A 57,671-nucleotide genomic window follows, 5' to 3' on the forward strand; every position below is an offset into this window, starting at 1 on the left:
CACGATCAATTCGATCGCCCGCGAGACGCGGTAGCCGTTCGCCTGGAGGTCCGCGTGCATCGCGTCGAGGAGCGGTTCGTCCGAAAGCTGGACGCCGCGGCCGAGGGCGTAACCGAGCAGCTTGCGGCAGAACTGCCGGACGAACGCCTCGCGGCGGGTGTTGACGAGGTAGTTCCGCAGTCCGTCGAGTCCGGCAAACTCCGTCCCGTCGACGAGCTTCGCTCCGGTATCGATGACCCGCCCGGCGGCGTCCTTCTCGCGGCGGCGACCGATGGCGTCGAACGCCTCCAGCGAGAAGCCGAGCGGATCGATCCGGACGTGACAGCCGGAGCAGCGGACGTCGCTCGTATGCCGCTCGGTGATCTGCCGCATCGTGAGCTGGTCCGAGCCCTCCTCCTCGGGAAGCTGCGGGACGTCCTTGGGAGGCTTCGGCAGTTTTTCGCCGAGGAGCACTTCCGAGACCCAGTTCCCCCGCAGGATCGGACTCGTTCGCGAGGCCCCCGACTGCTTGGCGAGCGTTGCACCGAGGCCCAGGATTCCCCCGCGGCCGAACCGCGCGGCTTCGTCCACCCGCCGCCATTCCTCGCCGGCGACGCCCGGAATCGCGTAGTGCTCCGCGAGCGGGGCGTTGACGAAGAGGTGGTCGGCGGTGAGGAGTTCGAGAATGGAACCGTCCCGCCGGATCCAGTCGGCGAAGAAGACGATCGCCTCCTCCTGAAGGTCGTCCCGGAGCCCGGCGAACGTCGGGAAGTGGGTCTCGCTCTTCTCGTCGAGCGTGGCGAAGTCGTAGATGTGCAGCCACTGGCAGGCGAATTCCGACGCCAGCCGCCGCGCCCGCGGATCGCCGATCATCCGCCGCGTCTGCCGGAGGATCTCGTCGTCGGACGCCAGCCCTTGTGGGCTCGCCCTCAGCAGTTCGTCATCGGGCGCTGACGCCCATAGGAAGTAGCTCAGCCGGCTGGCCAGCTCGGTCCCGTTGACCGGAGCCGGCTGGTTCCCTTCCGGGGACGACTCGAGCCGGTACAGGAAGGCGGGAGAGACCAGCAGCCGGGCGAGAGTCAGCCGGAATGCCTCGTCGTGCGGGAGACCTTCGTCGCGCAGCGCCCGGTAGAGCGCCGCCACAGCGTCGCGGTCTCGGCCGTTGTCCAGTCGGCGGAAGGCCTGGCTGGCGAATCGCCCCAGGGCTTCGAGCTGCCGCGGCTCGGCGGCCAGCCGCGCGGCCCGGTAGGCGTCGGCCCGATCGTTGATGGGCTTTCGCAGCGGCTCGAACATCTTCGGATCGCCGTCCTGCGAGGCGTACTCCAGAAGCTGCAGGAACGCGTCCACGCTCGTCAGCGCGTCGCCGCTTACGAAGCGGAGCTCCCCCCAGAGCCGGTCGAGCTCAGCCCGCTCCTGGTCGCCGAGCATCAGGTCGACGAGCGGGGCATCCTCGCGATGGAACAGCGTCAGCGTGATGACTTCGTCAACGGGAACGATCTTGGTGTAGCAGGCGACGACCGGGAACCAGCGTCGGAAGGCGTCGAATCCCTGAACGTACTGCGTCTGCAGCCCCCCTTCGGTGACGAGGATCGGAACGTCCGGCCAGAGTTCGTCCGGCCGCGCGTCGGCGACCGCGGCGGCGTCGATCTGCACACTCGCCCCCGAGGTCCCCGCCGCCGTGACTGTCGCGGTCGTGACGAACTCGGCGTTTCGAACGAGGTCGGCGGGGAATGTCACCGTCTCGTGGTGCGGCTTGTCCGCCGGACAGGTCCGGTCGGTTGTCGCTTCCTTGCGTGCGAGGTCGGAGAATCCGACGGTCGACAGTAGCGGTCCCCCGACCGACGAGAGTTGGCGGTAGAGTTGCTCATCGGCGGGGGCGAGGCCGGCCGGCTGCGTGCTCTTCAGCAGCGTCTCGACTGCCTGCGCCAGCTCGGCCCGCTTGGCTGGATCGGTCTCCCCCTGCCAGCGGCCCAGGAGCGACCCGGGAGGAATCACCGGCGCCTGGGCCGTCGCCGCGACCGGCTCCGTGTAGAAGTGCCACACGCCGCCGTGTCCCGCGCCATCGGCATGCGGGTTTCCGGCGAGGACATCCGGCGTGACATCGCGAGTGAGTACCCACTGCCGGGAGTCTTGGCCGATCCCTCGGATCGCCAGTTCGACATCGGTGAGGTCGCACGAATGGTTGCCGTCCCGCGGGCCGATCACGAGGGAAACGAGGTCCCCCGCCTGGATCGCGAACCGCTCGATCGGCCCCCCGGCCTGCGGGGCGTTGCCGTGAGCGATCCCCGCGGCGAGCCGCTGCCGCAGCGCCCCTCGCCGCAGTTCCAGGCTCCAGGTCACGCCGTTGCCGCACTCGGGATGGGCATGCGTCGCCCGGGACTCGATTCGGAACTCGCCGGCGACCGGGGCCCGCCATCCGACGGAGACGTTCAGCGTCGGGGACGGGTGAACCGTGACAGCGTGGCCTGCCATCCGGCCCGGAATCCGGACGTCCTGATCACTGGAGTTCGCCAGCACGAGGGGCGTGGCGTCGCTCCCCCAACCGCGGACAAAGTCATACTGCTGCGCCCGCTCGATCCGGTTCGTCAGGTGGTCGAGCTTGAGGGCCGCTTCGCCCCCGATGCCGAGGTAGCGGAACCAGGTCGCCAAGACCTCCGGATCGATGCGGTTGGTGGCCGCCAGGGCCGCAACATCCACCGGCCCTGTCGACCGGGCCGCTTCCGCCGCGGCGGTCAGCGCCTCGGCGGCGGACTCGAACAGCATCTCGCGTTGGGCCTCGACCCGCGCCAGGTAGGCGGGGACGTCGGCGAGCGCAAGATCCCCGCGGCCGGGGATCGACAGTCGGGGCTGGGCGAGCGTGACGGTGCCGGCATTCGCGTCGGAGCCAGCCGTGGGACGGATCTGGATCCGGAACGGAACCTCGGCCGCGCCTTCCGGGGGTGCGAGTTTGAGGCGGATCTCCTGACGCGTCGTGAGCGGGTTGACCGCGACGACCCACGGCCGCATGTGGCCGACGGTCTGGAACCGGGTGAGCGCTCCCTGCCAGCGATGGACGAACTCGACGAGGGAGGGAACATCCTTCTCCCCCGCCGCGTTCCACCGCTTTCGCAGCGGGTCGATCAGAGGGGAACGCTCACGAGCGCTGAGAAGGTTCCAGAGCCCCGAGAGGTATTTCTCGTTGAGCTTCTCCCGCGACGCGATTTCGGAGACCGAGACAGCCCCGGACCGCAGTGCGTCGCGATGGACCACCGTCGCCCGCAGGTAGCGGTCGATCGGAATCCGTCCCCCGCCGTTCGTATCGAAGATGATCCCCTGGAGATTGACCCGCGTCGCCCCCTCGCTGTCCGTGTACCGCGAGTAGAACTCCTTGATCCGCTGGACCAGCTCGTTCGTGTGGTCGCTCTTCGTGTCGCCGGCGGAGAAGCGGAAACCGTCGGGGAGCAGGACCGCGTGCTCGGCGATCCCCTTGGCGGCGTCGAGGTACTTCGTCAGGAGGGCTGGCGACATGACCGTCGCGGCGCCGGCGTTCGTGAACCCTTCCCCCGCGGCGCTGTCGGCCGGGAACTCGGAGGCGGGGCTGAGGGGGACGCCGGTCAGGTCGTGGATCGTGAAGGTGTATTCCGCGTTGCTCAGCCGCCGCATGACGACCGGGCCGGGGTCTCCCGCGCCCGCGTAGGCTTCCGCCCGGAGGTAGTCCCGGATCCAGTCCCGCAGCTCCTTCTTCTGCTCGGCGGTCGGCTGGTCGGCCTTCTTCGGCGGCATTTCGCCGAGGTCGAGCATCTCCGCGACCTTGATCCAAGCCGCCGGATCGCGCCGGACGGCGCTAAGGTCGCTGAACCGGACGAGATTCAGGTCGCCGTCCGGAGTGGTCTCGCCATGGCAGTCGAGGCAGAACTTCGCCAGCGTCTTCTGGACCGGCCCCGCGAAACGCTGCCGCAGTTCCGGAAACCCGACCGGCGGGACCGGGTCCGCGGCCGGGACCCGGTCCGTGACGAGGCCCAGCGTCAGGAGCACGAATGGGACGATCCGGACCGGGCGTCCAACCGCTCCGAGAACGCGGATCACGAGATTGTCACGGAGCGAAGGCCACAGAGTCACAGGCATGAACGACGTTTCCCGGAGGCGCGGGGCGGACTCGATCCTCATTTCAGCACATTCCGATGGAAACGTCTCGCGACTCGGGAGTCGGCTTGAAAACACTGCTGCGCTATCCAATGTCGCCGCTCCTGCTGTCGCTCTCATTCCGGAGAATGGCCGCCAGCGCTCCCTCCGGACCGCGGATGAGGAAGTTTCCAACGGCCGTCGCAGGCCGCAGGCATGATGCATTCCGCCGGCCGCTCACGGTTTGCGCCCGGATGGCCCGGCCGCGATTCGTCCCGTCCGGGGGGCGTGCTACATTACCCTGTCGGGTGTTCCCAGGTGGGAGCGGCGTGTCCCCGATCGCCTTATGTCCATTTGTGCTGCACGGAACGGCGGGGATTCGTTGACCACTGGAGACCCTTCCCACTCACGAATCGACCGCCTGACGGAGTTCCTGATCCGCAACCGGGGGGGACTGTTCCTGGCGGCGGTCGTGCTGTCGCTGCTGTGCATCTGGCCCGCTTCGAAGCTCGAGCTCGACGAATCGATCGAATCGTTCTTCGCTCCGGACGATCCGCTTCTGCAGGCCTACGTCGACAGCAAGGCGAGCTTCGGGGCGGATGAATTCGTCCTCGTTGCCTATCCGACCGACCCGCCGCTGATCGAGAAGCCGTCCGGCAAAGAGGGGAAGACCCGGATTGCCCTCAACGAGGAAGTCCTCGACGAGAGCCGGGACTTTGCCCGGGAGCTGAACCAGGTCCCCGGCGTCCGCCCGGAGAGTACGCAGAGCCTGCACCGGACGCTGCGGCCTTTCGACGACGCCCTGAGCCCGATCAATCTCCCTCCGATCGCGCGGCGGGCCCTCGTCTTCCCGGCGAAGCTCCAGCGGCTGGTTGAGATGTCCCGCAAGGTCCTCCTCAGTGAGGACAGCAAGACGGCCGCGATCATCCTGCGACTTCTCCCCGAGTCCCCCGATATTTCCCGGGCGGAAGTGTTCCGTCAGCTGCGGGTCCTGGCGGCGAAGCACAACCCGCCGGCGATGGTGGCGGGCGAGCCGGTCCAGGTGAACGACATGTTCCGGTACGTCGAGCAGGACGGCCTGATCCTGGGTGTCGCCACATCCGCTCTCCTGATCGTCATCATCCTGGCGATGTTCCGGAACCTGCGGTGGGTGGTCATTCCCCTGCTGATCGTCCACATCAACCTCGTCTGGACGAAGGCGTTCCTGGTCCTGACCGGGATGAAGCTGAGCATGGTCAGCTCGATGCTGACCTCGCTGACGACGATCATCGGGATCTCGACCGTGATGCACATCACGGTCATCTACCGGGAGCGGCGGGCTCACCTCGACTCCATGGAGGCGCTCAAGCAGACGTTCCGCGAGCTGCTGATTCCGGTCTTCTGGACGATCGTCACGACGGCGATCGGGTTCCTGTCGGTCATGACGAGCGGGATCGTCCCGGTCCGGAGCTTCGGCGTCATGATGACGGTCGGGACGATGCTGGTCATCCCGGCGTGCCTCATGATCATTCCGGGGGGGATCCTGCTCGGAAAATTCTCCACCGACCCCCGGCACGCCCCCGGCGAGGAGCGGCTGGTGAGCGGACTGCGGCGGCTCTCCGACTGGGTCGGCGCCCATCCGAAGTCCCTGTCGGTCGCCACGATTCTCGTTTCGATCGTCGGCATCTGGGGCTGTTTCCGGCTGACGGTCGAGACCGACTTCAGCCGGAACTTCCGGGCGGGGAGCCCGATCGTGCAGGCGCTCGAGTTCTTCGAGTCGCGTCTCGGCGGTGTCGGGAACTGGGAGGTGAACTTCCCCGCTCCGACGGCGAAGGAGCCGATCACCGAGGAGTTCCTCCAGAAGGTCCGCGATCTGTCGACCGACCTTCAGACGCTCAAGACGCCGCAGGGGATCGGCCTGACGAAAGTCGTTCCGATCACCGAAGGGCTCGACTTCGTCCCTCCGGTCGCCGCCAGCACGATCGAGGAGAAGCTGGACGTGATGCGGATGATGCAGCCGGAGTACATCCCCTCGCTCTACAACAGCGACAAGGGGCGGATGCGGATCGTGCTGCGGGCCTTTGAACGGCAGCCGGCCGAGGTGAAGCTGGAGCTGATCCGCCGCGTCGAAGAGACCGCCAAGAAGTATTTTCCGGACGCTCACGCCACCGGGCTCTACGTGCTGCTCGCCAACCTGATCTCGAGCCTGATGGCGGACCAGATCTCGAGCGGCCTTGTCTCGGTGGCGGGGATGACGCTCAGCGTGTGGCTGGCGTTTCGGAGCCTCGGCTTCGGCGTCGTGTCGCTGGCTCCCAACATCCTTCCGATCCTGTGCGTCATCGGCGGGATGGGGTGGATGAACATCCCGATCAACATCGGGACGGCGATGATTGCCAGCGTCGCGATCGGGTTCACGATCGATTCGAGCGTGCACTACTTCGCGGGGTATGTCGCCGAGCGGAAGAAGGGGCTCAGCCGGGACGATGCGATCCGGGAGACGAGTTCGCATGTGGGACGGGCCCTCGTTCTGACGAACGTGGCCCTTGTGATCGGTTTTTCGGTGCTGGCCCTGTCGAACTTCATCCCGCTGGTTTACTTCGGGGTGCTGGTGAGCCTGGCGATGCTGGGTGGCTTAGTCGGGAACCTGATCATGTTGCCGGTGATGCTGCGGTGGTTGCCGGATTCGGCGGGGCTGCACAATGTTCCGCAGCCCGTGTCGGAGCCGGTGGCCGCGGCCGCGAGTGCGCCGGCCTGAACGGTGTCCTTGCCGGCACGACTCGATAGCTCAAACCCAACGTGCCACGGCAGCCTGGGGTCAAGGGGGACGTCCCTTTTGTGATACCGGCGTTGAGGACTCACCGCTCGCTCTGAAGTCTCGGCGGGTTGGTGAGGGGGCATCCGGCACGTTGTCCGCGTTTGGACACGCGCTCCTTCAGACATCTCTCGACGGCCAGGCCTCCGGCGGGCAGGGAGGCGTTGCCCCCTTGCATCCCCCACCAGGGTGCCCCTGGACCCGGTGGGGCTATCGCCAGGGCCGCGCGCCCCACGCACGGACGGCGAACTCATCCCGGAATGCCAGCAGCAACAGCGGATGAGCCACAATCGCCAGACCCACGCCCGCCGCCACCGTCCCCACCCCATCATCCGTCATCCACCACCGCGCCAGTCCGACGGAAAAGGCGGTCGCCAGCAGCGAACGCAGAAGCGTCATCACAATCGCCGCCGCGGGACGGGCCTGTGTCAGCCGCGAGACCATCCCGACATAAACCGCCGCCGCCAGAACCCCGGCCACCGACATCGTCGCCGCGAGCCCGACCGCCTGATATCGCCCCACGACAAGCCACTTCGTCAGCGACGTCAGCGTAAAGACGATCATCGCCACGACAGAGACGAACCACGCCCGATTGAGCGCCGTCAGCCCCCGGACCGCGACTTCGGAGACCGCCGCCGCCACCAGATACCCCAGCGAAGCCGCAACAAGTCCATTGACCGCCGCCGTGTCGGCCGCGGTGAACAGCCCCACCTGCAGAAACGCGGCAATGATCGACCGGCCGCACAACAGAATGCCGGCCACGACCGGGACCATGATGACCGTAATCAGCCGCCACGCCTCCGAGAGATCTCCCCGCATCTGCCGGTAGTCCTGCACGGCAGCATGCCGCGCCAGAGCCGGAAAGATCACGACCGAGAGCCCCGACGTCGCGAGCGTCGCGACGGAGTTAATGACGCGAGCGGAGTACGCCAAGTGCGAGATGCTGCCGGTCGAAAGACTCTGGGCGAGCAGCCGGTCGACGAGCGGATTGAGCTGCACGTACGCGTTGGAGAGCAGCACCGGGAAGGCGAGCGTAAGAAACCCCCGGATCGAGGGTTTGGCGTCGCCGGCGGGAGCGGCGTCGCCGGTCCAGGCTCCCGGCAACAGAAGAATCAGTCCGACAATCCCCCCCGCCAGCAGGGAGCTCGCCAGAAGCCCGATCGACGGCTGGGGAACCGCCTCCAGCATCACGAGCGTGACGATCGGCCCGGTCAGCCCCGCCAGCGCCGGGCGGAGGAACCGGCTCCGGGCGTGAAAGACTCCGTACAGGTACGCGGTCATCGCCGTCAGCGGGATGAGCCAGCAGAGAGGACGGAGCAGCCGCGCCGCGGTGGCGTTCCCCTCGCTCGGAAGGTCGGGGTACAGCGCCGCGATGATCGGTGAGGGGGCCAGGAACAGCGGAAGGGCCAGGAGCAGCGACACGACCAGCAGGCCGAGGCCGATCCGCCGGACCGCCCGCTTGGCGGCGGCCGAGCCCGCGGCGGCTTCCTGCTGATGCGAGAAGGGGACCACGGCCGTCCCGGCCGCCGCCCCCAGGATCCCGCCGATCGTCACCGGGAGCGCATAGGCGCACAGGTAGGCGTCCATCTCCGTCGAAGCGCCGTACGCCCGGGCCTGGACCCGCTGGAGGGCCAGGAGCAGCAGCATCTGGCCGAAGGAGGCCCCACCGACGAGCGCCACGGACCTCAGAGACACGGAGCTGGAGGTCGCGGAGTCGTCGGGCGAAGAAGTCATGTCGAAGTCGTGGTGAGCGCCCGGCTCGGACAAATCGCTTCGGCGGCGTCAGGTGGTCGGGATCGATCGAGGGAGCCGCACCGGACGGACGGCGGCGAGTCGAGGACGCCTCGACGGGCGCAACGTCCGTCCCCCGTTCCGCATCCGCCAACGGCGCGTCAGTCCGACCAGGAACAGGGAGAGCACCGCGCCGACGATCATAGGAGTCTCGCCAGGGAACTCGAATCGACCCCGCACGACCGACGGCGAACGGCTGGTCCGCGTCCGTCCCGATGCTAACCCGCGGCCGAAACGAAAAGAAACCCGGCGTTCCAGGCGGAAGCCGGGTTTTTCAATTGTCGAGCGGAGCGCGACCCCAATGGGAGGAACGGGGCCGCTCCCGAAATTGGTGGACCGGTGCGGCTACGGAAGATCCGTCGCCGTCATGCCCTGCGATCGCCGCGGCAAAGCGTTAGATCACGCCGCCGTGCGTACGATACGGGGTGGCCGAGTCCGGCATATCGAGGAACCAGATGCGTTCCCAGATCTCCGGAATGTGCCGGTAGTTTTCCGACTGGAAGATGAGCTGCCGGGCCCGCTTCTCGGGGGACGGGCTCCAGATCGGAACCACGCAGCCCGCTTGAGCAGCGACAACCGTCAACAGGGCCAGGCGCACAACATACCGCATGATCTTCCTCCCTGAACCACGATGGCTGTCTCCGACGGCCACCGGTATGTCGATCCATCCTCAATCGGATGGGACTTCAGTCGTTGCGTCGACGTCGGCAAGGGGCCGACGTCCCGACCCTGGTCAGAGGGAAGAGTCGCGGGAGAGGGAACAGGGCGGGTCAGAACTCTGAAGGGGGGGCCGGCGTCGGTGCGGGCACGGGAGGCGTCATCTCGACCGGCGCGGGGCTGGTCGTCTCGTCTCCCGACTCGTCGTCCTCGTAGCTGAGGATCGCGCCGGACTTCTCCAGTTTCAGGACCTGCTCTTCCATCTCCTTGCCGGGCTTGAACGTAACCACGTACTTTTCCGGCACTTCGACTCGATCACCGGTTCGAGGGTTGCGGGCCTTGCGGGCCGCCCGCTTCTTCACCTCGAACACTCCGAAGTTCCGCAGTTCGATACGATGCTTCGGATCACTGACCAAGGTTTCGATAATCGCCTCGAATGTCTTCTGAACAACTTCTTTGGTCTTGAGTTGCGTCAGTCCACACTCTTCGGAGATATCCTTGACGATTTCTTTCTTGGTCACGTCCGTCTCCCGGAACTTCTTGACGCTCTCTGCCAGCAAGCTCGGCAGGAGAGTTTCCTCAAATGTATTGTGGCATTTGAGTTAATGTCAAGAAGCCTGACCGGAAACGTCCGCGACCTCCCCCGGTGTTGCCGGGAAACCCGACCACGCCGGAGAGAACGAAATCTTCCTTCCCTGTTGATCGGACCCGCAGGCTCAGCCTCTGAAGACTTTTCGACAAAACCGTCAAAGTTTTCCAGGATTGCCAGCTCCGGACAGCGGAGCGTCTGCCACCCAGGGCCGGATCATCGACGGTAAGCCATTCAACCGAAAGCAGTTGCGGGACAGAGAGCTCCGTTTCCCGTCGAAGATCCCTTCTCTCAGATTCCCGACGCTTCCACGCGCCGGGCAACTTCTTCCCACGGAACAAATGTTCCCGAACCGGCCCCCGGGCAGGTCTCGCAGGTCCGTTTCCAGGCTTCGGGCGAGGTGGTCGTCTGTTCCCAGAAGGGCCAGGTTCGGCACTGGATCGGGCGGACGGGGTAGATTCGGCACCCGCGTGTCCGGGTGTCGAAGTAGATGCAGTCGCCGTTGGGATGTTCCCGCAAGCTGAGCTGGCCGCGGGCTCTCCGCGTGTGGAGCAACCGGACTTCTCCAATGGGGACATCGAGGTGAGCGGCAATCTTCCTCAGGTCGTCCTCGGTGACCCAGACGTAGCCCGTTCCTCCCGTGCAGCAGTTCCCGCACTGCGTGCAGGTGAAGGAGAGTCCTGGTGCGAACCAGGGGCGGTCCGCTGCGTCTGAGTCTGAGGAGGGGGTGTCGATCGGCGGACTCGGCTGTTGCTCCCGTGGAGGCTCCGGTCGGGAAGACTGAGGGGAGGACGGGGCGGCGCAGGGGATTGTGGCGGGTGGGGATTCACCCGAATCCGTCACAGTCGGAACACTCGGAACAGAACGTTCACCGTGCAGAACTCCCACTTCCGGCGGATTGGACCCGGGGTCGGAGTCAGGTCGAAAGTTTGGCGGGCTTTGCATGGTGAAGGCTCGGTCGCCCTGTCGAAAGTGACAGACGGAAATGCTCCTAAATTCAAATTAAATGGTGTGAGGGATTCATGCTCGTTCTCAGCCGCAAGCAGGATGAGAAGATCATCATCGGCGACTCGATCACCCTGATGGTCGTTTCGATCCAGGGGGACAAGGTCCGGCTGGGAATCGAAGCGCCCAAGGACGTGAGCATTCACCGCGAGGAAGTGTATCAGGCGATTCAGCGGGAGCGGACGGAAGACGGGACGTCGAAGGACGCTCCGCGAAGCTGATTCCCGCCCCGGAGCATGACCCACCGCGGCCCGGAGAGACACGCTAGAGTTGCGTGTTTCTCCGGGCCGCTGTCGTTTTCCGTATCTCGTGGCCGTGAAGCGACTCATCCCTTGAAGCCCTCTCGCCTGACGCCCTACTGTTTATCAGGGAACGACATCGTCCGGTTTGAGGTTACGGAGTGGACGCATCGCGAACGGAACTCGCGGACCTGGCGCTCAGGACATCGCTCAATCGCGACGTCGCCCGGCAACGGACCGCGTTGATCAGCGAGACGCTCCTTTCCCGATCCCGGTCGCTGCGGGATCCGAATTTCCGGGCTATCCACGCCGACGACCTCGCTCTCCTGTTCGACAGCTACGACGCCGCTTTCCTCCGCGGCGGTTGCCGGAGGGCGCTCGGCAGCCTGCGTCTCGACTTCCGGATCTCGACCCGCATGACGCGGGCGGGGGGGAAGACGTTCCGGTACTCCCCGCGCCGTGGCGATCCCTGGTTCGAGATTGCGGTCTCCGCTCCGTTGCTCTTCCAGACGTTCCGTGACGTTGACCGCTCCGTCACGGTCTGCGGGTGCGAGTGTGGGCACCGGCTCGATGCCCTGCTGCGGATCTTCGAGCATGAGCTGATCCATCTTGTGGAGCTGCTGGCCTGGAACGAGTCGGAGTGCAGCGAGAGCCGGTTTCAGGGCATCACGTCGCGGCTGTTCGGGCATGCGGCGCATACGCACAACCTCATCACGCAGAGCGAGCGGGCCGCGGCGCAGTTTGGTCTCCGCCCGGGTTCGCGGGTCCGTTTTCAGCATGAGGGGACCGACTACGACGGGATCCTGAACCGCGTCACGAAGCGGGCGACGATCCTGGTCGAGCATCCGCGGGGTGAGCGGTACAGCAATGGACGGCGGTACATCAAGTTTTATGTTCCGTTGGAGCAGCTGATCCTGCTGGACCCGGTTCGCAGGTAACGGAACGGCGTTCTTGCCGGCACGGCTCCGATAGCTCAAACCCAACGTGCCACGGCAGCCGGGGTCAAGGGGGCCTCGCCCCCTTGCCGCCGGAGGCATTTTCGTAGCGGAACCGTGGGACACAACGGACGTCCGCTTTGTGGAACCAGCGTTGAGGACTCCCTCAACACACACCGCTGGCTTTGCAATCCCCGCGGGTTGGTGAAGGGGCATCCGGCACGTTGTCCGCGTTTGGACACTCACTCCTTCAGACATCTCTCGACGGCCAGGCCTCCGGCGGGCAAAGAGGCGTTGCCCCTCTGCACTCCCCACCAGGGTGCCCCTGGACCCCGGTAAGGCAGATGACGTCCGTTTGTCCACAGCGTCCCCGACTCGCCCGAACCCTCTCTACCCCCCACCGCCCAATCCAATACACTCCGCGTTTCGTTTTTCCCGCGACTGCGAGCGAGCAATGATCGACAAGGCGGCCCTGGAGCCGATCCCCGGTTTCCCCGAATGGTCACCCCAGGAACAAGTCGCCTGGCAGGGAATGTTCGACGCCATCCGCTCCGGATTCGAACGCTTCGGCTTCCGCCCCATCGAAACCCCCGCCGTCGAGCGGAACGTCATCCTCACCGCCAAGCAGAGCGGCGACACGACTCGCGAGATCTACCAGCTCGGCCGCCTCAACGCCGAAGAGGGCGAAGCGGACGAACGGGATTTTTCGCTGCACTTCGACCTGACGGTTCCGCTCGCCCGGTACGTGGCCCAGCGGGCCGGCGAAATCGCCTTCCCGTTCCGCCGCTACCAGATGCAGCCGGTCTGGCGAGGCGAGCGGCCTTCCGCCCAGCAGGGGCGGTTCCGGCAGTTCTACCAGTGCGACATCGACATCATCGGCGACGGCGCCCTTGCGCCGCACTACGACGCCGAGATCCCCGCGGTGATCCAGCGGGTGTTCCAGGACCTCGCCGTCGGCGACTTCCGGATCCGGATCAACAACCGCAAGATCATGTCCGGTTTCTTCGCCGCCAACGGCATCGCCCCGGACGAGGTGGCCGGCCTGATGCGGTCGATCGACAAGATCGAGAAGCAGGGAGTCGACCAGTTCCGAAAGGAAATGGCTGGACGGAGCGCGACCGTCGAGCAGACCGAATCGATTCTCGCCTTCTTCCAGTTCCGCGGCTCGCTCGCCGAAACGCTGGCGATGCTCAAGGGGACGGCAGAGAAGTTCGGCCACGCGGAGCTGAACCAGGGAGTCGCCGAGCTGACCGAAACCGTCACGCTGGCCGAGAACTTCGGCCTGACCGACGAGCGGTTCGCCATCGACCTCGGCATCGCCCGCGGGCTGACCTACTACACGGGGACCGTGTACGAAACGACGCTCCTCGACGCCCCGCACCTGGGGAGCGTCTGTTCCGGCGGCCGTTACGACGATCTGGCCGGCCACTTCACCAACCGAAAGCTGCCGGGGGTCGGGATCTCGATCGGCCTGACGCGGCTCTTCACCGGGCTGGTCCAGATGGGCCGGATCAAGACCGACCGGGACACGATCGCCCCGGTCCTCGTCGCCCGTCCGCTCGCCGAGGAGACGCACCGCTACGCTCGCCTGGCCCAGCGGCTGCGGGATGCGGGAATCGCCACCGAGCTGTATCTCGAGGACAAGAAGCTCGGCAAGCAGTTCCAGTACGCCAGCCGCCGCGGCTTCCGCGTCGCGGTCATCGTCCACATGGACGAGATCGCCAACGGGACGGTCACGCTCAAGAACCTCGCCTCCGCGACGCAGGAGACGGTGACGGAAGCGGATTTCGTCGCGGCCGTTCAGAAGATGCTCGCCGAGACAGCGTGACAGCAGGCGCGAGGGAGGCGAGGTCTCCGCATCGCGGGACGCTTTGATGCCCACGCCGGAATCCCGTCTCCTTCAGCAGTCCTTGACAAAGTTTCGCCGTCTCCGAACATACGCGCGTCCTGGGCTTGCGCCGGTGTCGCAGGGAGTTTCCAAGGACGAGTTCAACAGGGGAGTCAGTTCATGAGCGGCCCGATCGTACGAACGGGTACGAATCCCAAGTACTGGAGCAATTGGGACAACGTTTTCGGCAGCAAGAAGAAGGGTGCCGGCAAGACCGAAGGGAAGAAGCCGGCCACGGGTTCCGCTAAGAAGGCCGCCGCCCCTAAGAAGGCCCCTGCCAAGAAGAAGGGCAAGTAGTCGTTCCTTCGCATGCCTCTTGAAGACTCCGTACCGCCGACCGGGACTGTCGCAACCGACACCCTGAGTCGGCGGTTGCTGTTTGGTATCGCGGTCCTGGCCGTGCTGTGCGGACTCTCGTTCGCCCGCTGGCCCAGCCCGGGGATCAACGAGACCCACTACCTCGCCAAGGCGAAGCACTTCGCCGATCCCGCGTGGTGTGCCGGCGACTTCTTTCTGGAGTCCTCCAACCCCCACGCCGCCACCTCCTGGCTCCTGGGGGAACTCACCTCCCGGTTCTCGTTCGAGACGTCGGCGGCGATCGGCCGGACTCTGGCTCTCGTCGTTCTGGCGGCCGGATGGACGCTGATGCTGTGCGGCACGCTCCCGGGCTGGCGGGAACGAATCCTGGCCACCTCGCTCTTCTGTTGCCTCCACGTCCTCGGCAACTGGTCGGGCGAGTGGCTTCTCCGCGGCGTCGAAGGAAAGGTGTTCGCCTGGGGCTTTCTGTTTCTGGCGATCGGCCTCTGGACCGCCCGGAAGCCGGTGATCGCCGGTGCGTCGCTCGGAGCGGCGTTCACGTTTCACCCGGTCATCGGGGCCTGGGGAGCTCTGTGTGCCATCCTGTCGTTCGCCTGGGCCGCGGTGGATCGCCGCAGAATTCGGCGAACCGACACCTCCGTGACGGAACCGGCCTACGGGAACGTTTCGCTGCCGGCGATCGCCGGAGGGGCGATCCTGTTCGCCCTGACCGCCGCTCCGGGGTTCGTCGCGGCACTTCCGGCCCTGCGGCTCGGGACGCCCGAGGAGCGCTGGCAGGCCGACCACATCCAGGTCGCGCAGCGGCTGGCCCACCACCTCGACCCCGCGCAGTTCCTCTGGTCCAGCCACCGCGAATATCTGCTCCTGATCGCGGCGCTCCTGCTCCTTCCCTGCGGACGGCGATGGACGGCCCTCGAGCGGATGGGATGGATGGTGGTCCTGTGTGCCATCGGCGGAATCGTCGTGGCGATCTGGCCCCGCGAGCTGCACCCGTTTTCGCTCTACGTGCTGCGGCTGAAACTCCTCAAGCTCTACCCGTTCCGGCTCGCCGACATCTTCGTGCCGCTGCTGGTTTCCGTCCGCCTCGCCGAGTGGCTGGGTTCGGTCGCCGCGTGGAAGGCCGGATGGTGGCGATTCGCTCCCCTGATCGCAGCCCTGCTCGGCGTTGCCTGGTTCTGGCCGGGCGATGAGAAGCCCGCTCGAAAGATGAGCCTGGCCGAGTTCGAGGACTGGAAGGAGGTCCTCGGCTGGATCCGCAAGGAAACTCCCTCGGACGCCGTCGTTCAGTCGATGAACGAGGACTTCGCAATCAAGTGGTACACGGAGCGGGCGGAGTACGTGAACTACAAGGACTGCCCGCAGGACGCCCCCGGAATCATGGAATGGCATCGCCGGCTGCTGTGGCTCGACCAGGAGTGGCGGACCCCCGCCATCGCCGACATGCGCGTCTCCGCCGCTGAGCTCGCCACCCTGCATCAACGGACCGGGATCGACTACCTGATCTGCAGCCGCTTCGGCCCGATCGAGGGGGATCCGGTGTTCACCAAGGGAGCGTTCCGGGTCTATCGCCTCCCTGCAGCGCCGGCGGCCGGAGGTGCACGGTGAGCGGCCCGTCTTCGCCAGCAGGACCCGCCAAGGCGGTGCTGATCCTCTTCGACTCGCTCCCGCTGACGAGCCTCGGCTGCTACGGCGGCTTTCGTGAGCGGACGCCCGGGTTCGATCGTCTCGCCGCCCGCGGGGCGATCTTCGAGAACGCCCTGACGCCCCGCGTTTCCGGCGGCGCCTCCGCGTTCGGGGCCGATGGTCCGTGGTCCGACTCGTGGAACGATGCCCGCTCCCGGCTGGAACAAGGCGTGGCGGTCCGCGAGGTCTGCTGCACGACGCCTCACGCCCTCGTCGATGCCGTGGCCCCCGAAGCGGTCCAGCCCTGGCTCGAATCGGACAAGACCGGACTCCTCGCGATCACCGCGCCGGAATTGCTCTCGGCTCCCGTGCACTCCCATCTGGCGGCGATCGACGAGGCGATCGGACGGCTGTTCGATCTCGTCTCCGAGCGACCGGATCGGAACACGCTTCTGGTCGTCGCCGCCCTGCTGTCGCACCCCGCCGGCCCGGACTTTCCGCGGCTGCGAGCCGGGGCGATCAACGTCCCTCTGCTCCTCTGGTCTCCGGCGCTCCCCGAGCCCGGCATCCGACACTCGGAACTGGTCCTCGTGACCGATCTCCTGCCGACGATCGCCCGCTGGCTGGGACGCGAGCTCCCGGATGGCGGCCTCGATCTGCTGGAGCCCGTCCGCGATGACGTCGAGCCAGGACGTGTCGACGTGCGGACCGAAGGGCTCGGCGAGGTCGCCCTGCGGACCGGCAGTCATCACCTCGTGGTGGATGCCGCAGCCTCGAACGACGGAGCGGCGCATGCGACCGGTGATCGCCGCGTCGCCCTGTTCGCGAAGCCGGGGGATGCCTGGGACGAACTCGATGTCGGGGGCACGATGCCGGACGTCCGCCGCGATCTCGTGGAGCGTTGCGACGCCGTCACGACGTCCATTGCGTCGTCGGCCGACGCCTCACCGGGGCAGCCGGCCGCCTGAGCCAGCCGGCCGCGCCGCTACTTCTTCGCCTTCTTCTGCGCAAAGTACTCTGCGAGGATCCCCTCGGGATCGTCTTCGAATGCCTGCTTGCAGCCCGTGCAACAGACATAGTAGGTCTTTCCCTTGTGCATCACAGTGATCGTTCCGACGCCGCCGGTCACGACGCACTCGGGGCCGTTCCCCCCTTCGCGGGCGAGGTGCGCGTCGGCCCGCGTGTAGCCCACTTCGGCGACTCGGGAGAATCGCTCCTGGGCCGGTGTCCGCTTCTCGAAGAGGACCAGCGTCCGGATGGGACTGAGCCGCGTGATCGTCATCCGGTGGATCTCGGCCATCTCCTTTTGTGCCGCGTCCTTCTCCGTCGTCGTCAGGACGAGCTTGTTGCCGTCCATCGTTCCGACGAGGGTCTGCTTCGACTTGTCGGGCAGGACGGCGGCGAGGGTGTATTCCTTGGTGGCCGGCGCGTAGGAGAGCCGGCCCGATTCAAAGAGCTTTCCGTCCTTGACCACGTAGTCCACCGCGACTTCCTGGGGCCCGAAATGCCAGACCCATTCGGCGGTTTCGGTCCAGGCGCCCGAGGTCGAGCTCCGGCGGACCTGTCCGACGCCGCGCCAGCCGCCGATCAGCGAGTTGAAGTCCGCGAGACCCGCCTTCTGGGCCGCGACGTCCGGGGGCATGGAATCGCCCCGCAGGAGCACACACGCGGTGAGAATCACGAGCCCCCAAGCCCAGCTTCGGTCCATGAGTTCCTCCGGCGATCCGGTTTGAGCCCGCCGCCGCGCCCTCGCCCGGTCCGACGACCACCGGCTGCGCGGTGCTCAATCACTGAAGTATCGCGACACGAACCAGCAAAAGACAATCACAGCCAGCGCCAGGGCCCCGAAGTCGCCGGCGTCCGCGTTGTAGTAGCGGGTCAAAAGGGAGTCGATGAGGGAGTCCATAGCCTGTGGGGGGCTCGGGTCAGGGCGGAGGAAAGCCTCCGTTGGCCGCCATCACGTCGGCGCGCGGAAACTTGTCCTGACAAGTGAAACACCGCCGGGGAGGCGGCGGACCGTTGTATCTGTCTCCGCGGCGAAATTCTCACAGATGGCCCATAACCCTGAACCGGATGCGCCGCGCCTCGCGAAGAACGAGGTTCTGCCGGAGAGAAGGGCTGGGAAGAGATGTTGAGTTTCGGCAACGGACTCAGGCAGCCCGCTTCAACATCCCCCGGACTCCGCGCTCCTGCGCTACGAGCAGTCCGCGAGGGATCGTGAACGGGTCATGCGGGAGAAGCTCGATCCGGCCGATGCCGAACGGCAGGCGGACCTTGAGCAGGGCCTCCTTCAGCAGCGCGTCGAACCCGCCCATCGCCGCCGCCCCTCCGGCGAGCACGACCGGGACCCCGGCCCCCATCCGCGCGGCGTGGCGGCTGCCGGACAACTCGACTTCGAGCTTCCGGGCCACATCGCGCGCCAGCTCGGCATACAGGTCCCGCAGGGCCGCCAGCTCGGGACTCCCTTTGGGGTCGGACCGCAGGTCCACCGTCCGTTTCCAGTCCTCGATTCCCGCCAGGTCGAGATAGCGCGTTCCGTCCCGTGAATACAGGAACCGTCCGCGGACGCGGGCCAGGCGATCGTTCACCGTCCGGCCTCCGGCGGCAAGCGTCATCTCCACGAGGGGCTGGCCGTGCCGGGTCAGGCTGCCGGAGCAGTACGCCGCTCCAAGGTTGATCGAGAGCCCGGTGAACTGGCGATCGGGGAGCGACGCGAAAGCGGTCGCGGTCCCCGCGTGCAGGACTTGGACCGGACAGTCCAGGCCGCGGAACAGCCGCGTCAGGAATCCGTAGTTCTGAGAGTCGGGATCGACGACGTTTCCGGGGAGCGTCAGCACTACTTCCGCCACGCGCGCCCGCGGCGGGATCAGGGCCGAGACCGCGGCGGCGATGAGTTGCCGGCCCACCGGGTCGGCGATGGGGACCTGTCCTTCCCAGAGAAGCGGGATCAGCGGAACACGGAGGACGTGGGCCAGTTCGACCGCCGTTTCGCCGAGGACGACGCGGCCCCCTTCGCACTCGATCGAGTCGACGTTCATTCGCGCAATCCAGCGCTCCAGGATCGGATCGCTGGGGATCGAGACGTAGCAGGCAGCGCATCGCCGTCCGGCGAGCGCCTTTCCCGACCTCCCTCGTGTCGCACCCGCGCGGCCTCGCGCCAGACTGCGGAACTCGGACGTTCCCAGATCGACCGCCAGAATCATGTGTCGCGCTCCCGCTGCATGGCTCGGAGCACGCGATCGAGCAGTCCGCTTCCTTCACCGTTCGCAGACGCTGGAGCCATCGGAGCCCGTTTAGGTTTCCCGGCCCCCCCTGCCCCGGCCGGGCCGAGCGGCCTGTCGACGGAGGTGGCGGCCACCTGCATCGCCGACGTGCGGGACGCAGCGGCGGCCGAGACGGCAGCGGCGGTGGGAATACGGCCGAAGTGAGGACCGGCCAGCGCTTCGTGGGGCGGGTCCACACGGAGATTGCGGTCACCGACGACCGCGCCGTGGAGGCGAGTGGAAGACGCCGCGGCGGGCTGCTGCCGGACGGGCATCTCCAGGGGCGTCGGAGCGGGGCGTTTCGGAAGCTGCCGGCGGATCCAGAGCGTCAGCCCCAAGGCTCCCGTGATCAGGATCCCCAGCCCCACTCCCCAGCCGAGCCCGGCCATCCCCGTCCAGGAGGAAGCGCTCGAGGCGGGTTCGATCTTCTTGGGGGATACGGCGACCGGCTTCGAAGCCGGTTTCGGCACCGGAGCCGCGGACGCCGTCCTGGCCGGGCTGGCCGCCGGCGGCGCGCTCATCCCGACGGGGACGAGGGACCGGGGCGGTTCCGAGGCAACCGGAGACGCGTTCAGGAGCGCCAGTTCCTGCCCGATCGAAGGAGGCGTGAGGCCGGCATCGGGCAGCGAGAAGTCCTGAAACGCGGCCGCAGGTTCGCCGAGCGGAGCCGCGGCTTCGACATAGGCGGTGGTTCGGGGCGGGCCCGACGGCGGCGTGAGGAGCACGGACGGGTGGATCGGCCCCACCGGCGTCAGACCGCCGGTTCCGGCGGCGCTGATCCCCTTCGCCTGGAGAGCATCGAGGTCGACGACTGGGTCGAACGGATCGCGAACGGCAAGCATCGCATGCAGTGTCGCGCGGTTGAGAACACGCGGATCGAAGTAGAGCATGGTCCCGGTGGGGAGCTGCATGATGTCCGACAACCACAATTGGGCCGCCGGCAGGACGACGCCCGCGGGGGGGACGGCGTCCGCGACCTGCCCCAGCCGATAGGTGATCGCCAGGATCGACGCTTCACCCGCGGGAACCCGCAGCAGCCGCGGCGTCTCTCCCAGGTTGTGGCAGACGAGTGTCACCAGCGGCTGGGCGGCCCGCTCCGGCGAAGGGGGAACCCGGGCCGGACTGACGACGATGACGTCGCCGTGCTGGAGTTCGCTCTGCAGAGCGTCGCGGAGCGTCAGTAGGATTCGCGGCTGTCCGCTACGAAAGATCGTGAGACTGCCCGACGCGCCGGAGGTCAGCCCCCCGGCGTGGTGCAGAATCGCGTCGAGGCGGGGATGCGGTTGCCGTGTCGTGAGGACGGCGGGGCGTTCGACTTCGCCGACCACCGTGATCGTTCCAAGCGGAGTCGGGGCCGCGACGGGGGTCGTGAGGACTCCCATCCGCGTGCCGGCCGGCGGCATCGACCAGGCGCCTCCCGCGGGACTCTGCGGAGCGCCGGGCGGGAAACCGCCTCGGACCGCCTGCCCCTGCCGTGCGGGGAGCGTCTGGGCTGATGCGGAGGCGGCGACGAGAGCTCCAGTCACCGCGAGCACGAGGCGCAGCCAGGGGTGACGCGGAGGGCGGCGAAGACGGGATGTCGAGGTGCCGTGCTGGCGCATGAGTGAGCTTCCTGGCGCAGACGGGAACGTCGCCATTCGGCAAATCGACACGGTTCGCCTCGTTGCTGCAGGCCAATCCTCCGGCGCATCCGACAAAGGCGGAAAAATCGACTGGGGCCGCCTTCTCATCTGCGATGCGTCGTTCCGCGGTGGGTCGATTTCCCACAACGACGCATGGCGCCCCCGCACGATGCGGCACTCTTCACGGAACCCCGCGAAACATTGGGGAAATCGGGATTTGCCACATTTTCCGGGATTGCCGAATGAAACAATTTGACGGTCTCGTAATTGGGCAGTAGATTCCGCCGCGTGGGAAACAAGCCCACAATGATCTTTAGAAGCCCGTTGAATGTGGGTTTTCAGCCCAATAGGATGACCGCGGCAGATTCGGGTTTCGACCCGGAAACTCTTCCGCCAGCGGCTCAATGTCAGCACCTGAGACATTCATCACCGGGGAGATCAAACGGACGCTCGATGAGCGGTTCCGTCTGACCCTTCCCCAGGAGTTTGCTCAGGCGATCTCGGATGAGGCAGGCGAGACCATCGTGGCGAAGGAACGCTACGGATGTTTGAGCTTGTGGCGGGGAGCCGATTGGCAGAAGCGGCACGATGACGGGATGGCCCTGATTCGGCAGAAGATCGCAGCCGGACGGATGGAGCAGAAATGGACTGACGTCCAACGTCTGGGGCGACTCTTATCGACGCGGTACGCGAAAGCGACGCTGGCCAACCGATCGCGACTCCTGATCCCGGAGGGATTCCGAGAATTCCTCGACGTGGATAAATCTCAGGATGTCATGGTGGTGGGCGCGGTCATCTGTGTGGAGATCTGGAACCCCAAGGCCTGGCTGGAGCAGCTCCGCCAGGACATGCCGGAATTCGGCCCGCTGTTCAAGCAGCTGACCGACTGACCGGCAGGTCGACGCCAAGTTCGCGCGGCGCAAGTTCGCGCGACCAAGTTCGCACACTGGCACGCCCATCGAACCAAGAAGAAGCGACTCACTCAGGTCCGCAACGCGAGTCCCCACAACTCCGTTGCAAACAGGGACGGAACACCGGCACGGACGCCACCTTCTTTTTGCTCGATGGGCGTGCTTGTTTTTAGTTGTCAGTTCTGAGTCTTCAGTTGTCAGCGAGGAGCAGACCAGCGGCTTGCTGGCGTCGAGTTCGCTCGCGTGACTCTCTTTCCTCTGTTCGGGCCTGCGTCCCGTGGCTGACGGCGGAACGCTGACAGCTCGACCTCTTCCTGCCGCGTGTGGCCCCGCTCCTCTCAACCCGGCTTCCCCGCCCGGCGTGCGTCCCCTATCCTCACGCGCGTTCGGCTGCCGGTGAGGGACCTGATGGATCGGTTCCCCATGCGAACGCGATCGAGATGGAGATGAGACGTCAATGGCCCTGCGAGTCTACAGCACCCTGTCCCGTCAGAAGGAAGAGTTTCAGACGGTCGAGCCCGGCCGGGTCAAGATGTATCTCTGCGGACCGACGGTCTACAAGCCGGCCCACATCGGCCACATGGTCGGCCCGGTCATCTTCGACACCGTCAAGAAGTACCTCGCCTACTCCGGCTACGACGTCAAGTTCATCATCAACATCACGGATGTTGACGACAAGCTGATCAACAAGGCCAACGAGAAGGGGATGACGGTCAAGGCTCTCGCCGAGCAGATGACCGCCGACTACTTCGACAACCTCAAGCTGATGGGTGTCGACAGCATCGATCACTTCCCCTACGCGACCGATCACATCCAGGACATGCTGGACATGATCACGCGGCTGATCGAGAAGGGGCACGCGTACCCGCTGGGCGGGGACGTCTACTTCTCCGTCGAGTCGGACGACGACTACGGCAAGCTCTCCAACCGCAGCCTGGAGCAGATGCTCGCCGGGACCCGCGTGGAGGCGAACGACCGCAAGAAGAACCCCGCCGACTTCGCTCTCTGGAAGGGCTCGAAGGCGGGTGAGCCGGCCTGGGACAGTCCGTGGGGGCCTGGCCGCCCCGGCTGGCACATCGAGTGTTCGGCGATGAGTGCCAAGATCCTCGGCGACTCGATCGATATTCACGGCGGCGGGCTCGACCTGATGTTCCCGCACCACGAGAACGAACTCGCGCAGTCCGAGTGCTGCAGCGGCAAGCCGTTCGCCCGCTACTGGCTCCACAACGGCCTCATGCAGTCCGGCAAGGGGACGGGCAAGGTCGGCGGCGCTCACAGCCGCGAAGGGGATGCGGCGACGACCACCGAAAGCCAGATCGCCGGCAAGCTCGCCGGTTCGGCCGGGGCCGAGTCGATCAAGACCGCCGTCTTCGCACATCACTCGCCCGAGGTCGTCCGGTTCTTCCTCCTCGCGACGCACTACCGCAGCCCGATCGATTTCTCGATCGAGAACATTGCCGCGACCGGCAAGAGCATGGAAGGCTTTTACCGGCTGTTCGAGACCTTCGAGCGGATCACCGGGACCAGCTTCTATGCCCTTCCCGCCTCCGCCCGCCGCGCGGAGTCGACGGTCGCCACCAGCCTGCCGCCGGATCTCGCCGGCCCCCTGGGCGAGCAGCGGGACAAGTTCCTCGAGGCGATGGACGACGACTTCAATACGGGGGGCGCGATCGCGGCCCTGTTTGAAATGCGGCGGATCATCAACAGCTTCATCAACGACCGGAAGCTGGAATCGACCGCCAACCCGGCCGACGACGCGGCCCTCACCGCGGTGATGACGCTCTTCAAGGAGCTGACCAACATCCTCGGCGTGTTCCGCAAGGCCCCCGAGAAGAAGGCCGGGACCGACGACGCCCTCGTCGAGCACCTGATGCAGCTGATCCTCGACATCCGGGCGGACGCGCGGAAGAACAAGAACTGGCCGGTCGCCGACAAGATCCGGGACGCTCTCAAGAACGCCAAGGTCGCTGTCGAGGACTCCCCGACGGGCGTCCGCTGGTCCCGTCAGGGGTGACAGCGTCCCGCTGGACCGGGTGACCGTCGTACGATCGGATTGAGCGGGGCGGGATGGATCTCGAACGCTACCTCGCCGTTGTGTCGGGACGGAACCGGAGTCTGTCCGCAGCGACGCTCCGATGCCTGCTGGCGGGCGCGGAGCCGTTCTACGGCGCCGCGGTCCGCAGCCGCAACGCGCTGTTCGACTCAGGCTGGAAGCGGATCGAGCGCGTTCCCTGCCCCGTCGTCAGTGTGGGGAACCTGACCACCGGGGGTACGGGGAAGACTCCCGTCGTCGCGTGGCTCGTGAACCAGCTTCGGGAGCGGGGCCGCCGCCCGGCGATCGTCAGCCGCGGGTATCGCTCGCTGGATGCCGAAGGGAATGACGAAAAGCGGCTGATGGACCAGCTCTGCCCCGGGGTGCCGCATCGGCAGAACCCCCGCCGGATCGACTCCGCCCGGGCGATCGTCGTCGGGCAGGAGGGGGACGTCATCGTTCTCGACGACGGTTACCAGCACCGGCAGCTCCACCGGGACTTCGATCTCCTGCTCGTCGATGCGACCAATCCCTGGGGCTTTAACCGACTGCTGCCTCGAGGCCTGCTGCGGGAGCCGATGGCCGGGCTGAAGCGGGCTTCGCTCGTGCTCATTACGCGCTGCGAACACGCGCCGCCGAACCGCATCGAGGAGATCAGGAAGACCGTAGGGCGGTATGCCGACGTCCCGGTCGAGACGTCGCGGTTCATCACGCGGGACCTCGTAAACGTGCGAGGCGAGCGGCTCCGGGCTGCCGACTTCGCCGGCCGGAACGTGGGGGCGTTCTGCGGCATCGGCAACCCGGACGGGTTTCGAAGCTCGCTCCAGGCGAGCGGACTGACGCTGGACGCTTCCCGGGTCCGAGCGCTTCCCGATCATTTTCATTACGGCCCAGAAGACCTTCGAGCCCTGGGGGTCTGGGGGCAGACGGGCGGAGCGAATGCGCTCATTACGACGCGGAAGGACCTCGTCAAAATTCCGGCCGCGGAACTGGAGGGGATTCCGTTGTGGGCCCTCAATCTGGAGCTGGAGCCGGATCATCCCGACGTCCTCCTGTCTCACCTGGACAGAGCCCTCGCGGGATGATGGTCGGTCCGCTGTGTCAGACCACGTCCTCGCCGGCACGACGCGATAGCTCAAACCCAATGTGCGACGGCAGCCGGGGTCAAGGGGGTCACCCCTTGCCGCCGGAGGCGCTTCCACGAGGAACCGTGGGACATAACGGACGCCCGCTTTGTGGAACCGGCGTTGAGGCCCCACCGCTCGCTTCGTAATCCCCGCGGGTTGGTGAGGGGGCATCCGACACGTTGTCCGCGCTTGGACAGGTCCTCCTTCAGACATCTCTCGACGGCCAGGCCTCCGGCGGGCAAGGGGCATTCTGCCCCCTGCACCCCCTGACCAGGGTGCCCCTGGACCCGGTGTTGCTACTGAACGCCGTAGCCAGAACCGACCGCAGCTTTTAGGCTAAGCCGACGCGACAATCCCCAACGACCTCGCCCACCTGAGATTTGGACGAGTCATCCGAATCGGCCCGATCTCCGTTCCCCCAGAACGATCATCACGCCCGAACCCTCCGCGCTCCTCACACCGCCCTAACCCGATCCAACATGATCCCCGGACTGAACGCCGATCTTCTGAACCGGGTCTCCTCAATCTCGACCCACGTCATCGTCTCGGCGTTCGCCATCCACCTCTTCGTCTTCTTCCTCCTCTGGATCTGGTACCGCCGCGACCTCCGCAGCATCGCCTCCAGCCTCTTCGACTTCACCAAAGGGATCCGCAACCAGAGCCTCCTCGACGGCAACGCCCACCTCTCCGACCAGATCGACGCCTTCCTGGCGGACGTCCGCGATGTCCTCGACGACGACACCCGCGCGGCCGACCGCCGGCAGCTCCTCCTCCGGATGCAGTTCCTCGATGAGCGGAAGAGCTACCTGAACTCGATGGCCTTCGAGACCGTCTACAACATCGCCCGCGTGATGATCGAGGCCTACCCCGTCGCCGGCGTCCTCGGGACCGTTCTGGCGATCGGCGCCGCCCTCCAGCCCGACGTCGCCGGGAAGGTCGTGACCGTCAACCAGATCATCGCCCGCTTCGGCGAAGGGATCTGGGCCACCTTCGCCGGGCTGATCGCCGCCATCATCCTGATGTTCCTCAACAGCGTTCTCGAGCCCTCCTTCGACCGCCTCGCCGAGAACCGCCGCACCGTCCGTGAAGTGATCGCCCGCGCGAAGCGGGAGCTGGCCCTTGTCGCCGCCAACGACCCGGCGGGGGGAGGGCACGCATGAAGGCCCGCCGCCGACTCGTGTTCCAGCTCGTCCCGCTGCTGGACCTGATGCTGACCGTCATCTTCCTCCAGTACCTCGCGGTCCGCGAGCGGGAAGAGGAGACCCGCGTGGCCGCCGCCAGCGCCCAGTCCACCGCCCAGGATCTGGCGGGCCGCGTGGTGACGCTCGAAACCGCAGTCCGCGAGGCGACAACCCGCGGGGACCAGGCGGTCGAGCGGCAGGCCGCGATGGGCCGGATGCTGGCGACGATGTTCGATCTCCCCGAAGCGAAGCTGAACGAGATCCTCGAGACGCTGCGAACCTCGCCGGTCGGCGATTCGCCCGCGGAGCGAAACGCCCTCCGCGAAAAAGTCCAGGGGATGGCGAACGCGACGCCCGGTCAGATGGTCCATCATCTCCTGACCTACGAGGAGATCCGGAAGCGGTGCGACGTCTGGGAACTGCACATCAACGCGGAGAGCGTCGCGACTCTCGACACGGGAGACCGGCAGCCGCGGGTGCGGATCAACCTCTCCGAGAACGAGGCGGTCGAGATCGAGCGGTTCGGCGAGGAGCTGGTGTCGCTCTACCGCGGGCTTCCGCAGCCGAAGAGCCTCGTCATCATCCTGCTCACGTACGATCGCCAGACCCGGCTCGCCGTGACCGAAGCGGTCGCGGGGGCCTTGCCCGGCGTCGTCGACAAGATGCGGCAGGCGGGAGGCGGACTCACCCGCTTTGAGTTCGCCGACCTCGGCGTCCGGTTGAAATAAAACCGATCCGCTGACTGAAAACTGAAAACTCACAACGGATAACTCACTCACCACAATGTCGGACGAGCGTCGGGAATTCGCCGTGGAGGTCGTCCGGCGGCTGCGGGAGAAGGGTTTCGTCGCCTGCTGGGCCGGCGGCTGCGTGCGGGACCTGCTGATGGGCCGCGCGCCGCAGGACTATGACGTGGCGACGAGCGCCACCCCCTCCGAAGTCCGCACGGTGTTCGGCCCGCGAAAGACCCTCGCCGTGGGGGAGAGCTTCGGCGTCATCATCGTCAAAGGGGCGCCCCGGACGGGACACGTCGAGGTCGCCACCTTCCGCCGCGAAGGTCCTTACAGCGATGCCCGCCGGCCCGATCACGTCACCTTCTCATCTCCGGAAGAGGACGCGAAGCGGCGCGACTTCACCATCAACGGGATGTTCTACGATCCCCTCGAAGAACGGGTGATCGACTACGTCGATGGACAGGCGGACCTCCAGGCCCGCGTCGTCCGCGCCATCGGCGATCCGCACGACCGGATGCGGGAAGACCGGCTGCGGATGCTCCGCGCCGTCCGCTTCGCGGCGATCCTCGATTTCGCCCTGGAGCCGCAGACGGCCGACGCCATTCGCGAGATGCGCGAAGGAGTCCGGCAGGTCAGCGCAGAGCGGATCGCCCAAGAGCTCCAGAAGATGCTTGTCCATCGCCGACGGCGGCGGTCGATCGAGCTGGCCGCCGACACCGGGCTCCTGCCGATCCTGATTCCCGAGCTCCCACCGCTCGATCCCGCGGCGCCGACGCCGGAGTGGAACGCCACGCTTCAAGCACTCGACGACCTGACGGCCCCCTCGTTCGAGATCGCGTTCTCGATCGTCCTTCGCACACTGGCCGCGCCGGCGAAGGGAAAGCGTTCCGGAGCGGGCGGCGCCGTTGACGAGATCTGCCTGCGGCTGCGGCTCTCGAATCAGCAGCGGAGCCACATCGTCTGGCTCGCGGAGAACCAGCGGGAGATGGACGGCCTGGAACGAGCCGAGCCCTGGGAGTGGAAGCGGTTCCTGCAGCAGCCCTGGGCCGCGGACCTTCTGACTCAGCAGTCGCTCGTCCGGCGGCACACCGGAGAGGACCTTGTTCCGATCGAGTTTCTGCTCGACCTCCGGTCCCGGCTGACCGCCGACGAGATCAATCCCCCGCCCCTCGTGACGGGGGAATCGCTGATCGCCCGCGGATTGCCCCCCGGCCCCGGGTTCCGCGACATCCTCGACCGGATCCGCAACGCTCAGCTCAACGGCGAAGTCTCCACGCCGGACGAAGCGCTCGCGCTGGTCGACCGGCTTCGGCCCTCATCGTAGTTCACTACCGGGCGGCGCGGAGCCGGCGGGCGAGTCCGACCAGCACGACGCCGATCGCGACGATTCCCCCGGTCAGGGCCCAGCCCCTGGTGCCGCTGCCGCTGCTCTCGGTGCTGGCCGCCGCGACGAGGTCGTCATCCCATGCGATGTCGAGCCGGGAACCGGTGCTCTCCTGCGACGGGAGGAGCGGGCCGGTCGGCGTGAACGCGATCTCGGTCGACGCGGCGGCCCCGGTGGCGGGACCGTGAGAGTGCATGGACTCGATCGCCGGGAGCTTGGGCTGGAAGAGCTCTCCGCCGGAGGCCGTGCTGGCGTCGCGATCTTCGAAAGGCCGCAGCTCGGCGATGCTCTTCCGTTCCTCGATCGCCGGAACGACGAGTCCGAGGGTATCGGGCGTCCCGATCCCGTCCGCGGAGGAGATGGCACTGCTGAGGATCACCGGCGATTCGCCCGACGAATTCTTCCAGGCGGCGGCCGGGAGATCCCCGCCCGGCCTGGTGCTGGCGAACCCTGCGGCATCGTGCTCCGAACCGTGTTCGGCGGCGCCAGGGCGTTCCGAAGTCATCGAGGCGAACTTCGACTTTGGCGAGTTGGACGCCGAACGCCAGGCGGCAAAGTGCGTGGCCGCCTCCGAGAACTGGTCGGACGAGGCTGACGCGTTGGTCTCGGCGTGCGACTTCGGAGCGGCGGCGTTCCTGGTCCCGGCGAGTTCCTTGCCCGGACCGTTGGAGCCGGACCGCGCCGCGAGTGTGATCTCGCGATCGATGAGCCGGACGAGGTCGGAGGGATGCTCTTCCTCGGGTGAGAAGTGGACCTTGTCGCGGGAGGCGACCCGTTCCGCCAGGAGAGCCGTGCGGTAGGCGGAGAAGAGCTCGCCGCGGCTCAGCAGCAGCCGGGCCGAGACCATCAGGCGGTCGACCTGGAAGCGGGTTTCGGCCGAGGCGGACTTCGGTGCGTCGAGAGACGCCGTCCCGACGTTCTTCGACGCGGGAGTCTTGGCGGCGACGTCCCGGTTGGCCGGGGTCCGGCTGTTGGACGCAGCGGTGTCCTTTGTGGATTTCTGGGCCCAGGCCTGCCGGTCCGCGGCGGGCTGCTGGGGGGCCGAATCCAGAGTCGCTTTGCCAGGAGCCTGGGCAGCGACCGGTTCGACCCGTTGCCGGCCTGCGCCGTCGACCCACGAGGCGCCGGCGAGCTGGACTTCCTGTCCGGCGTCATCGACCTGGCGGCGTTCCCCTTCGCTCCCGGGAGCCGGCTGGCGGCTGGCGGGCGGAGGTGTCTGCGGCCGGTTGGCGGCCACGGCCGGCGGGGCGGCGGGTGTCGACGAACGACGCGGGTTGAGGCCGCTCTGATCGTACGGCACGGGCCGCGTGTCGGTCCGGGCGACGCGGTTGTCGGGCGTCGGTGTGACAGCCGTCGAACCGCGAGGAGCGACCGGTCCGCCGGCGAGAGCGGACTCCCGTTTCCGGGCGACCGACTCCTGTTCGGCTTCGACGACGGCGGATCCCGACATATCGGGCAGTTCAGCCACAGCGCTTGGCTTGGCGCATCCGCCAACGGCCAATGAAAGCGACGCCGTGACCGTGAGATAATTCGCGATGGCGCGAGGCCACCGGACAGCGCAAGAAGTGGTGCGCATAGGTCGTTTCCCCCTGTTAAGACCTGATAGAAATATCGACCGCGCTGAATCGACCGCATGAACTCAATGGTTCGGATGTTCCAAGTTTTCCGTGGGAGGGGACGTTGCCGAAGGGATGGGGGCTGCTTCGAACAACGTCCTTGCCGGCACGACTCGGTCAGCTCAAACCCAACGTGCCACGGCAGCCTGGGGTCAAGGGGGTCTCACCCCCTTGCCGCCGGAGGCATTTTCGCTCTGAACCGTGGGACACAGCGGATGTCCCCTTTGGGGAACCGGCGGTGAGGACTCCCCGCTCGCTTTGTAATCCTCGCGGGTTGGTGAGGGGGCATCCGACGCGTTGTCCGCGTTTGGAGACGCGCTCCTTCAGAAAGATCGAGACAGGCCAGGCCTCCGGCGGGCAAGGGGGCGTTGCCCCCTTGCATCCCCCACCAGGGGTACCCCCTGGACCCCGGCAGGGCGTGGGTCGCGTTCGCTGACGAAGGCGGGCCGCGACCACTACAGTGAGAAAATCCTCACCCGTTTGTGATTCCGCTTATGACTTTGAACCTCTCCCGGTTCGTCCTCCGCAGCCTCCGCCACTACTGGCGGAATAGCGCCGCAGTCATCCTCGGAATCATCGCCGCCACCGCCGTCATCACCGGCGCCCTCATCGTCGGAGACTCCGTCCGCGACAGCCTCCGCCAGATGTCGCTCGACCGCCTCGGCCAAATCGATCACGCCCTCATCGGCCAGCGATTCTTCACCGAAGGACTCGCCCAAGCCCTCGCCACCGAAGCCCCCGACGTCTCCGGCATCGCCCCCGCCATCGCCATCCGCGGCAGCATCTCCGTCCGGCTCCCCGACGGCAAAGACCAGGTCCGCCGCGCCGGAAACGTGAATGTCTACGGCGTCGACTCCCGCTTCTGGAAACTCGGCAACGAGGACCGGCCGGAGTTCTCCTTCGTTGCCAACCGCCGCCTGGCCGAACAGCTCCAACTCAAAACCGGCGACAACGTCAGCGTCGTCGTCGAGATCCCCGCCGCGATCCCGCGCGACGCCCTGCTCGGCGAGCGGGACGAGACCAGCACCGAACTCCTCCTGGACGTCACGGCGATCGCCGAGGACGAATCCATGCCGGGACGCTTCGGCCTCAACCCGACGCAGCAACTGCCACTCAACGCCTTCGTCCCCCTGGAAGCGCTGCAGCAGCAGATGGGACTCGCCCAGGTCCGGCCGACGCGCCGCAATCCGGAGTCCCGCCCCGGCCGCATCAACGCCCTCTTCGTCGCCACAAAGGACGGCCAGCTCGGCCAGCCAACCGCCGACACATTGACCGCCCTCACGGCCCGAAAAGCGACGCTCGACGACCTGGGTCTCAAGGTCAAGCCGCACCCCGACCACGGCTACGTCTCGATCGAAAGCGAGCGGATGATCCTAGAGGACTCCCTCTCCGAACGGGCCCTCGGCCTGTTCTCTCCCGAGCGAACCTCCGCCTCGCTGATCTATCTCGTGAACGAGATCCACGGCGCCGCCGATCCGTCGAAGTACGGGATGTACTCGGTCGCGGCGGGCATTAACTTCGTCGACCGTCCCCCGTTCGGGCCGTTCCGCTATCTTGCCGGCGGCCCCCCCGCGCCGGACGAGACCGACGGAATCGTGCTGAACGAATGGGCCGCGCAGGACCTCGGTGTGAAGGTCGGCGACCGGATCGATGCCGCCTACTACGTCGTCGGCGACCGGGGAGAGCTGCCCGAGAGCCAAACGTCGTTCACGGTCCGGGGGATCGCGGCGCTCGACGGTGCGGCCCTCGACCGCGGTTATGCCCCGGACGTCCCCGGTGTCACGGACGCGGAGACCTACGGCGACTGGCGGGAGCCGTTCCCGCTGAAGCGCGACCGCATCACTCCCCGCGACGACGACTTCTGGGAACAGTACAGGACGACGCCGAAGCTGTTCCTCCCGCTCAAGGCCGCGCAGTCGCTCTGGAAGAGCCGCTACGGCCAGTACACGACGATCCGGATCGCCCCGGCCGAGAACCAGAGTCTTCCCGATCTGACAGCCGATGCCGGGGCCAAACTCCTCGCGGCCCTGACCCCCGACGATACCGGCCTGCGGTTTCTTCCAGTCAAGGAACAGGGGCTGCTCGCCTCCGAGAAGTCGGGAGACTTCACCGGGCTGTTCATCGGTTTCAGCTTCTTCCTGATCGTCGCGGCGTCGCTCCTGATCGGCCTCCTGTTCCGGCTCGGGATCGAGCGGCGGATCCGGGAGTTCGGTCTCCTGTCCGCCGTCGGATGGCCTCCCTCACGCGTTCGAAACGCATTCGTGCTCGAAGGGGCGTTCCTCGTCCTCATCGGCATCATTCTGGGAGCCGCCGCCGGCGTCGCCTACGCCGAACTCATGATGTACGGACTCCGGACGTGGTGGATCGGGGCGGTCGGAACGCGGTTCCTCTTTCTCTCGGTCCATCCGGCGACGCTCGCCATCGGAGCGGCGATCTCGGCCGTCGTCTCCCTCCTGGCGATCCTATGGGGCCTGCGGCAGCCGCGACGGTACACGACGCGCGAACAGCTCTCCGGAGCCAGCGAGGCGACGGAAGGAACCCGCCCGGGACGCGGCGGATGGTCACGGGGGATCGCGGCCGGCGGACTCGGACTCGCCGGGCTGCTCCTCATCGCGTCGCTGACGGGGCTGGTCCCGCAGACGGAAGCCTTCGGCGGGTTCTCGTGGCAGATCGTGGCCTTCTTCGTCACCGGGATCGCGGCCCTGACCGGATCCCAGGCGGCGTTCGCGGCTTGGCTCGCCTCGGACCGCGCGGTGACGGTCCGAGGACGCGGGGCCGCGGCGACCGCGCGGCTCAGCCTTCGCAACGCCTCCCGTCATCGCTCGCGAAGCCTGTTGACCGCGAGCCTCCTCGCGAGCGCCGTCTTCGTCGTCGTCGCGGTCGCGGCGGGACGACGGAACCCGGCCGTCGAGAAGCCGGAGCCGCATTCCGGCAATGGCGGGTTCACGCTCGTCGCCCAGACCAGCAGTCCCCTGCTCTACGATCTGAACACGTCGGCGGGCCGCGCCAAACTCGGACTGAACCCGAACAACGATCCGGCCGTCGACGCCCTCGCGGCGGAGATGCGTGTCGCGAGCTTCCGGACGAAGCCCGGCGAAGACGCCAGCTGTCTCAACATCTACCGGACGAGCGTCCCCACAATCCTCGGGCTTCCCGAAGCGACGCTGGAGGAGTTCTCGAAGTCGAAGCGGTTCAAGTTTGCCGACACCCCCTCGGCCGATCCCTGGCCGCTGCTGCTGAAACCGGCCGCGCACGGCGGGATTCCGGTCTTCGGGGACATGAACACCCTCATGTACTCGCTTCACAAGGGGATCGGCAGCTCGATCGAAGCCCGCGACGCCAACGGCTCGCCCGTCACGCTGGAGGTGGTCGGGATGCTCGACGCCAGCGTCCTTCAGGGGGTGCTGGTGATGTCCGAGGCGAACTTCCTGAAGCTCTATCCCGACTCCGGCTTCCGCGACTTCCTCATCGAGTGTCCGGTCGAGAAGGCGGATGAGATCTCGACGCTGCTCGAATCGCGGCTGGGCGATTCCGGGTTCGATGCTGAGCGGGTCGCCGTCCGGCTGGCCGATTTCCTAGCAGTCCAGAACACCTACCTCTCGACGTTCCAGAGCCTCGGCGGGCTGGGGCTCCTGCTCGGGACACTAGGGCTGGCGACCGTCATGCTCCGCAATGTCCTCGAACGCCGCGGAGAGCTGGCCCTGATGCGGGCGATCGGGATCGGCAACCGCCGCGTGGGGGCGATGGTGCTGGTCGAGAATCTCTTTCTCGTGGCGATGGGAACGCTCTCCGGCGCGGGGGCGGCGCTCCTTTCGATGGGGCCGCATCTGCGGACCGCGGGGGCCGATGTTCCGTGGGGCTCGCTCCTGATGCTGGTCTCCGGGGTGATTGCGATCGGAGCCATTGCCGCACTCGGGGCGGTTTGGAACGCCGTTCGCTCGCCGATCGTCTCTACCCTGCGAGGCGAGTGACCGGGCGATCGGGATCTTGGGCTCGCGGGATTGGAGCGGGCCCATAGAATCCGCTCGTCACGAGCCGAACCACCGAGGAGCAACGTCAATGGCGATCCCGAAACTGCTGGCCGGCGTCCGTCAGTTCCAGGGGCAGGTCTTTGCCTCGCAGCGCGACCTCTTCCAGAAGCTGGCGGAGGGGCAGAGTCCGGACACGCTGTTCATCACGTGCTCCGACTCGCGGATCGACCCCAATCTGATCACTCAGACGGATCCGGGGGACCTGTTCGTCCTCCGCAATGCGGGGAACATCATTCCGGCGTACACGCCCCATGGCGGGGGTGAGATTGCGACGATTGAGTTTGCGGTGACCGGGCTCAACGTTACGCACATCATTGTTTGCGGGCATTCGCACTGCGGGGCGATGAAGGGGCTTCTTGATCCGGCGTCGCTGGAGGAGATGCCTTCGGTTGCTGAGTTCCTGCGGCATTCCGATGCGACGCGGCGGATTCTTCAGGCGAAGTACAAGAAGGGGAGCAAGGCGGGCCGGTTGGAGATTGCGGTGCAGGAGAATGTCCTGACGCAGCTTGAGAACCTGCAGACGCATCCGGCGGTCGCGGCGGGGATTGCGATGGGGACGCTGACGCTGCATGCGTGGGTGTATGAGTTTGAGACCGGGAGCGTGTACGGGTACGACTCGACTGCGGCCCAGTTCGTTCCGCTTGGGGATGTCAAGACGAGCCTTGCGAAGACGAGTGCGCGGGCGGTCGATGTCCGGTCTGGTGAGGCGATGGGGTGAGGGGTGGGAGTGGCGATTCGGGGGGTGCATCCGCCGATTGGTGGTCGCCCAATACCGGGTCCAGGGGCACCCTGGTGGGGAGTGCAGAGGGGCAACGCCCCTTTGCCCGCCGGAGGCCCTCTCGTCGAGAGATATCTGAAGGAGCACGTATCCAATCGCGAGCCACGTGCCGTATGCCCCCTCACCAACCCGTGGGGATTCCAGAGCGGGCGGTGAGTCCTCAACGCCGGTGAGACAAAGGGGGCGTCCGTTGTGTCCCACGGTTCCGCGACGAAAATACCTCCGGCGGCAAGGGGGCGTGGCCCCCTTGACCCCAGCCTGCCGTGGCACGTTGGGTTTGAGCTATCAGAGTCGTGCCGGCAAGGACGCGGTTTGAGCCAACCGGACAATCCATCCCGTCCCTCGTTGACCGACCACCACCCAGCGAATGCACCCCGAATCAGCAACGGACCGGGCGATTGGGGCTGTCCGGACCGCGTCAGCCCTTAGAATTGGGCCTCGGGCGAATCGTCCCGCGCAGTGATTCGCGTGGGGGCTCGTCCCGTCATCGTCACTGTTTCAAGGAAGTTCAGCCATGCGCCGTCATCGATCGAGCCGGGATTTCCATCAGAACTCACCGATGTCCGTTTCCGCTGGTCTTTCGGGGCCGGCGCCGGTCGCGCACGACCGCCGCACGCTCCAGATGTGCGGCGAGGTGCGGCGGACGCTCGACCTGGTCCTATCGGGCGAGTGTGATGACGATGTGCTGCGCGGGATTTATGTGCAGAGCGTGGTGCCGGCACCGGATGCGGCGCACCTGCTGGTGACGGTGACGCCGCTGGATCCGCGGGACGATACGCCGCCGCAGACGATCTTGAAGCATCTGCAGGTGTTTGCGGGGCGGTTGCGGACGTCGGTGGCGGAGGCGATCAATCGACGTCGGGCGCCGGATCTGATGTTCAACTTCGCAGGCCCGCCCGGGGCGTCGTAGTCGCGCGCCCGTCGGCACGACGCTGCTCTCTCAAACCCAACGTGCCACGGCAACCTGGGGTCAAGGGGGTCTCACCCCCTTGCCGCCGGAGGCGCTTCAATGAGGAACCGTGGTACACAACGAACGTCCCTTTTGGGGAACCGGCGGTGAGGACTCACCGCTCGCTCTGCAATCCCCGCGGGTTGGTGAAGGGGGCATACGGCACGTCGTCCGCGCTTGGACACGTGCTCCTTCAGACATCTTTCGACGAGAGGGCCTCCGGCGGGCAAGAGGGCGTTGCCCCCTTGCATCCCCCACCAGGGTGCCCCTGGACCCGGTTCGGCTGTTAGCGCTTCTTCACCTTGTCCAGCGCCGCCGTGATCTCCTCCAGCGACAACTTCCCGTCGCCGTCTCGATCGATCTTGTCGAAGTTCTTGTTCAACAGCGGGTTCCCCTTCACTTCCTCCCGCCCGATAAACCCATCCTTGTCCGTGTCCACAGCCCGCATCACCACATCCGGCTTGAGCGCGCCAATCGCCGCCGTCGAAAGCGGCTTACTCTCACCAGCCTCCGCCGCGCCGACCGGAACAATGATGTCGAAGTATCCGATCATCATCTCTTCCCACGACTGATCCCCCCACCGCACCGTCTCGCTCGGATTCGGATTGGCCAGGTTCTTGTCCGAGTTATCAAACACCGCCGTGCAGTGCAGCGTCGCCCCGGCCGGAACATCCAGCGGCTCCGCCAGGATGTAAGGCCCCTGCCAGTTGAAGTCATACCGCGGAACATTCAGCAAGGTCTTCGACGTCCCGTCCGGAAACTGCAGGTCGTACTTGAACGCCTTCCCGCGAAGGTGCATGTGCGGCGACATCGAAACCAGCTGCAGCGGCACCGGCGAGCTCTTGCTCTTGGCCGTCACCACCTGGTTGTCGGTATTCGGCTTCAGCTCGAACCGCGGATTCGCCACTTCCGTCGTGATGATCTGATGCGTGATCGTCTTCGGATCCGCAAAGTTCATCCCCACCCGGCTCGTGTCCTCCTGCGGAGTGCCGATCGGCGTGTAGTGAACCTGAAACCGGAAGTGCGACCCGGCCGGAATCTTCTTCGCAATCCCATCCTTGATCGGCCACGACCGCAGCCCCGGAACATAGGCCGACAGGAACTGCTCCTTGCCGTCCCGTCCGCCCGGATGAACATAGACGATGATGTGATGCACCACCGCCCGGTTGCCCGGCTGGACTTCGATCTCGCGAATCCACTTGTCCTCGGCAAACTTCGGATCGACCCAGAAGTTCTGGTAGCGGACCCCTTCCGGACCGGCGTCGGCCGGGACCGCGAACGGCTTGTCGCGCATCGCAAAGACCGCTTCGGGCGCCTTCGAGAGCTGCCAGCCATCGATAAAGGCGACCGGCGCGGGAAGCTCCTTGGGGTCCCCCTGCGGGCAACCGTGCTTCACCCAGGTCAGGATCTGCTGCCGCTCGTCGTCCGGGAGACTGCGGTCGTTTGAGAAAACGCCATGCGGAGCGTCGGCGGTCCACGGGGGCATGCGGCGGTTGTCGACCACCTCGGCGATCATCTCTCCCCACCCGACCGCGTCGTCGTAGGACTGAAGGGTGAACGGAGCGATCTCCCCCGACCGGTGACACTCTTCGCACCGCTTCTGGAAGATCCGGGCAATCTGGTTCGAATAGGTCACCGGGGAATTCTCGTCCGGCTTCCGGATGCGACCGATCAGACAGCCGAGCGCCTGGGTCCGCGAAACCTGAACCGGCCGTCCCGCGAGGAGGTCCTCGATCGCCATCCGGAGGTCTTCCCGGTCCGCCTTCTCCCGCTGAATCCCGACGACGTACTGGTCGTCGACCCGCCCGCGATACCGGACCTGGCGGTTGGCATCGAGGAGGAACACTTCAGGGGTCCGCTCCGCCTGCAGGAGGTCGGCCACCTTGTTCCCGGCGTCCTTGGCCATCGGGAAGGAAATTGCGTGGTGCCGGACGTACGCACCGATCTCGGTGTTGGAGTCCTGCTGGTTCGAATTCACCCCGATGACGACGATCCCCCGGTCGCGGAAGTCATCGGCAATCTTCTGGAGCCGCGGGCCGTATAGCTTGGCGAGAGGACATTCGGTCCCCAGGAAGGCGATCACGTACCCCTTGGCGTCCGGATAGTCGGCGAGGGACACCGTTTTCCCCCGATAGTCCTGGAGCGTGACCTCCCGCATGGCGAGTTCCGCCGCGGCGAGCGGAGAAGAGCAACAGAGAGCCAGACCGAGAATCCATCGCAACATCGTGTTTTGTCCCTGAATCAGACCGGACACTCCGCGACTTTCCTTACCCTGCAAACGATCCCGCGGTTACATGGTAGCCATCTCGCTCCGCGAGATGAGCCGTCAGCCCGAGTTTTCAGCGATCTCAATCCGCGCTCGCTGGCACGACTCCGCCTGCTCAGCCCGCTTGTGCGATGGCCGCCAGTCCGATCCGTCCTCGGACACAGACGGTTTCCAACGATTCTTCAATGGAATGCCTCCGGCGGGCAAGACGTCCCACGACGATCGGCCCGACGCCCCTTCGACAAAGGGGAACGCCCACTTCGAAAGCTCGAACATCGTACCCGCCCGAACGGACTCGGCCCGCTCAGTCCCATCGTGCGACGGAACCTGGGTCCAGGGCGGATGCCTTGGATACAAAAAACCCCGGCTTTCGCCGGGGTCGAGGAGGGTCAGGTCGCACGCGGCACTAGGCCGCGCGGGAAATGCGGTTCGAGCCCGGGCCCCCACGCGGCGGGTAGCCGTACTCGCGGAGCTTGCCGCTGAGGGTCCGAATTCCAATCGACAGCGCCTTGGCGGTCAGTTCGCGGTTCCCGCCGAAGCGGTTGAACGTCGCTTCGATCAGCTTGCGTTCCATCTGGGCCAGCGTCAGGCCCGGATCGCTCGGCTCGTCGGCGGAACCCTGTTCGATCCAGGGCTCGACGGCACTGCGGGTCAGTTCGATTTCGGTCGTCAGGGCACAGATCCGGGCGATGACGTTCGAGAGCTGGCGGACGTTCCCCGGCCAGTTGTGGCGGCGGAGGCGGTCGAGAGCTTCCGAGCTGAGCCGCTTCTGGGGCTGGCCTTCTCGGACCGAGCACTCGAGGAGGAACTGCTCGGCGAGCGCCCCGACGTCTTCCAGGCGGTCCCGGAGAGGCGGAACGTGCATGCGGTGAGCCATGCAGAGGCGATGCAGGTCCGGATGCAGCTTCCCTTCGCGGGCACACTTGTCGAGGTCGGCGTGCGTGGTGAGGATCACGCGGACCTGGACCGGCTTCTGCATCGGGCCGTTGACCGGACGGTAGTGGCCGGTGTTCAGCACGTGAGCGAGTTCCTGCTGCATCGGCAGGGCGAGGGTCTCGACGTCCTCGATCAGGAGCGTTCCGCCCTTGGCCGATTCGAACCGGCCCGGCTGGTCTCCTTCACCGAACAGCTCCTGCTCGACAACGGCCGAGGAGAGGACGCTGCAGCAGATCTTGAGGAACGGGTTGCGGCCGCCGTACTTGGCCGTGTGGATCGCCCGTCCGACGGCGGAGACGCCGCTGCCGGCTTCACCGAAGATCAGGACCGGACGGTCGTGTTCGGCCGCGGCCTGGACCTGGCGGCGAACTTCGTCCATCGCCGGGCTGATGCCAGCAAGGTCGTCGAACATCCGTCCTTCGAGGCGACGCTTGAGCTGGAGGTTCTCGGCGACGAGCCGCGAGCGGCCGACCGACGAGAAAAGGATGCGGGCCAGCTTGTCGGAGGTGCAGGGAGGATCGAGCACGTCGCAGCCGACGTTGCTCCAGACTCCGCTGCGGTCCCCGAGAGAGGGGAGGACGATGAACTGCGTCGGGCGGCCGGCGATCCGGACAGCCGAGCTGAGAGTCCGGACGATCTCGGGCGAAGCCGGCTCGTCGAGGACGCAGGCGGAGAAGTCTTCCGCCGTCAGCCCGGCTTTGAGGTCGTCGAGGTTGCTGTACGTGACAGCGTCATAGCCGGCCTGGCGGACAACAACGGACAATCGGGCACGCGATTGTTCCTGAGCAGCCCAGACGGCCACTCGTCCGCTCAACCGGATGACGCCCGGCATCGGCGAGTCAATCATGGAGACCTCGTGTCGCAGATAGGTAAGAGGTGAACGGGAGGGAGAGAACGGAAGGGAGGGGGGGACCAGTCGGCCGGCAGCAGGACGTACGAAGCGGGGTGAAGGGATGGCGTGAGGAAATGGGGGGTTCGCTGAGGACAGAGAAATCCCGGAGACCTCGTGCCTGGGCTTCGCACGTGCCTGCTTGGGTTGCCGACTTGGGAGGGGGGAAGTGTTGAAAAACTTCGGAAGGGACAGTTGACGTTGGAGAAACGTCAGACGTGATGCGACGAGTGATATGGCAGGTCCTGCCGAGGGTCAACGGCAGGTTGTGCAAGTTTCAAAGCGGGTTGTAACAGTTGCAAGAATCGGCGTCGGGAGGCAGAAAACCTCAAGCGACGGTCGCCGCAAGCTCTTGAAGACCGGCAGTTTCTGCCGGCCTCCATTTCCGCGAGCCCATTTGCTCAGCGGGCGCGGGGTCGACCCTCCACGAGCTGGCTCGCGAAGCGTCGAGGGTCCAGGGGGTCGGCCCTCCGGCCACTGGAGGTACCCCCTCTCGAACCGTCCAAAGGGCAACGGACATGCCATCCGGATCGAAATGCGAGCGGTAGAAAATCCCCGCCACATCTGTACACTCGTCAACCTGCCTGATCGAGGCCCATCGAGGGGTGTTTCCGCATGGCGTTCCAGTTTCTTCACGCGGCCGACCTGCATCTCGACAGTCCGCTTCACGGGCTGCAGCAGTACCCCGGCGCGCCGGTCGAGGCGATCCGCGGAGCGGCGCGACGCGCGCTGGAGCGGCTGGTCCAGCTGGCGATTGATCGCAAGGTCGCGTTCGTCGTGATTGCGGGCGATCTCTACGACGGAGACTGGCGGGACTATCACACGGGGCTGTTCTTTGTGCAGCAGGCCCGGCGTCTCCAGGCGGCGGGGATTCCGCTCTATCTCATCAGCGGGAACCACGACGCCCAGAACCTGATGACCCGGACGCTGGTGCTTCCCGAAAACACGCGGATGCTGGCGTCGGATCGGCCGGAGACGGTGATCCTGGATTCGATCGATGTCGCGATCCACGGCCAGAGCTTTGCGAAGCGGGAAGTCTTTGAGGACCTCTCGCTGCGGTATCCGCAGGCGCAGAAGGGCTTGTTCAACATCGGTGTGCTGCACACGTCCGCGGCGGGGGCGGAGGGGCATGAGCCGTACGCTCCGTGCAAGATCGAAGGGCTGGAGACGCGGGGCTACGACTACTGGGCTCTCGGCCACATTCATAAGCGGGAGGTCCTGTGCGAGCGGCCGTACGTGACCTTCTCCGGCAACATCCAGGGCCGGCACATTCGCGAGACGGGGCCGAAGGGATGCTGGCTCGTCAGCGTCGATGACCGCCGCAACGTGAGTCTCCAGTTCGAGGAACTGGACGTCCTTCGCTGGGAGATCGCCTCGATCGATGTCTCGGGCTGCGGGACGATGGACGATGTCTTCGCAGAGGTCATCCAGTCCTGTCGCAAGATCGAAGAGACAACGCAGGACCTGCCGCTGGCGGTGCGGGTCGTCCTGAACGGGATGACGCCGCTCCATGACAGCCTCGTGGCCCATCGCGAGAAGTCGGTCAACAACATCCGGGCGTCGGCGGGGAACGATCGGGTGTGGATCGAGAAGGTCTCGCTCCACACCAAGGCCCCTCGCCGGCGGAGCACGGCGGCGGATGAGGGGAGCCTGCCGTGGGAGGAGTTGCTGGGGTGCGTCGCGGAGTTGAGGTCCGATCCCGCTCAGGCCTCGAGCCTGGCTCCTGATGTCAGCGACCTGATCAACAAACTGCCCTCCGACCTCGACCTGGCGTCGGCGGGCCTCAACCTTTCGGACAGCGCGGCCTGGTCCGAGGTGCTCGATGAAGTCGAATCCCTGTTGCTCGATCGCCTGTCCGACTCGGAGGTGAGCCCGTGAAGATCCTCACCCTCAAGTTCCTGGCCTTCGGCCCGTTTTCGGACCGCGTTTTTTCCCTCGCCGCCTCCAACGGGAAGGCGAGCACCGGAGGCTTCCACCTGTTCTACGGTCAGAACGAGGCGGGGAAGTCGTCGGCACTGCGGGCAATCCGGCAGACCCTCTATGGGATGGACCGGCAGAGCGTCGACGCCTTCCTTCATCCGACGACATCGCTTCGGCTGGGGGCCGCCATCGCACCGCGGCACGGGGAGCCGTTCGAGTTCGTCCGCCGCAAGGGGGACAAGAACACGCTCCGGCAGGTGGACGACCAGACCGCCTTCGCCGAAGAGACCCTGATGACCGCGCTCTCCGGCGTCGACGAGAAGATGTTCGAGTCGATGTTCGGGATCAATCACCTGCAGCTCCGCGACGGCGGCCGCGAGATCATTGCCGGAAAGGGGCAGCTCGCCGAGACCCTGTTCTCGGCCGCCTCCGGGATCGCCAATCTGCAGGCGGTCCGGAAACGTCTCGAGCAGGACTGCGAGACGATCTACAAGAAGAGCGGCCGCAATCAGCGGATCCCGGAACTCCTGAAGAAGCTGACGGAAAGCCGCAAGACGCTGCAGGGCCTGCAACTCCCCGGCGAAGAGTGGCGGCGCGTCCGGACGGAACTTGCCGATGCCGAGGGGCTGCGGGACGAGATGCAGGGAAAGCAGGAGGAGGCCCGCGTGCGGCTCGCTCGCCTGAGCCGCTGCCAGAACGCATTGCTTCCGGTGCAGAACTGGAAGCGGCTCGATCAGGAATGGCAGCAGGTGGCCGATGCCCCAGAACTGCCGCAGCCGGCGCTCAAGAGAGCCGCCGAGGCACTCGAAGCCTTCGAACTCCAGACGCGGCTGCTCGCGGGGATTCAAGAGGAGCTCGCGAGGCTCGACGAGCAACTGCGAGGGGAAGAGGCCGGGCCGGCCGGAATGGAGTCGTCGGAGATCGAGCGGCTGACCGCGGAACTGGGGAGCCATCAGAAGGCGCAGAAGGACCGCCGCGCGCTGGCCACATCGATCGCGAGTCTCGAACGGGAGGCGGAGGTCTATCTCAAACGGCTCGGCTCGCTCGACAGCCGGCTGGCCGAGACGCAGTACACGATCCCTCCCGATCGCCGGGCCCGGATCAACAAGCTCGGGACGGAGCAGGCGGGCTTCGCCGAGAAGCGGGAGGCGCAGGCCCAGCGTCTGTCAGAACTGACGATCGAGCGCGATCAGACGCGGAAGCGCCTCGACAGTCTTCCCCCGATCTGGGACGGCACGCTCCTGCAGGGCGTCCTGACGCGGATCCGCTCTCAAGGCGATCCCGAGGTCATTCGGGGCAAGCTCGCGAAAGAGATCGAATCGCGCCGGGCGTCCCTCAGCAGTCGACTGGGACGCCTCGCATTCTGGAGCGGAGATGCCGACGCGCTGCGGCAGATCGCGACCCCGTCCGGGGAACAGATCAACCGGATCGAGGCCGACGGCACGCAGGTTGTCACGGCGCTGCGCGACGCCCAGCGGCGACAGAGGGAGCTGTCTTCGGCCCTGGCCAGCCTCAAGGCGCGGCTCCAGAAGCTGGAAGCGACCGGTTCCGTTCCCACCGAGGAGGACCTGCTTTCCGCCCGAACGCGGCGGGACGAATTGTGGGGATCGGTCCGCCGCCACATCGAAGACAAGAGCCCGGCCGCGGCCGCCCGGAGCGATCTGGAGGCGTTTGAGAAAGCGGTCCAGGAGGCGGACCGACTGGCGGACCGGCTGCGGTCGGAGTCGAAGCGTGTCGCGGAGAAAGGGACGCTGCTCCAGGAGATCGCCCGGACCGAAGAACAAGTTACCGAAGCAGACAGCGCCGTCGCACGCAGCCAGACGGCCCAGGAGGCCTGGGAAAAGCGGTGGCGGGAGGCGTGGTCGGCGTTACCTCTCGCGCCCGGTTCGCCCGCTGAGATGCGGGCGTGGCTGTCGGAGCGGGAAGGGATCGTGGCCGAAGCGGGCGAGCTCGGTCGCGACGAGGCGGAACTGCGCGAGTGCGATGCCGGCACCGAGCGGCTGAAGGTGGAACTGTCGGCCGCCTATCGACAGACGGGCGGGGACGGGCCCGACTTCTCGGCTCCGCTGCCCGTTCTCCTTGCCGAGACCGACGCCCGGCTGCGGAAGCGAGCCCAGCAGGAACAGCAGGCCAACGACCTCACGCAGTCGCTGGCCAAGCTGGAAGACGCGATCCAGAAGACCGAGGCGACGGCCCTCCGTCATGACCAGACGTACCGCGAATGGCTGACGCAGTGGACCGAAGCGATCCGCGGGCTCGGCCTGGCCGATCAGACGACGGCCCCCGAGGCCCTCGCGGTCCTGGAGGATCTGGGGGCCCTGTCGCAGTCCCTGCTCAAGGCGGAGGACCAGCGGCAGCGGATCCGCGGAATCGACGAAGACGCCGCAGCCTTCACCGGCACGGTGCGGACGCTCTGCGAGCGGGCCTGTCCCGAGGCAGCCCCAACGGCAGTCGATGAGCAGGTGCGGCGGCTGACGGAACTCGACCGCGCGGCCCGCGCCCGGGAGACCCGCCGCGAAGCCCTCGGCGACCAGCGCAGCCGGAAGCAGCGCGAGCTCGACGAGGCCCAGCGGCAGCTCTCGAAGCTCGACGCCGAAATCGAGCTGCTCGCGAAACGGACCGGTCAGGAGGAGCGGTCACGGCTGCGCGAGACCATCGAACAGGCCGAGCGGCGCTCGATCCTCGCAGAGTCCCGTCGGCAGCTCGCCCAGCAGATCGACCGCCTGCGAGGAACCGCGACATTCGAGGAGTTTGTCGAGCAGGTCTCGGCTCTCGATCCGGACCTCCTGGGAGCGCAGGTCCAGTCGGCCGAGGACGAGCAGCGGCGGTGCGATCAGGAGCTGTCGCGCGTCAACGAGCAGATCGGCAACGTCCGGGCCCGGTTCGAACTCATGGACGGCAAGGGAGACGCCGCCGACCAGGCCAGTCAGTGCGCGGCCCAGGGGACCGAGATCCTGGAGGCGGCGCGGCAGTACGCCGTCCTGCGGCTCTCGGCGGCCGTGCTCCAGCAGGGGATCGAACGGTATCGGAAGAATCACCAAGGTCCGCTGCTGGAGCGGGCGAGCGAGCTTTTTGCCAAGTTCACGATGGGCTCGTTCGCGGGCCTTCGCCCGGACGTCACCGAGAAGGGCGAACACCTCCTTGTCGGACTGCGGGCGGATGGCAAGACGACCGTTCCCGTCGAAGGGATGAGCGACGGGACGTGCGACCAGCTCTACCTCGCGCTGCGGCTCGCTGGCCTCGAAGCCTGGATCGCCCAGCACGGTCCGATGCCGTTCATTGTCGACGACATCCTCGTCCACTTCGACGATGCCCGGTCCTCAGCGACGCTGGAGGTCCTGGGAGAACTGGCCGAGCGGACGCAGGTCCTGTTCTTCACGCATCACCAGCGGCTGGTCGAGCTCGCGAGCGATGTGATCCCGACCGATCGACTTCTCAGCCACGCACTCTGACCAGCGTCACGGCGTTAGTGATGCGGGTCGATCGGAGGGATGACCATCGACAGATCGCTGTTCCGGATCAGTCGCAGATCCGTTCCGCGGACCTTCAGATTTCCTTCTTCAGTCTCCACAACGAGCTCGAAACCGTTCGGGTCCGGCTGTACCGATTCGTAGAGCCAGACAGTCGGCGTCCCACAGCGCTCGAGCCGGGAACAGCCGGTGATCACGAGCGTCCACTCCGCAAGTCGGATCAACGCACGACGGTTCAGGGCGGAGACATCGAGGATCGGGGCGTCGTGGAACGGCTCCCGCCGCCAGAACTGCTGCAGGGCGGCGAGATGCTGACTCAAGGGAGATGCCTTGCTCATGGTGTGTCTCTCGCGTGCCGCCCGGTATGGTCCATACAACCCGGATAAGCGGGCAACCGGAATAAGTGGGAGCGGCGGGCGTCCGGATCGGGGGATGCGAGCTCTTCGCGCGGTCGCGTCGGCGGCCCTGACGCATTCTTGCAGCATCCCCTCAAATCCGGAGTTCGTCGATGGATGCTGCGCAGTCCTTTCAGAAGCTGTTTGAAACCTGGCCGGCGGAAGTGCCGCGGACGGGGCTTCTGGTCACCACGTTCAATGAGACGATTCCGTTCGTCGACTTCCTGGTGTCCGAGGGGACGCTGATCGTGCAGCGGAACCAGCCTGACAGCCAGAACGCCCGGAAAGCGATCATTGCCTATGGGGCGATCAGCGCGGTGAAACTGACCGATCCGGGAGATCTGGCCGTTTACACCCGTTTCGGCTTCCGGGTCGGCGGGGCCGCCGCGGCTGCGCCGACGGCTCCGACACGATCCTCGCTTCCGCCGATGCCCCCGCGCCGCCCGATCTCCACGCCCACGGCATAATCGCGTCCTTGCCGGAACGGCGCTCTTCGCTCAAACCCATCGTGCGACGGCAGCCGGGGTCAAGGGGTTCACCCCTTGCCGCAGGAGGCCTTCCCTCGCTGAACCGTGGGACACAACGGGCATCCCCTTTGTGTCACCAGCGTCGAGGACGCCCTCAAAGTGTACCGCTGGCTCTGGAATCCCAGCGGGTTGGTGAGGGGGCATCCGGCACCGGGTCTGCGCTTGGACACTCGCTCCTTCAGACATCTCTCGACGGGACAGGCCTCCGGCGGGCAAGGGGGATTCTCCCCCTTGCATCCCCTGACCAGGGTGCCCCTGGACCCGGTGAACAAGTGGCGTCGCCAGCTAGAGCGATTTCAGATTTGATGCGCAGTCGTCCATTCTCAACGATCCACCGAGAACGGACTGTTCTGACTGAAAACTGAAAACTGACGACTCAAAACCAATCCCGAAAATGCTCTAGATATCGAGGTCCTTCACATCCAGCGCGTGCTTCTCAATAAACTCGCGACGCGGTTCCACACTCTCACCCATCAACACCCGGAAAATCTCCTCCGCCGCAGCCGCGTCTTCGAGATTGATCCGCTTCAGAATCCGCGTCTCCGGATCCATCGCCGTCTCATACAGCTCGTCCGGGTTCATTTCCCCCAGCCCCTTGAAGCGGGTGTAGGTCAGAACCTTGCTGCTCATGTCCCGCAGCAGCGTAATGAGATGCCGCAGACTCACGAGCCGCCGCGGATTGCTGTCCTGCTCGACCTCGTACGGATAGACCGGCTCGCCGTTCAGCGGAGCCGCCGGAAGCAGGTCATTCAGCGACAGACCGAACTCCGACTGCAGCCGCTTGATCCCATCGTTGATGCTCCGCATCTCGTGGAAATCAGCAACCGCAATCGCCGCCGACTCCCCTTCCGCCTGCGCCGGCTCGCCCGTCGGGACGAGCGGAGCATCGGCGACCTTGAGTTCCGTGCCGATCTGCTTCTGCTTCTCTTCCAGGAACGAATCGACATCGGCCTTGGTCTGGAACCAGTGCTGCTCGCTGCCCAGGAAGATCCGGTACCGCGGCAGAAGACCGTCCGGCGTGGCGAACTGCATCGCCAGCGACCGCAGGTTGAGACCGCGGCGCTCAAGCGATTCCAGCGGCTCCTCAAGAGTATTCATGAGGTCTGCGAGCTGGCGAAGGTCCGCCCCGGAGATCTCCCGGCTCTCGGTTCGCTCCGTCAGGCTGGAAACCCGCTTCGCCAGGAGGTTGATCCGCGGCTTGATGACCAGCTTCGACCCCTCAAGCCCGAGGTTCAGAAGCTCGGTCATCATCTCTTCGTGCGTCTGGACGTACCGCGGCTTCTGGTTCTTGCGGTTCTTCTGGAGCACGCGATAGAGCGGCGGCTGGGCGACATAAACCGCTCCCTGCTTCACGAGCTCCCGCATGTGCCGGAAGATGAAGGTCAGGAGCAGCGTCCGGATATGCGAGCCGTCCACGTCGGCGTCGGTCATCAGGATGATCTTGCCGTACCGCCGCTTGTTGATGTCGGTCTCTTCGGCCGTCGGCGGGATGCCGATCGCCTTGAAGATCGCGGCGACTTCCGTATTCCCCAGCACCTTGACGAGCTGGGCCTTTTCGACGTTCAGGATCTTTCCGCGGAGCGGCAGGATCGCCTGCGTGGCGGAGTCGCGGCCCGTATCGGCCGAGCCACCGGCCGAGTCCCCTTCCACCAGGTACAGCTCCGAGACCTTGAGGTCGTGGTTGCGGCAGTCGCGAAGCTTCTCCGGAAGTCCGCCGCCGGAGACCTTGCTCTTGTCGCGGGCGAGGTCGCGAGCCCGCTTGGCCGCCTCGCGGGCCTCCGCCGCCTTGAGCCCCTTCTGGGCCACGAGCTTGGCGATCGCCGGGTTCTCTTCGAAGAACTTCGCGAGGCCGTCGCCGACGGCGGAGTTCACCGCGCCGTCGACTTCGGCATTCGTCAGCTTGATCTTGGTCTGGGACTCGAACTGCGGGTTCGGGATCCGGACCGTGATCACCGCCGCCAGGCCTTCGCGGTAGTCTTCACCGGCCGGCGTAAAATCCTTGTAAACCCCTTCCTTCTTCCCGTAGTTGTTCAGCGTCCGGGTCATGCCGGTCCGGAAGCCGCTGGCGTGCGTCCCCCCTTCCGGATTGTAGATCCCGTTCGCATAGCAGCGGACGGTCTCGGAGTACCCGTCGTTCCACTGCAGGGCGATATCGACGCCGATGTTCTCCACCTGAGTCGTGATCCGGATCACGTCCTGGAACAACGGCGTCTCGGTCCGGTTCAGCCAGCGGACAAACTCCCGGAGGCCGTCCTCGTAGTAGAAGGTGTCGGACTGGCCGGAACGCTCGTCCTTGATGAAGACCCGAATCCCGGGGTTCAGGAATGCGCAGTCCTGCAGCTTCTTGTGGATCGTGTCGTAAACGAACGCCGTCACCGGGAAGATCTGCGGGTCGGGCTTGAACGTGATCTTGGTCCCGGTCTGCTCCGTGGAGCCGAGCTTCGACAGCGGCGCGGTCATCTTTCCGCGCGAGAACTCCATCGTCCAGACGTGCCCTTCCCGACGGACTTCGACTTCCACCCACTCGCTGCAGGCGTTGACCGCCGTGATCCCGACGCCGTGAAGTCCCCCGGTCCCGGTGGCGTACGCCTCGCGGTCGAACTTGCCCCCGGCGTGGATCTCGGTGAAGACGACTTCCAGGGCCGAACGGTTCTTCCCCTCCATCGTCCCGACCGGAATCCCGCGGCCGTCGTCGACGATCGTGACCGAGCCGTCGGCGTTGACCGTCACCGAGAGCGTCTTGGCGAAGCCGTTGACGAACTCGTCGAGGACGTTGTCCGTGACTTCGAACAGGAGGTGATGCAGACCGACGAGATCGGTCCCGCCGATGTACATCGCCGGGCGGTGGCGAATCCCCTCGATCCCCTCCAGGTGGCGGATCGTGTTGGCCCCGTAATCCGCCGACTTTTTCTCACCCTTCTTGGCTTCCGACTTCGCCGGTTCCGGTTGGGATTGAGGGGTCTCAGGCGTATCGCTCACCACTTGCTCCGTCCGCTGATTTTTCGGCTCCGAGCCGCCTCAAAAAGAGGGCCTCCTGCCGATGCAGAATTGTAGCAGGAACGGCTGGCAAAGAGCATCGCCAGCCTGCCGTTGCGGTGAGGCATTTTCCAGCAAATCACGAAGATTTCGGGGGCGGTTCCCCGGCGGCGGACTCGGCCGGTTTTCCCTCGGCGGCGATCTGCCGGCGGACCCGGTCCCGGATCGCATCCGTGAGGCACTTGTCCCAGTGGGCGTACTGGATGTTGAGCTCGTCCTGGGCCTTGGCCCGCAGCGCCACGTCGAGAGCCTCTTTCGGATCAACCGGTCCCAGCGAACGGGCCAGATCGGCCAGGAGACCGGCGTGATAGGGATAACGGGCGACCGACTCCCGCAGCGCGTCGGCAGACTTCCGGGCGTCGGCCGGATCGTGGCTCCGGCCGTAGCGTTCCCACCACATGAGCCCCAGCATCCGCAGCAGGAACGGGTCGTGCGGATGGCGGCGGCGGGCCTCCTCGATCTGGCGGATCGCCTCGTCGAAGTGATGATCGTCGATCCCGTTCCGCCAGCGGACCTCGGAGAGAAACCCCTGCTGAATCCACGGTTCCGGATCGAAGGGATCAGCCTGGCCAGCGGCGACGAAGTCTTTCTGGGCGGCAGCGAGGTTCCGCTCGACCTGGAGATGCTCCTGCCCCAGCCGCATCGCCGCTCCCGCGCTGACGACGGGGACCATTCCGGTCCCGAGGCACGCCAGCACGGCCGCCAGCGAACCGCCGAGCAGGCCCCAGCGGACGGCGGGGGGCGGCTGAACGGTCGACGGCGCGGCCCCACCGGCAGGCCAGGCGAATGACGCCGCCAGAAGCAGCCACAACTGCGAGAACCCGGGGGACTCGAAGCCGCCTGCCCCCAGCAGATGGACCGTCAGCGAGCACCACGCGGCGGCGGTCACGCTCCGCGGAATCGTCGGCGAGGCGGTCCGCTCCAGGAGGATGCCGGCGATCCACCACGCCGGAATGACCCACGCCAAGGCGGTCACGGGATCGGATCCCGTCAGGAACAGGACGCCCGCAGCCACCAGAATTCCGACCTGCCCGATCGCCAGGGAGCTCCACCACGGAAACGAGGCGGCCTCCGGAGACGCCGCAATGCTGTCGCGGACACGAGGCAGCCGGGAAACACTCAAAGCAACGATCCCGACGACGGCCAGGAGCGCCAGGAGGCCGCCGTTGGCCCAGGCGTCGAGGAGAAAGTTGTGCGGGTCGAGGATCTCTTCACTCGACTGGGGGAGCTTGTACCGCAGGTAGTGCGACCGGAAGTCCCCCAGCCCCGGACCGAGCAGCGGCTTCGCCGCCAGGAGCTGCAGCGTCGGCTGCCAGTATTCCAGGCGGTAGCGCACCGACTTCGGAGCCTCGAACACGGTCTCGGAGTCGAGGCGTCCGGTCGCGAACCCCACGCCTGCGATCAGGACGAGCAACCCCAGCACGCCGCCGACGCCCCCCAGCCAGACCTTCCGAGGAAGCTGGAACGCTCCCGACAGGACCAGCCAGACGCCGATCCCTACCAGCCCCCCTGCCCAGGCGGTCCGGGCTTTCGTCAGGATCAGGCTGACCGCGATCAGCAGCAGCCCGATGCCCCACGGGATCAGCCGGCGCCGGGCGGCGCCGCTCCGCCACGTTTCGACGAAGCGTCCCCACGCGATCCAGCCTCCGACGAGCAGGAAGCCGCCGAAGGAGTTCGCCAGGGCGAACATTCCGAGCGGCTCCTGGCTGGCGCGGACCCGGTTCGAGAACAGCATCCGGCTCGACGGGTCCCCCTGGAGATAGCTCGCGGGGAGGGATCGCTGGAGGTCGCGAAATCGGGTTCGCTCCTCCGCGGTGAGGGCATCCGTCCGCTTCTCCAGCTGCTCGAAGTCATCGAGCATCGCTCGCAGTTCTGGATAAACGATCGCGTTCTGCCAGACTCCGAAGCCCGCCAGTACGATCGCCGCAACGGAGAGCGTCCCCAGCAGCCGAGTCAGAAAACCCTGACGGTCGACGAGCTGTGCCGCCATGCCCCAGATCACACCGGTTCCGACCCACTCCCACAGGAGATTGAGGGCGTATCGCTTCTGACCGCCAGTGACGAGGACCGCGAGTCCGGAGAGAACGTGAGCACCGACGAGCGCGAAGACCAGTAGATCAAGCCCGGTCCAGCGCCGCAGGCCGTCGGACTCGCGGAACCACCGCCAGGCGGCGAAGAGCGCCGTCAGCAGCGTCAACTGGACGATCGGGAGAGTCTCCCCCATCAGGGTCGACTCGACGGGGATCCACCACCGCGCGGCGACGAGTCCGCCCAGCGCCAGCCAGTCGACAAGGGCGTCGCCCCCTTCGGGACTGTCAGCCGGAGAGGGAGTGCCGGGAGAGGCGAGGGGGGACGCCACGAGAGACTCCGTCGTTTCGCCATCGGCCGCGCAGGGACTTTGCCCGGCGCGATTCTGTCTAGGCCTTCGCCCGCGCCGTCTGAAGTTCCGCCGCGCGGAGCGTGTTTTCAAGCAGGAGCGCCCGGGTCATCGGTCCAACGCCGCCGGGGACGGGCGTGATCGCCGAGGCGATTTCCTTCACGGCGTCGAAATCCACGTCGCCGACGAGGCGGTCGCCGACCCGGTTGATGCCGACGTCGATCACGACGACGCCCGGTTTGACCATGTCGGCCGTCACGAAGTTCGGTTTTCCGATGGCCGCCACGAGGATGTCCGCCTGGCGGGTGATCTCGGCGATGTTCTTCGTCCGGCTGTGGCAGATCGTGACGGTGGCGTCCGCGACGCCCCCCTTCTGGATCAGCAGCGACGCCATCGGCTTGCCGACAATGTCGCTCCGGCCGAGGACCACGGCGTGCGCCCCCTCGGTCTTCACGCCGGCGTCCTTGAGGAGCTCCTGGCAGCCTGCCGGGGTGCAGGGGAGGAATCGCGGCCGTCCCTGGACCATCAGGCCGACGTTCTCCGGATGAAAGCAGTCGACGTCTTTCACCGGGAGGACAGCGTCGAGAATCCGCAGTTCGTCGATCTGCTTCGGCAGCGGGAGCTGGACCAGAATGCCGTGGACAGTCGGGTCCGCGTTGAGTTTCTGGACGTGGTCCAGGAGTTCGGCGGTCGTCAGGGTGGTCGGGAAGCGGTGGAGCGTGCTGAGGATTCCCGCCTTGGTGCAGTCGAGCTGCTTGTTCTTCACATAGACCGCGCTGGCGGGATCCTCTCCGACCAGGACCGCCGCCAGATGCGGCTGGACGCCGGTCTCTTCGCGAAATCGGGCGACCCGGGCCGTCAGTTCCGACCGCAGGCGCGTCGCCAGCGACTTTCCGTCAATCATTCGCGCAGACATGTCCTGTTCGCTCCTCCCTCGGGCTCCTCATCTTGGCAGATTCGACCGGGGGATGGGAGCGGACGCGACCAGGGTGGTCCGGTTTCCCAACCGCGATCCCGGAAACCACTTGGGATGCCCCTCCTCCCGGCGCGACGGTCGGTCGTCGGGGTGGAAAGCCGAAGTGACTCCAGAGAAACCCGATTTGCTCTCTACCTGGGGCAGTGGTACGATTCGAGAGGCCATCACGTCCGTACAGAGCGACGGCCGTGGAGCAGGAACTGCGGTCATGGAAATTCGAAATCCCGCTGTCGATTTCGCGTTCACCGTCGGGAACGTGGGCGGGGTGACGGTCCGCATCAGCTACTTCTTCCCGCTGCTGATCGCGGTCTGCGTGCTGCGGCTGGGAGTTCCACTGGGGCTGACGGTCTCCGGAATCCTGTTCGTCAGCGTTCTGATCCACGAGTTCGCCCACATCTGGGGGGCGCGAGCGACCGGCGGGACCGGAGATGAGATCCTCCTGTGGCCGCTGGGCGGTCTGGCGATGGTCCGGACGGCCAATACCCTCAAGTCCAAGCTGATCACCACGCTGATGGGCCCGGCCTCGAACCTGGCCCTGTGCCTGGCCTGTGCCCCGGCGACTTCCCGGGCCGGCGCGTTTCCGCAGATCTTCAATCCGCTGGAGCTTCCCTCGGTCGCCCTGGCGCAGAACTGGGGGATGGCGGTCCAGATTCTCGCTTTCTCGCTGAACTGGACGCTGTTCCTGATCAACCTGCTCCCGATCCTCCCGTTCGACGGCGGGGCGGTGGCCCTGGCCTTCTGGGAGCAGCGGCGGCCGGTCCTTGAAGCCCGCAGCCGGGCGATCATTCTGAGCCTCTTCGGCGGCGTGGTGGTGGCGTTCGTCGGGCTGTGGCGGGATTCGACGAGCCTCGTGACGCTCTCGACCTTCATGCTGTTCCTGAACCTGAACGACTTTTACCAGACCCGGATCCGGCAGGTGGTCCAGAGCGACATGGACCAGGACGCCGGATTCATGGGCTACGACTTCTCGCAGGGGTACACGAGCCTTGAGAAGGGCTTTTCTGATACGGACGACGATCTGACGCCTCCCCCCGCCCCAGCCTCCTCGAACGCCAAGGACGAGAAGCGGCGACAGCGCGAGGCGGAAGAGCGGGCGGCCAACGAGAAGCGGCTCGATGAGCTCCTCGAGAAGGTCCACAACCACGGGATGAACTCGTTGTCGGAGGAGGAACGTCGCTTCCTCCAGCAGGCGAGCACCCGGTACCGCCGCTCCTGATCCCGTTCCGCCCGCACGTTGCGCGTACGCGAGGACCGTGTTGTCGCCGCCTTCTCCCGTTCTTGAGCTGACCCGCGAGGCGATCGACTACACACGTCTGACCGAGCAGGTCCGTTGCCACTCCGCGGGGGCGGTCGTCCTGTTCCTCGGGACGGTCCGGGAGATAACCGGCGACCGCCGGACCCTCGCTCTCGACTATGACGCTTATCCGGAGATGGCTCTCGGACAGATGGGTGTGCTGGCGGAGGAGGCGGCGGGCCGCTGGCCTCTGCAGCGGGTCGGGATCGTGCATCGCCTGGGTCATCTGGAGCTGGGGGATATCAGCATCGCGGTGGCCCTGAGCACGCCGCACCGCGCGGCGTCTTTCGAGGCGGGGGCGTGGCTGCTGGACCGTCTGAAAGCGACGGTGCCGATCTGGAAGAAGGAGAACTGGGACGACGGATCGACGGAGTGGGTCCATCCGACTCCGGCGGCACCGCGAGAAGCGGGCTGAACCTCGTCCCTGCCGGCACGACTCTGTTCCCTCAAACCCAACGTGCCACGGCAGCCTGGGGTCAAGGGGCCAAAGAAACAACACAGGCCCCCTTGCCGCCGGAGGCGCTTCCATGAGGAACCGTGGTGAGCGACGGATATCCGCTTTGTGGAGGCAGCTATGAGGACTCCCTCAACGCTCACCGCCCGCTTTGCAGTCCCTGCGGGTTGGTGAGGGGCATCCGGCACCGTGTCCGCGTTTGGACACTCACTCCTTCAGACATCTCTCGACGAGAGGGCCTCCGGCGGGCAAGAGGGCGTTGCCCCCTTGCATCCCCCACCAGGGGTACCCCCTGGACCCTGGTGAGTCGGCAACGCTGGGGGCGCATCGGACAACCGACGGCTTGAAGCCCACCACCGCCAAACAGATGCGTCCGCCTACTCTTCTCCGATATACTCACCCAAGACCGCCACAAATGGAGAGGACCCCATGCAAGACCCCCGTTCCGATGCCCGTTCCACCCCCGGATCCGTGGAGCGACTGCGGCACGAGTTCGACAAATGGCTCGAAACGGCGTGGTCTCAAGGCGAACGGGCGATGGACGCCATCGGAATCCGGAAGTCCGCGACCCCGGCCGTCGACGTCATTGAGACGCCGGACGCAATCGTCGTCCTGGTCGACATTCCGGGACTGGCGGCAGACCAGATCGAGCTGACGCTCACCGGCCACATGCTCACCCTGAACGGGAAGCATCCGGAACTGGAATCGGGACAGGTCCACCTCAACGAACGCCCGCACGGGCTGTTCAAGCGATCGATCCCCCTCCCCTCGACCGTCGACGCCGACACGATCATCGCGGACAGCAAGAACGGCGTCCTGCGGATCACCGTACAGAAGATCCCGACGCAGAAGGCCCGCCGGATCGAGATCACCGGGTAACTCTTCGCTCCGATTCGTGCCGTCGGATTCATTCGCGATCAGCGACCACGTCGCTCCGGCGGGTTGGCGCCCGGCACGTGGAGGCGCGTCCCGCCCGGTCCTGAGAATGACCATCCCATGCGGAAGTCCTTCCGAATCGCCATTGCGGTTCTCCTGACCGGACTCGCCGAAGGACTGCCGGTCCAGGCCGAGGGACCGGCCGGCGCGAAGGAGATTCCGCAACTGCTGCGCGACCTCGCCTCGGACGCCCGCCAGGTGCGGACCGAGGCCGAGCAGGCGCTGCTGAAACGGGGGACCGAACTCCTCGACGAGCTTCCTCCTCCCGACCTGATCCGAAGCCCGAGCGCCCGGGAAGCGGTCGAACGGATCCGCCGCGAGCTGGAAGAGAAGGCGGCACGGGAATCGATCGCCCCGAGCTCCATCCGCCTCAACGGTACAAAGACACTCGGCGCCTGGGCCGACGAGATCGCGCGGCAGTCGGGAAACCGACTCCACGTGCCTTCGAAGCAGGCAGGCGAATCGACCACGCTCGACCTCCCTGCCCTGCCTTTCTGGACGGCGCTGCACCGGGCCGGCTGGAAGCTGGACTACGAGCAGGCGGGCGGGCTTCCGGACCTGCTGCCAAACGCGTCGGCGGAGCCCGCTCCTGCGGACCGGCGGGGGCTGTTCCGGGTCGAGGGACGCGCGAGCCGCAAGGAGGAGGTCGTGCAGGTCCGGGTCGACTTTGTGGGCGAGCCGCGGATCCGCCCGCTCTACGCCACCTTTGCCGACGCAGACATTTCCCTCTCCCGCGAGAAGACCGAGAGCCGCCCCGTCTCGACCGACGCCCGCCGGGAGGTTCCGCTCTCCGGGCGCAGTCCTGGCTCGGTCACGATTCCGCTGATCTTTCCTGAGGGAGACGCGGCCCGGCTCACAGGACGGTTCGTCGTCAAGGCCGCGGCCCGCCCGCTGCCGATCGCTTTCGAGGGGCTGCACCGGAACGAGCGGATTGCCCGCCGTCGCGGCGGTGTCACCGTGACGCACCTGCGGACCCGCGCGGCCCCCGGCGGGGAGGTCGCAATCCGCATCAGCGTCGTCTACGACCACGGCGGGCCGGAGTTCGAATCGCACCGCCTGTGGCTTTATCACAACGAGGCGTGGCTGGAGACGCTCGACGGCGAGCGGCTGCCGGCAACGCCGCAGATCGAGTCGCTCGAGGAATCGAACGGGGCCCTCGCCTTTGAATACCGCTTCTCCGGGATGCCCCGCCCCCTCGATCAGCTCCGGTTCGTCTACGTGGTTCCGTCCCTGATCGTCGACGTGCCGGTGGAGTTTCGCATCGACGACCTGCCGATTCCGAACGCGGCCGCGAACTGAAGGCCGGCCGGTTGTGCGGGCTGCGGAAACCGGGGGCAAGAGGAAAAGTCGGCGGGCATTTCGATGACGATTGACGGCCCGGTCCGGTTGGCCGTAGTGTCTCCGTACACTTCTCTCTCGGGCTATTGGCATTTCGCATGTTGAAGAACCTCAAAATCTTTGAGACGGAGCAGGTTGGCGATGCGCTCGTGGTCGTCCCCACGGGGGATGGTTCCGCGTTTCGCTATCAGGACCTGCACCTCGAGACGAACGCGATCCGCTCGCATCTCCTCAAGGGGGGCTGCCGGCACGTGATCGTCGATCTCAACCGGATGGAGTATTTCGGGTCCGAGTTCATCGGGGCGCTCGTGAGCATGCTTCGCGAAGTGAAGACCCGCGGCGGCAAGGCGTGCTTCTGCAGCGCGACGCAGCAGATGCTGCAGGTCCTGCAGAACATGAGCCTGTTCAAGCTGTGGCCGCACCTGGAGACGCGGGAGGAGGCGCTGGCCCATGTGGGGAAGAAGTAGGGGGAGTCGTTAGTTCTCAGTTTTCCGTTCTCAGTTTTTGGTTCTGATGCGAGCGGTCGTTCAACGGGTGTCGTCGGCCAGCGTGGTGGTCGCGGGCGAGCTGGTCGGGCGGATCGAGCGCGGGTTCCTGGTGCTGCTCGGGGTGGCGGAGTCCGACACGGCCGAGGACGCGCGGACGCTGGCCCGCAAGGTGACCGGGCTGCGGATCTTTGAGGACGACGCGGGGAAGATGAACCTGGGGCTGGCCGACATCGGCGGGGCGATGCTGGTGGTGAGCCAGTTCACGCTGCTGGGGGACTGCCGGCAGGGGCGGCGGCCGAGCTTTGTGGCGGCGGCGCGGCCGGACCAGGCGGAGATGCTGTATCAGCTGTTTGTCAGCGAGGTCCGCGACCTGGGGACGACGGTGGCGACGGGGCGGTTCCAGCAGCACATGGAGGTGTCGCTGGTGAACGACGGGCCAGTGACCCTGTTGCTGGACAGCACGAAGCTGTTTTAAGAGTGCGGCGGTAGCGACGTCGGGTTGGCCCTGGAAGTTCCGTCGGCCGGACGCGGTGTTCGAACAATCTCCAGACGTCGACGCCATATTGGTTCTGCGCGATCCGGCCAGCCGCTATCATGCCTCCGCACGCGATCTCCCCACGGACGAGGCCATGGCTCCCCAAGCGTTCTTCGACTACAAAAAATTCAACTACGACAAGCCGCTCTTCACGCAGGATGACCTGCGGAAGACGAACGCCCAGCGGCACGAGATGGAACAGCTCTCGGGAGTCGTCCACGTCGACCACGACGTCCACGGGATCATCGGCTTCAAAGACATCACCGAAGATGAGTTCTGGGTGAAAGGGC

42 protein-coding genes (2 of these 42 running past the window's edge) are annotated in these 57,671 nt (G+C 66.3%); 26 read left to right on the plus strand and 16 right to left on the minus strand.

The genetic code is table 11. The annotated features are described in order from the left end of the window. A protein-coding gene (locus VT03_RS04605) for a DUF1592 domain-containing protein (protein WP_197489193.1) crosses the window boundary here: on the minus strand, nucleotides 1–4,083 show its 5' portion. 66 nt of this gene lie to the left of the window's left edge; 4,083 of the gene's 4,149 nt are visible here — the first part of the coding sequence; its start codon is at nucleotides 4,081–4,083; the stop codon falls past the left edge of the window. A gap of 379 nt (nucleotides 4,084–4,462) precedes the next feature. Between VT03_RS04605 and VT03_RS04610 the strand changes: the two genes are divergently transcribed. Beyond that, nucleotides 4,463–6,814, plus strand: coding sequence for an efflux RND transporter permease subunit (locus VT03_RS04610; RefSeq protein WP_075091904.1), 2,352 nt, complete (start codon nucleotides 4,463–4,465; stop codon nucleotides 6,812–6,814). Nucleotides 6,815–7,081: 267 nt separating this feature from the next. Here the strand turns inward: VT03_RS04610 and murJ are convergent, their stop codons facing one another. From murJ to VT03_RS04630, 4 genes are all read right to left on the minus strand, one after another. Beyond that, entirely contained in the window at nucleotides 7,082–8,605 is a 1,524-nt protein-coding gene (gene murJ / locus VT03_RS04615; RefSeq protein ID WP_156514290.1) for a murein biosynthesis integral membrane protein MurJ, read from the minus strand. A gap of 451 nt (nucleotides 8,606–9,056) precedes the next feature. Further along, on the minus strand, nucleotides 9,057–9,272 hold the full coding sequence (locus tag VT03_RS04620; RefSeq protein WP_075091906.1) for a hypothetical protein: 216 nt from the start codon (nucleotides 9,270–9,272) through the stop codon (nucleotides 9,057–9,059). A gap of 160 nt (nucleotides 9,273–9,432) precedes the next feature. Beyond that, nucleotides 9,433–9,840 carry an HU family DNA-binding protein gene (locus VT03_RS04625; protein ID WP_075096927.1) on the minus strand — a complete coding sequence of 136 codons (408 nt, stop codon included), beginning with the start codon at nucleotides 9,838–9,840 and terminating at the stop codon, nucleotides 9,433–9,435. A gap of 359 nt (nucleotides 9,841–10,199) precedes the next feature. After that, a complete protein-coding gene (locus VT03_RS04630; RefSeq protein ID WP_082845934.1) occupies nucleotides 10,200–10,853 on the minus strand; it encodes a YkgJ family cysteine cluster protein in 654 nt (217 codons plus the stop codon). A gap of 77 nt (nucleotides 10,854–10,930) precedes the next feature. Here VT03_RS04630 and csrA point away from each other — a divergent pair, with 77 nt between their 5' ends. The 6 genes from csrA to VT03_RS04655 all read left to right on the plus strand — a co-directional run bounded on the left by csrA (nucleotide 10,931) and on the right by VT03_RS04655 (nucleotide 16,884). After that, nucleotides 10,931–11,134 (plus strand): carbon storage regulator CsrA, encoded by a 204-nt coding sequence (gene csrA, locus VT03_RS04635; protein ID WP_075091907.1) that lies wholly within the window; start codon nucleotides 10,931–10,933, stop codon nucleotides 11,132–11,134. A 179-nt stretch (nucleotides 11,135–11,313) separates the two neighbouring features. Beyond that, the gene (locus VT03_RS04640) at nucleotides 11,314–12,090 is read left to right on the plus strand and encodes a hypothetical protein (protein ID WP_082845935.1); all 777 of its coding nucleotides are present in this window, start codon (nucleotides 11,314–11,316) and stop codon (nucleotides 12,088–12,090) included. A 451-nt stretch (nucleotides 12,091–12,541) separates the two neighbouring features. Next, on the plus strand, nucleotides 12,542–13,915 hold the full coding sequence (gene hisS, locus VT03_RS04645; protein ID WP_075091908.1) for a histidine--tRNA ligase: 1,374 nt from the start codon (nucleotides 12,542–12,544) through the stop codon (nucleotides 13,913–13,915). Nucleotides 13,916–14,095: 180 nt separating this feature from the next. Next, nucleotides 14,096–14,272 carry an RNA polymerase subunit sigma gene (locus VT03_RS33180; protein WP_156514291.1) on the plus strand — a complete coding sequence of 59 codons (177 nt, stop codon included), beginning with the start codon at nucleotides 14,096–14,098 and terminating at the stop codon, nucleotides 14,270–14,272. Nucleotides 14,273–14,347: 75 nt separating this feature from the next. Beyond that, complete coding sequence (locus VT03_RS04650; RefSeq protein WP_075091909.1) at nucleotides 14,348–15,898, plus strand: DUF6798 domain-containing protein; 1,551 nt, start codon at nucleotides 14,348–14,350, stop codon at nucleotides 15,896–15,898. Beyond that, the gene (locus VT03_RS04655) at nucleotides 15,895–16,884 is read left to right on the plus strand and encodes a hypothetical protein (protein WP_156514292.1); all 990 of its coding nucleotides are present in this window, start codon (nucleotides 15,895–15,897) and stop codon (nucleotides 16,882–16,884) included. Before VT03_RS04650 ends, VT03_RS04655 begins: the two co-directional genes overlap by 4 nt. 17 nt (nucleotides 16,885–16,901) lie before the next feature. Here the strand turns inward: VT03_RS04655 and VT03_RS34070 are convergent, their stop codons facing one another. The 4 genes from VT03_RS34070 to VT03_RS04670 all read right to left on the minus strand — a co-directional run bounded on the left by VT03_RS34070 (nucleotide 16,902) and on the right by VT03_RS04670 (nucleotide 20,780). Next, nucleotides 16,902–17,624, minus strand: a complete 723-nt coding sequence (locus tag VT03_RS34070; RefSeq protein ID WP_075091911.1) for a TRASH domain-containing protein — start codon at nucleotides 17,622–17,624, stop codon at nucleotides 16,902–16,904. Between the two features lie 75 nt (nucleotides 17,625–17,699). Continuing rightward, nucleotides 17,700–17,822, minus strand: a complete 123-nt coding sequence (locus VT03_RS34945; protein ID WP_255378543.1) for a hypothetical protein — start codon at nucleotides 17,820–17,822, stop codon at nucleotides 17,700–17,702. Between the two features lie 244 nt (nucleotides 17,823–18,066). Continuing rightward, nucleotides 18,067–19,119, minus strand: a complete 1,053-nt coding sequence (locus tag VT03_RS04665; RefSeq protein WP_075091912.1) for a hypothetical protein — start codon at nucleotides 19,117–19,119, stop codon at nucleotides 18,067–18,069. Continuing rightward, nucleotides 19,116–20,780 carry a hypothetical protein gene (locus tag VT03_RS04670; protein WP_156514293.1) on the minus strand — a complete coding sequence of 555 codons (1,665 nt, stop codon included), beginning with the start codon at nucleotides 20,778–20,780 and terminating at the stop codon, nucleotides 19,116–19,118. Before VT03_RS04670 ends, VT03_RS04665 begins: the two co-directional genes overlap by 4 nt. Before the next feature lie 425 nt (nucleotides 20,781–21,205). Between VT03_RS04670 and VT03_RS04675 the strand changes: the two genes are divergently transcribed. The 6 genes from VT03_RS04675 to VT03_RS04700 all read left to right on the plus strand — a co-directional run bounded on the left by VT03_RS04675 (nucleotide 21,206) and on the right by VT03_RS04700 (nucleotide 28,110). Next, nucleotides 21,206–21,691: a division/cell wall cluster transcriptional repressor MraZ gene (locus tag VT03_RS04675; RefSeq protein ID WP_075091914.1), complete on the plus strand. Its 486-nt coding sequence runs from the start codon at nucleotides 21,206–21,208 to the stop codon at nucleotides 21,689–21,691. A 478-nt stretch (nucleotides 21,692–22,169) separates the two neighbouring features. Further along, complete coding sequence (gene cysS / locus VT03_RS04680) at nucleotides 22,170–23,726, plus strand: cysteine--tRNA ligase (protein ID WP_075091915.1); 1,557 nt, start codon at nucleotides 22,170–22,172, stop codon at nucleotides 23,724–23,726. 53 nt (nucleotides 23,727–23,779) lie between these two features. Further along, on the plus strand, nucleotides 23,780–24,829 hold the full coding sequence (lpxK, locus tag VT03_RS04685) for a tetraacyldisaccharide 4'-kinase (protein WP_075091916.1): 1,050 nt from the start codon (nucleotides 23,780–23,782) through the stop codon (nucleotides 24,827–24,829). Nucleotides 24,830–25,350: 521 nt separating this feature from the next. Beyond that, nucleotides 25,351–26,031, plus strand: coding sequence for a MotA/TolQ/ExbB proton channel family protein (locus VT03_RS04690; RefSeq protein ID WP_075091917.1), 681 nt, complete (start codon nucleotides 25,351–25,353; stop codon nucleotides 26,029–26,031). Next, nucleotides 26,028–26,780, plus strand: a complete 753-nt coding sequence (locus tag VT03_RS04695; protein WP_075091918.1) for a hypothetical protein — start codon at nucleotides 26,028–26,030, stop codon at nucleotides 26,778–26,780. Before VT03_RS04690 ends, VT03_RS04695 begins: the two co-directional genes overlap by 4 nt. 55 nt (nucleotides 26,781–26,835) lie before the next feature. Beyond that, complete coding sequence (locus VT03_RS04700) at nucleotides 26,836–28,110, plus strand: CCA tRNA nucleotidyltransferase (protein WP_075091919.1); 1,275 nt, start codon at nucleotides 26,836–26,838, stop codon at nucleotides 28,108–28,110. A gap of 4 nt (nucleotides 28,111–28,114) precedes the next feature. On the opposite strand, the gene VT03_RS04705 is transcribed toward VT03_RS04700, so the two are convergent. Further along, entirely contained in the window at nucleotides 28,115–29,620 is a 1,506-nt protein-coding gene (locus tag VT03_RS04705) for a hypothetical protein (protein ID WP_075091920.1), read from the minus strand. Between the two features lie 660 nt (nucleotides 29,621–30,280). On the opposite strand from VT03_RS04705, the gene VT03_RS04710 reads away from it, so the two are divergent. The 3 genes from VT03_RS04710 to VT03_RS04720 all read left to right on the plus strand — a co-directional run bounded on the left by VT03_RS04710 (nucleotide 30,281) and on the right by VT03_RS04720 (nucleotide 35,505). Next, on the plus strand, nucleotides 30,281–33,757 hold the full coding sequence (locus tag VT03_RS04710; RefSeq protein WP_075091921.1) for an FtsX-like permease family protein: 3,477 nt from the start codon (nucleotides 30,281–30,283) through the stop codon (nucleotides 33,755–33,757). Between the two features lie 88 nt (nucleotides 33,758–33,845). Continuing rightward, a complete protein-coding gene (locus tag VT03_RS04715; protein WP_231870599.1) occupies nucleotides 33,846–34,535 on the plus strand; it encodes a carbonic anhydrase in 690 nt (229 codons plus the stop codon). Nucleotides 34,536–35,154: 619 nt separating this feature from the next. Beyond that, nucleotides 35,155–35,505 carry a ribosome-binding factor A gene (locus VT03_RS04720; protein ID WP_156514294.1) on the plus strand — a complete coding sequence of 117 codons (351 nt, stop codon included), beginning with the start codon at nucleotides 35,155–35,157 and terminating at the stop codon, nucleotides 35,503–35,505. A 325-nt stretch (nucleotides 35,506–35,830) separates the two neighbouring features. Here VT03_RS04720 and VT03_RS04725 read toward each other — a convergent pair whose 3' ends face one another. Both VT03_RS04725 and VT03_RS04735 read right to left on the minus strand, forming a co-directional pair. After that, nucleotides 35,831–37,768 (minus strand): redoxin domain-containing protein, encoded by a 1,938-nt coding sequence (locus tag VT03_RS04725; protein ID WP_156514295.1) that lies wholly within the window; start codon nucleotides 37,766–37,768, stop codon nucleotides 35,831–35,833. A 448-nt stretch (nucleotides 37,769–38,216) separates the two neighbouring features. Further along, entirely contained in the window at nucleotides 38,217–39,509 is a 1,293-nt protein-coding gene (locus VT03_RS04735; protein ID WP_197489194.1) for a sigma-54-dependent transcriptional regulator, read from the minus strand. Nucleotides 39,510–40,250: 741 nt separating this feature from the next. Here VT03_RS04735 and VT03_RS04740 point away from each other — a divergent pair. Both VT03_RS04740 and VT03_RS04745 read left to right on the plus strand, forming a co-directional pair. After that, complete coding sequence (locus tag VT03_RS04740; protein ID WP_075091926.1) at nucleotides 40,251–41,513, plus strand: exonuclease SbcCD subunit D; 1,263 nt, start codon at nucleotides 40,251–40,253, stop codon at nucleotides 41,511–41,513. Then, on the plus strand, nucleotides 41,510–45,007 hold the full coding sequence (locus VT03_RS04745; RefSeq protein ID WP_075091927.1) for a YhaN family protein: 3,498 nt from the start codon (nucleotides 41,510–41,512) through the stop codon (nucleotides 45,005–45,007). Before VT03_RS04740 ends, VT03_RS04745 begins: the two co-directional genes overlap by 4 nt. A gap of 14 nt (nucleotides 45,008–45,021) precedes the next feature. Here VT03_RS04745 and VT03_RS04750 read toward each other — a convergent pair whose 3' ends face one another. Beyond that, a complete protein-coding gene (locus tag VT03_RS04750) occupies nucleotides 45,022–45,363 on the minus strand; it encodes a hypothetical protein (protein ID WP_075091928.1) in 342 nt (113 codons plus the stop codon). Nucleotides 45,364–45,533: 170 nt separating this feature from the next. Between VT03_RS04750 and VT03_RS04755 the strand changes: the two genes are divergently transcribed. After that, on the plus strand, nucleotides 45,534–45,887 hold the full coding sequence (locus VT03_RS04755; protein WP_075091929.1) for a hypothetical protein: 354 nt from the start codon (nucleotides 45,534–45,536) through the stop codon (nucleotides 45,885–45,887). Nucleotides 45,888–46,346: 459 nt separating this feature from the next. On the opposite strand, the gene VT03_RS04760 is transcribed toward VT03_RS04755, so the two are convergent. From VT03_RS04760 to VT03_RS04770, 3 genes are all read right to left on the minus strand, one after another. Next, nucleotides 46,347–48,926, minus strand: coding sequence for a DNA gyrase subunit B (locus tag VT03_RS04760; protein ID WP_082846725.1), 2,580 nt, complete (start codon nucleotides 48,924–48,926; stop codon nucleotides 46,347–46,349). 136 nt (nucleotides 48,927–49,062) lie between these two features. Then, a complete protein-coding gene (locus VT03_RS04765; protein WP_075091931.1) occupies nucleotides 49,063–51,342 on the minus strand; it encodes an O-antigen ligase family protein in 2,280 nt (759 codons plus the stop codon). A gap of 58 nt (nucleotides 51,343–51,400) precedes the next feature. Continuing rightward, nucleotides 51,401–52,276, minus strand: coding sequence for a bifunctional 5,10-methylenetetrahydrofolate dehydrogenase/5,10-methenyltetrahydrofolate cyclohydrolase (locus VT03_RS04770; protein ID WP_075091932.1), 876 nt, complete (start codon nucleotides 52,274–52,276; stop codon nucleotides 51,401–51,403). 268 nt (nucleotides 52,277–52,544) lie between these two features. Here VT03_RS04770 and VT03_RS04775 point away from each other — a divergent pair, with 268 nt between their 5' ends. From VT03_RS04775 to VT03_RS04805, 7 genes are all read left to right on the plus strand, one after another. Next, a complete protein-coding gene (locus VT03_RS04775) occupies nucleotides 52,545–53,552 on the plus strand; it encodes a site-2 protease family protein (RefSeq protein ID WP_075091933.1) in 1,008 nt (335 codons plus the stop codon). A 40-nt stretch (nucleotides 53,553–53,592) separates the two neighbouring features. Then, nucleotides 53,593–54,045 carry a molybdenum cofactor biosynthesis protein MoaE gene (locus VT03_RS04780; protein ID WP_075091934.1) on the plus strand — a complete coding sequence of 151 codons (453 nt, stop codon included), beginning with the start codon at nucleotides 53,593–53,595 and terminating at the stop codon, nucleotides 54,043–54,045. 468 nt (nucleotides 54,046–54,513) lie between these two features. Then, nucleotides 54,514–54,963, plus strand: coding sequence for an Hsp20/alpha crystallin family protein (locus VT03_RS04785; protein ID WP_075091935.1), 450 nt, complete (start codon nucleotides 54,514–54,516; stop codon nucleotides 54,961–54,963). A 117-nt stretch (nucleotides 54,964–55,080) separates the two neighbouring features. Further along, entirely contained in the window at nucleotides 55,081–56,319 is a 1,239-nt protein-coding gene (locus VT03_RS04790; protein ID WP_075091936.1) for a hypothetical protein, read from the plus strand. Between the two features lie 137 nt (nucleotides 56,320–56,456). Further along, nucleotides 56,457–56,825, plus strand: a complete 369-nt coding sequence (locus tag VT03_RS04795; protein ID WP_075091937.1) for an STAS domain-containing protein — start codon at nucleotides 56,457–56,459, stop codon at nucleotides 56,823–56,825. A 46-nt stretch (nucleotides 56,826–56,871) separates the two neighbouring features. Next, on the plus strand, nucleotides 56,872–57,321 hold the full coding sequence (gene dtd / locus VT03_RS04800; RefSeq protein WP_075096931.1) for a D-aminoacyl-tRNA deacylase: 450 nt from the start codon (nucleotides 56,872–56,874) through the stop codon (nucleotides 57,319–57,321). A 154-nt stretch (nucleotides 57,322–57,475) separates the two neighbouring features. Next, on the plus strand, nucleotides 57,476–57,671 hold the start of the coding sequence (locus VT03_RS04805; protein ID WP_075096932.1) for a 3-hydroxyacyl-ACP dehydratase FabZ family protein. Its footprint extends 320 nt past the window's final position; only the first 196 of its 516 coding nucleotides appear in the window; the start codon lies at nucleotides 57,476–57,478; its stop codon lies beyond the right edge, outside the window.

The sequence above is a fragment of the Planctomyces sp. SH-PL14 genome (assembly GCF_001610835.1).
Lineage (GTDB): Bacteria > Planctomycetota > Planctomycetia > Planctomycetales > Planctomycetaceae > Planctomyces_A.

Coding starts and splice junctions, on each gene's coding strand:
- VT03_RS04700 (WP_075091919.1), top strand. CDS start 26,836: ATGTCGGACGAGCGTCGGGAATTCGCCGTGGAGGTCGTCCGGCGGCTG.
- VT03_RS04690 (WP_075091917.1), top strand. CDS start 25,351: ATGATCCCCGGACTGAACGCCGATCTTCTGAACCGGGTCTCCTCAATC.
- VT03_RS04630 (WP_082845934.1), bottom strand. CDS start 10,853: ATGCAAAGCCCGCCAAACTTTCGACCTGACTCCGACCCCGGGTCCAAT.
- VT03_RS04675 (WP_075091914.1), top strand. CDS start 21,206: ATGTCAGCACCTGAGACATTCATCACCGGGGAGATCAAACGGACGCTC.
- hisS (WP_075091908.1), top strand. CDS start 12,542: ATGATCGACAAGGCGGCCCTGGAGCCGATCCCCGGTTTCCCCGAATGG.
- VT03_RS34945 (WP_255378543.1), bottom strand. CDS start 17,822: ATGGACTCCCTCATCGACTCCCTTTTGACCCGCTACTACAACGCGGAC.
- VT03_RS04670 (WP_156514293.1), bottom strand. CDS start 20,780: ATGCGCCAGCACGGCACCTCGACATCCCGTCTTCGCCGCCCTCCGCGT.
- dtd (WP_075096931.1), top strand. CDS start 56,872: ATGCGAGCGGTCGTTCAACGGGTGTCGTCGGCCAGCGTGGTGGTCGCG.
- murJ (WP_156514290.1), bottom strand. CDS start 8,605: ATGACTTCTTCGCCCGACGACTCCGCGACCTCCAGCTCCGTGTCTCTG.
- VT03_RS04795 (WP_075091937.1), top strand. CDS start 56,457: ATGTTGAAGAACCTCAAAATCTTTGAGACGGAGCAGGTTGGCGATGCG.
- VT03_RS04620 (WP_075091906.1), bottom strand. CDS start 9,272: ATGCGGTATGTTGTGCGCCTGGCCCTGTTGACGGTTGTCGCTGCTCAA.
- VT03_RS04695 (WP_075091918.1), top strand. CDS start 26,028: ATGAAGGCCCGCCGCCGACTCGTGTTCCAGCTCGTCCCGCTGCTGGAC.
- cysS (WP_075091915.1), top strand. CDS start 22,170: ATGGCCCTGCGAGTCTACAGCACCCTGTCCCGTCAGAAGGAAGAGTTT.
- VT03_RS04750 (WP_075091928.1), bottom strand. CDS start 45,363: ATGAGCAAGGCATCTCCCTTGAGTCAGCATCTCGCCGCCCTGCAGCAG.
- VT03_RS34070 (WP_075091911.1), bottom strand. CDS start 17,624: ATGGACCGAAGCTGGGCTTGGGGGCTCGTGATTCTCACCGCGTGTGTG.
- VT03_RS04770 (WP_075091932.1), bottom strand. CDS start 52,276: ATGTCTGCGCGAATGATTGACGGAAAGTCGCTGGCGACGCGCCTGCGG.
- VT03_RS04665 (WP_075091912.1), bottom strand. CDS start 19,119: ATGATTCTGGCGGTCGATCTGGGAACGTCCGAGTTCCGCAGTCTGGCG.
- VT03_RS04715 (WP_231870599.1), top strand. CDS start 33,846: ATGGCGATCCCGAAACTGCTGGCCGGCGTCCGTCAGTTCCAGGGGCAG.
- VT03_RS04755 (WP_075091929.1), top strand. CDS start 45,534: ATGGATGCTGCGCAGTCCTTTCAGAAGCTGTTTGAAACCTGGCCGGCG.
- VT03_RS04720 (WP_156514294.1), top strand. CDS start 35,155: ATGTCCGTTTCCGCTGGTCTTTCGGGGCCGGCGCCGGTCGCGCACGAC.
- csrA (WP_075091907.1), top strand. CDS start 10,931: ATGCTCGTTCTCAGCCGCAAGCAGGATGAGAAGATCATCATCGGCGAC.
- VT03_RS04775 (WP_075091933.1), top strand. CDS start 52,545: ATGGAAATTCGAAATCCCGCTGTCGATTTCGCGTTCACCGTCGGGAAC.
- VT03_RS04785 (WP_075091935.1), top strand. CDS start 54,514: ATGCAAGACCCCCGTTCCGATGCCCGTTCCACCCCCGGATCCGTGGAG.
- VT03_RS04705 (WP_075091920.1), bottom strand. CDS start 29,620: ATGTCGGGATCCGCCGTCGTCGAAGCCGAACAGGAGTCGGTCGCCCGG.
- VT03_RS04725 (WP_156514295.1), bottom strand. CDS start 37,768: ATGTTGCGATGGATTCTCGGTCTGGCTCTCTGTTGCTCTTCTCCGCTC.
- lpxK (WP_075091916.1), top strand. CDS start 23,780: ATGGATCTCGAACGCTACCTCGCCGTTGTGTCGGGACGGAACCGGAGT.
- VT03_RS04740 (WP_075091926.1), top strand. CDS start 40,251: ATGGCGTTCCAGTTTCTTCACGCGGCCGACCTGCATCTCGACAGTCCG.
- VT03_RS33180 (WP_156514291.1), top strand. CDS start 14,096: ATGAGCGGCCCGATCGTACGAACGGGTACGAATCCCAAGTACTGGAGC.
- VT03_RS04790 (WP_075091936.1), top strand. CDS start 55,081: ATGCGGAAGTCCTTCCGAATCGCCATTGCGGTTCTCCTGACCGGACTC.
- VT03_RS04710 (WP_075091921.1), top strand. CDS start 30,281: ATGACTTTGAACCTCTCCCGGTTCGTCCTCCGCAGCCTCCGCCACTAC.